This window comes from Bacillus sp. GS3m_15504 (assembly GCF_055825275.1).
Genome location: NZ_JBVVNL010000003.1, coordinates 1 through 57,671 on the forward strand (window position 1 = coordinate 1; position 57,671 = coordinate 57,671).

Sequence of the window (57,671 nt, forward strand, 5' to 3'; positions counted from 1 at the left end):
GTCCGCCGCTAACTTCATAAGAGCAAGCTCTTAATCCATTCGCTCGACTTGCATGTATTAGGCACGCCGCCAGCGTTCATCCTGAGCCAGGATCAAACTCTCCAATAAAGTTAGTTTGTCTAGCATCTAAAATAAAAATTGACGTTTCACGTTGTTTGTTTCGTTCAGTTTTCAAAGAACTACTTGGCCGCTCATTTGCGACTCCCTTATGTTAACATCTTCGTTTTTCGATGTCAACTAAGTTTTTCAATTTCTTTTTTGTCGTTTTCTGCGTTTCCGCATCAGCGACGGTTATTAATATATCATGCAGTAAAATGAAATGCAACACCTTTTATAAACTTTTTTTAAATTAACTACATTTCTTTTTTATTATCATATACTTAAACGAAATATCTCTTTCATTTCTAAAAGATTGCTACATATATTCTATATAAAGTCACTCTACCCAAAAACGTTTCTTTCTATAATAAACGTTTTATTTATATACGATATCATACAAGGAGGAATATATATGGACTATACCGATTTATTAATCAAACTAGGTCTTTCGGCTATTTTAGGATTCGCCATCGGTTTAGAGCGCGAATTAAAACGTAAACCACTTGGTTTAAAAACGTGTTTAGTTATTTCTATTATTAGTTGCCTCCTGACGATTGTTTCTATTAAAGCAGCTTATAACTTACCACATACCGATCATATGAATATGGATCCCCTTCGACTTGCCGCCCAAATTGTATCAGGAATTGGTTTTTTAGGTGCTGGTGTTATTTTAAGAAGAGGAAACGATAGTATTGCAGGACTAACGACTGCCGCTATGATTTGGGGCGCATCTGGTATTGGTATTGCTGTTGGAGCCGGATTCTATATCGAAGCAATTTTCGGGATGTGTTTCCTTATGATTAGCGTTGAACTTATACCGTTAACAATGAAATTCGTAGGACCTAGATCATTTCGTCAACGTGATATCGTAGTCAAACTTGTTGTGCGAAATATGGACAATATCCCGGTTGTAATTGAGGAAATAAAAGAAATGGATATAAAAGTGAAGAATATGAAGCTTAAAACATTAGAAAATGGTTCTCATTATTTACATCTTAAATTATGTATCGATCAAAAAAGACATACTGCCGATGTTTACTATTCTCTCCAGCATCTTGAAAGTGTTCAACAAACTGAGGTGGAAAGTATGTAACGCAAAACAAACTCTCTTTTAAAATTAGAGAGTTTTTCTTTTTTCTATAATGGCAACAATGAATGTAGCCCTGCAAAGTAAGGAGGAATTGACAATTGAAATCCCGTCCAAAATTAGTAGATGCATTTCGTGATTCGATTATTTTTCGTTTAATTTGTTTTATTGTTGTACTTACTGCTTTTTCCGGCTTTCTTATACATATATTAGAACCGTCGCACTTTACCACATGGTTTGATGGAATTTGGTGGTCAATAGTTACGATTTTCACTGTTGGCTATGGTGACTTTGCCCCTCATACACTAATCGGCAAACTTATCGGTATGGGTATTATTTTATTTGGAACTGGTTTTTGTTCTTATTATATGGTTCTATTCGCCACTGATATGATTAATAAACAATATATGAAAGTTAAAGGAGAAGAAGCTGCGACTTCTAACGGTCATATGATTATTGTCGGCTGGAACGAACGGGCAAAACATGTTGTAAAACAAATGCACATCTTACAACCGAACCTGGATATCGTTTTAATTGATGAAACACTTTCTTTACTGCCAAAACCATTTCATCATTTAGAATTTATAAAAGGATGCCCCCATCACGATCAAACATTATTAAAAGCTAATATTACAACGGCTCACACTATATTAATAACTGCTGATAAAGAAAAAAACGAAAGCTTAGCTGATACACAGTCCATTTTAAATATTTTAACCGCAAAAGGGCTCAACCCAAACATTCACTGCATCGCTGAACTTCTTACTTCTGAACAAATACAAAATGCAACGAGAGCTGGCGCATCAGAAATTATAGAAGGAAATAAATTAACGAGCTATGTATTTACCGCTTCTCTTTTATTCCCTTCCATTTCAGGTGTACTATTTTCACTTTACAATGAAATCTCTGATAATAAATTACAACTGATGGAGCTTCCATCGTCCTGCACCGGACAAACTTTTGCAAATTGTAGCTATACTCTTTTAAAGCAAAACATTCTCTTACTAGGTATAAAGCGCGACGAACAATATATGATTAATCCAGTTCATTCCTTTGTTCTCATTCAAAGCGACATACTCATTGTTATTCACCATTAGTAAAATGTTTTTCTAGTTCTTGTATGAGTACTTTCCCAATATTGACATATTTTCTTTTTACATCTCCATCTGGATCTTTCGGCTCAGCAAATTGATCCATTCCACTCGTTCCGGCTGTTAAAGTATTAACATGATCATCTAGTTCGTCTTGATATACGTGCGAAAGAATATACGGCGTTCCAAGACGAACTACTACACCAGGTACATCTAGTTCTCCATCAACCGCTGTAAATGGCACTCGTAAAAATTGATAGCCATCTTCTTCATCAATTTTATAATCAAAGCATCCTTTCTCATAATCCCAATTGCCGCCAATGCTATACCCAAGTGGCTTTATTATTTCTTCTAACTTATATAACGCATATGTACGTCCCTCTAAATTTGATTGAATCGGAATCAAGCCCATCCCTCCTAGACTTTTTCTTTAGCATACCCACTCTAGTTTGAATATACTAATGGACTTTTCGACGAAATAATAAAAAGCGGCCGGATTCCGGCCGCTTTTTATTATTTTAAACGCTCTTCTAATTCTGCTTTTAATTCTTCAAATCCTGGTTTACCAAGTAAAGCAAACATGTTTTTCTTGTATGCTTCTACTCCTGGTTGGTCAAATGGATTTACACCTAATAAGTAGCCGCTCATCGCACATGCTTTTTCGAAGAAGTATACAAGATAACCGAATGTGTACTCATTTAATTCAGGAATATTTACGATTAAGTTTGGTACTCCGCCATCGCTATGTGCAAGTAATGTACCTTCGTATGCTTTCGTGTTTACGAAGTCTACAGTTTCACCAGCAAGGTAGTTTAATCCATCTAAATCGTTTTCTTCTGATTCGATTGTTAGTTCATGTGTAGATTTACCTACTTTCAGAACTGTTTCAAATAAATCACGACGACCTTCTTGAACGTATTGACCTAATGAGTGTAAGTCAGTTGAGAAGTTTGCTGAAGATGGGAAAATACCTTTTTGATCTTTTCCTTCACTTTCACCAAATAACTGTTTCCACCACTCAGCGAAGTATTGAAGTGCTGGCTCATAGTTAACAAGCATTTCAATTGTTTTTCCTTTATTGTATAAAGCGTTACGAACTACTGCATATTGGTAAGCTGGGTTTTCTTCTAGTTCTGATGTTCCGAAGTCATCACGACCAGCAGCTGCACCTTTCATCATCTCTTCAATATTTAAGCCACTTACTGCGATTGGTAATAAACCAACTGGCGTCAATACAGAGAAACGTCCTCCAACATCATCTGGAATAACGAATGTTTCGTAACCTTCATTATCAGCTAATGTTTTTAATGCACCACGTGCTTTATCTGTCGTTGCATAAATACGTTTGCGAGCTTCTTCTTTTCCGTACTTTTCTTCTAATAACTTACGGAAAATACGGAATGCTAGTGCAGGCTCTGTCGTTGTACCTGATTTGGAAATAACGTTAATAGAGAAGTCTTTACCTTCTAATACATCCATTAAATCTTTCATGTAAGTGGAGCTAATGTTTTGTCCAACAAATAGCACTTGTGGAGTTTTACGTTGTTCTTTAGATAGCGTGTTGTAGAAAGAATGGTTTAACATTTCAATTGCTGCACGTGCTCCTAGGTAAGAACCACCGATACCTACAACAAGTAAAATGTCAGAGTCATTTTTAATTTTTTCTGCGCATTTTTGAATGCGAGCGAATTCTTCTTTGTCATATTGAAGCGGAAGGTCTACCCACCCAAGGAAATCGTTCCCAGCTCCAGTTTTTTCGTGGATTGCGTGATGTGTTACTTTCACTGCATCACGTAAATAAGTGATTTCATGTTCACCGATGAAGGATAACGCTTTAGAATAGTCGAACGTTACATGTGTACTCATCTTTTTCCCTCCAATTATGGATATGTATTTCTGTATTCACTTTAGCGAAACTGAAGTTGTAAATCAAGCGATTCAACCATTGTAAACGTAACCAATATATATTTTTTAGAAAAAGTTCATTTTTTGCATAAAAATTCGCATTTTTCGGTATAGATGTATATACATCCTATTTCAAACATTTTTTATGTATAAAAACAACATAACTGCCCCATTCTATAAAAGAGTTAATTAACTCATCGCTTGCTCATGCTTCACAATTAAGGGGGGCTTTTTCATGAGTACTTTGCAACGTATCGCATTAGTCTTTACTGTAATTGGCGCTGTGAACTGGGGATTAATTGGGTTCTTCCAGTTTGACTTAGTGGCAGCCATTTTCGGTGGACAAAACTCAGCTCTTTCACGTATTATTTACGGCATCGTTGGTATTTCTGGGCTTATCAATCTTGGTTTACTCTTTAAACCATCAGAAAATCTTGGCACTCACCCAGAAACGAACGAGATTCGCTAGTCGGTATGTCTTTACTTCACCTCCGACATACGAATATGATTGCATGCAATCATATTTGCAAATATATATCATAAGAAAAAGTAAAAGAGGAACGCTCATATGCGTTCCTCTTTTACTTTGTTAACTCGGACTCTTCAATCCATTCTGTTAGCTTTTCTCGCAGCGTATTAAATCCGTTCTCAGATGGATTCGGTATAAGAATCCGTCCTTGTTTTCTTTTCGCCGCTTTTAACGATAAACTCATTTTTCTGTGTTCTTCATCAATTGAAAGTACTTTTACTTCTACTGTATCGCCGACTTTTAAAAAGTCATGAATATCCTTTACATATCCATTTGTAATTTCAGATATATGCACAAGTCCTTGTGTTTCTGCATCTAACGCTACAAATGCACCGTAATCTTGAATCCCAGTCACTTTCCCTGTTACAACCACTCCTGTTGTATATTGTTCTGACATATGAAACACTCCCATACGTTTACCATTTTCTCTACAATTGTAGATAGCAAAGCAGATGATTTATTGTTAAATATCCGATTAGTTAGTACGTACCCTAAGTAAAACTACTCAGAATACGCATACCTTATATTAGTAAATTATACCACTATGACAGAACGCATTCAAAATTCATGAAAAAATTTCCTTAAGTAAGTATAATTCTCCAATATTAGGGTAGAATACTAACACATGGCTTTCTAGTATTCCCCCCCTTTTATGGACAAAACGTATTGTGTTTTGTCCTTTTTTTATTCTCTACGAACCGTTCCATTCTCTTCATTGCTTCCATAAGTTGTTCAAGCGATGTTGCATACGAACAACGAATAAATCCTTCACCACTTTCGCCAAATACACTTCCAGGTACAACAGCCACTTTTTCTTCTAATAATAACTGTTCTGCAAATTCCGCCGAAGATAGTCCAGTTGAAGAAATAGAAGGAAAGACATAAAATGCTCCGCCCGGCACATGACATGTTAATCCCATTTCATTGAAAGATGTCGTCATAAAATTACGGCGTTTCTTATAACTATCTCTCATCCGAATTACTTCATCATTCCCCGCGCGTAACGCTTCAAGTGCTGCAAACTGAGACATCGTCGGTGCACACATCATGGAATATTGGTGAATTTTGAGCATTAATTCCGAAAAATAAACGGGAGCTGCAATCATACCAAGGCGCCACCCTGTCATCGCAAATCCTTTTGAAAATCCTGAAATTAAAATCGTATGCTCACGCATATTTTTAATACTCGCGAAACTTGTATATGCTTCGTCGTATACAAGCTCTGCGTAAATTTCATCAGATAATACGATTAAATTGTACTTCTCAACAATCACTGCTATTTCTTCAAGCTCGGACTTATTCAACATTGCACCTGTTGGGTTATTTGGTGAACAAAGTAAAATTGCCTTCGTTTTCGCTGTAATAGCTGCTTCAATTTGTTCTGGTTGTACTTTAAACTCATTTTCTAAAGTAGTCGCCACAGGAACTGGAACCCCTCCAGCTAAAGTTACGAGCGGTGCATAAGAAACAAAGCTTGGTTCAATAATAAGTACTTCATCATCAGGATTTATAATGGCGCGCATCGCTACATCTAACGCCTGACTCGCTCCAACTGTAACAATGATTTCATCGTTTGGATCATAAGATACTGCAAATTGTTTTTTTAGATACTTTGCTATTTCTTGACGGAGCTCCAATAATCCTGCATTTGCTGTATATGACGTATATCCTTGTTCTATAGAACGAATACATGCTTGCCTCACATTCCAAGGTGTAACAAAATCAGGCTCTCCTACCCCAAGAGAAATAACACCTTTCATATTTGCTGCTAAATCGAAAAACTTTCGAATACCAGATGGTTGTAGAGATTCTGCTGCTCTAGATAGTTCAAATTGCTTCATGGTGTCACCACAATTCGCTTATCATCATCGTTTTTTTCATAAATAATTCCCTCATGTTTATACTTCTTCAAAATGAAATGCGTTGTCGTAGAAACGACAGATTCAATTGTTGCTAATTTCTCAGAAACAAACATCGCTACTTCTCCCATTGTCTTTCCTTCTAATGTAATAGAAAGATCATATGTCCCTGACATTAAATACACAGACTTTACTTCTGAATAACGATAAATTTGTTCGGCAACTGCATCGAACCCAACGCCGTGCTTTGGTGTAACTTTCACATCGATCATTGCCGTTAAACCTGTATGTTCTTTCACCTTCGTCCAATCGATATGTGTGACATAATCCACGATAATCTTTTCCGCTTCTAATTTTTCAACCATTTTCTTTACTTCTTCTACTTCTATATTTAACAGCTTCGCTAATGTATCTACAGATAATCGACTACTTTTTTCAAGACAAGCTAATAATTCTAACTCCTTTTCTGTCACCACATAAATCATCCTTCCTTTTCGTTTGTGTCTAAATTATACAAATACACTTTCCAGTTTGAAAAGAAGATTTTTTTAGTGAATTATGTCAAAATAAGGTGAAACTTAATCAGTGGAAAAATGCGTGATAAAGCGAAAGGGGATGGAACCGTGAAACCAAAAGTTTATATTGCTGAACCAGTTCCAACATTTGTAGAAAACTATTTATCAGAACACTGTGATTATGAAAAATGGGAGCAAAATGAGAAGGTACCTCGTGATGTTCTACTAGAGAAAATACAAGATAAAGATGGTTTATTAAATTTTGGATCTGCTATTAATGAAGAATTATTGGAGGCGGCTCCTAACTTAAAAGTAGTAAGCAACATTTCTGTCGGTTACGATAACTTTGATTTACAAGCGATGGCAAAGCACAATGTCATCGGAACAAATACACCGTACGTACTAGATGATACAGTAGCTGACCTCGTTTTCGCTCTTATGTTATCTGCTGGTCGTCGTGTTTGTGAACTCGACTCCTACGTAAAAAATGGTGAATGGAATGCCGAAATTGGAAAAGAACACTTTGGTCTAGATGTACATCATAGTACAATCGGCATTATCGGTATGGGCCGAATTGGAGAAGCTGTTGCAAAACGAGCGAAATTCGGATTTGATATGGATGTTCTTTATTATAACCGTCGCCGAAAAGAAGAAGCTGAACAAAAATTCGACGCTACATATTGTGATTTACAGACACTACTCAAACAGTCTGACTTTATCGTTCTTCTTACTCCATTAACAGATGAAACGTATCACCTTATCGGAGAAAAGGAATTTTCATTCATGAAAGAAACAGCTATCTTCATTAATGCTTCCCGCGGGAAAACAGTCGATGAAGAAGCGTTAATCGATGCGTTAACTGAAAAGAAAATCTTTGCAGCAGGCATCGATACGTTTACACAAGAGCCGATTCAAAAAGACAATCCGCTCTTATCATTACAAAACGTTGTGACTTTACCACACATCGGATCTGCAACATTAAAAACTAGGCAGCAAATGGCTATGACCGCCGCTGAAAATTTAGTTGCAGGGTTACAAGGAAAAACACCACCGAATATTGTTCGCGGGTAATATGGAATAAACGAAAGGCAAGATGACATCGTCATCTTGCCTTTTTTTGTTAACATATTTTCTTTTCTCTTGGAGATGATATGAACAAAAATCAATGGAGTGACAAAAAATGAATCACGAATATACTTGTCCTTATTTCACTTTTTCCACTCGCGGCACTACGATTCATTACGAATTGTATGAACATGATAATAAAACGGAACGCCCTACTTTTGTGCTCGTTCACGGCTTTTTATCTTCCTCATTCAGTTACCGCCGTCTCATTCCTTTACTATCGAAAGAAGGAACCGTCATTGCTCTTGATTTACCACCGTTCGGAAAAAGTGATAAGTCTCATCTATTTAAGTATTCTTATCACAATTTAGCAACGATTATAATCGATTTAATTGAACACTTATCTCTCTCAAATATTGTGTTAGTTGGACATTCTATGGGTGGACAAATTTCTCTTTATGTAAACCGTATACGTCCTGAATTAATTTCAAAGACAATTTTACTATGTAGCTCGAGTTATTTAGCACGGGCAAACTTACCTTTAATGTATTCTTCTTATTTACCGTTCTTTCATTTATACGTAAAGAACTGGATTATACGGCGCGGCATCGTTCATAACTTAATGAATGTCGTTCATGATCATTCATTAATTGACGATGAAATGAAGGAAGGTTACTCTGCTCCTTTTTATGACAACCGTATATTCCCCGCTTTAACTCGTATGATACGAGATCGTGAAGGTGACTTATCTTCAACTGAATTACAAAAAATCGAAACACCTACGCTACTCATTTGGGGTGAAAAAGATCGCGTCGTTCCTGTACATGTAGGCCATCGTCTGCACAAAGATTTACCGAATTCGAAATTTATTTCTTACGAAAACACAGGACATTTACTACCTGAAGAAAAACCGGAACATGTTTATGAAGAAATTATCGCGTTTTCTGCGCAGTAATGTAAAAGGCTGTCGGAAATTCCGACAGCCTACAATGAACAACTTCCGCCTTCTTTTATTACGAGTAATTCCACAGCTAACTTCTCACATTTTTCAAGCGCAGGTACTTCTTCAAAAGACATAAAGTATATATGTTGAATCTTCTTTGCGATGTATTTCGGATCATCAAACACACTTGCGACGTTCACAACATCGCTCGCTTCTGTTTCATAAAACTCCGGTCCCATTTGAAACGGATCCCAATTCTTCACAACCTCTATCATCTTTTCATATGTACCCATTCGCTTCCCGCCTTTTCACTTTTTAATACTTTTCTTTATCCTATCACATCAGCTATTCTATAAGAAGAGAGAGAACTTTTATAACTTAACGGTTTTACAGAAGAAGGGGGCAAACTTATGCAACTATTTCATAAAACAGTCAATCGACGTGGAACTCATAGTATAAAATGGGATACATATAAAAACGAAGAACTTATCCATGCTTGGATTGCGGATATGGATTTTGAAGTACCACAACCAATTCAAACTGCTTTAAAGAAACGTATCGAGCATCCTATTTTCGGCTATACACTTCCTCCCGAAAATATTGGCGATATTATTTGTAACTGGACAAAAAAACAGTACAACTGGGATATTCAAAAAGAATGGATTGTCTTTAGCGCCGGAATCGTTCCAGCCCTTAGTACGAGCATACAGGCCTTCACAAAGGAAAACGAATCCGTTCTCGTACAACCACCTATTTATCCCCCATTTTTCGAAATGGTCACAACAAATAACAGACAATTATGCGTAAGTCCATTACAGAAACAAAATGATACATATGCGATAGACTTCGAGCATTTAGAAAAGCAATTTCAACAAGGCGTCAAACTCATGCTTCTTTGCAGTCCTCACAATCCGATAGGGCGTGTTTGGAAGAAAGAGGAACTAACAAAGCTTGGATCTTTATGTACCAAATATAATGTAATCGTTGTCGCAGATGAAATTCATTCCGATATTATTTACGCAGATCATACACATACACCGTTCGCTTCTTTATCTGAAGAATTAGCCGCGCGCACGATTACTTGTATGGCTCCGAGTAAAACATTTAATATCGCGGGATTACAAGCATCGATTATTATCATTCCGAATGAAAAACTCCGTCAAGCCTTTACATCCATCCAATATAGACAAGGCTTCCACGGATTAAATATATTCGCCTATACAGCGATGCAAAGTGCCTATACAGAATGTAACGATTGGCTAAATGAAATTCGATTCTATATAGAAGATAACGCTAAGTTCGCTTGTGAATATATTAAAGATCACATACCTACTCTTTCCGTAACGAAGCCAGAAGGTAGCTTTTTATTATGGATTGATTGTTCTGCCCTAAACCTTTCTCAAGACGAGCGCACTAAATTGCTTGAGGAAAAAGGGAAAATTATCGTTGAACCTGGTGAGAAATACGGATTAGGCGGCGAAGAACATATTCGAATTAACATCGGCTGTCCAAGATCTGTTTTAGAAGAAATTTTAAATAGACTGCGCCATACGTTTTCATAATAAAAAGGAGGCTATTTGGGACAACTTCCTTTGTCAAATTTTGTCGGTAAGTCGATATATTTTAAAAATCGCTCATATATTTTGAGTTACGGTCGATATATCTCAATAATCGCTGATATCTTTTCACTTACACTACACAAAAAAGCTACCATGCACGGTAGCTTTTACTTTTTCTTCATATCCGACGCTTTTTTTACAATGACACCACAAGCAATTCGATCACCTGATTTACCTGTCGGTTGTGTCATACCATCATCAGCGTTTTCCGTAATAATAATAGACGCTCCATCTTTTCTATGAATCGTCGTTTTTCCTTCTTCAAGCGTTATATGCGGTGCATCAATTTCTGCTTTAATTTTCCCAGAACCGTCTGCAATTACGTTCGGTAAATCACCGTTTTCTGCACCCTTCGGATTGAGTAGTCCATGCTTTTTATCATCTGGATTAAAATGATTTCCAGCTGATTCAAAACGAGGTGCTTTACACTCTCCAATTTCGTGTACATGTAGTCCGTGCGGGCCTGGCGCGAAACCTTCCCCTTTAATCGTAATTTTCACTCCGCTTGTTTGCTGAGTTACTTTCGCAGTCCCCACTTCATCACCTGAAGCATTATGTAATTTCACGTCAATTTCTTTCGGCTTTCCTTGGTCACAACCTGCCATCAGAAATAGTAAACAACAACTGAAAAAAAGCCGTTTTTTCATTTCATTCCCTCCAAAATACATTCTGCCCTTAGATTGTCCGAGCATAGAGGGAAACATACAAAAATGAGTTACTGTTTCTTTTCAGCTAACAGCTTTTCTTCAACTTTCTGTAATCGCTCTGCTTCTCGTTTTGATACACGAATGAACATACGCCACGTAGCAATCGCACCGATGATAAATAGAACACAAACAATCCCTGGAATAATATATTCTGTTTTATCTTCCGGAAAATATAAAGGCATCATACGGAACACTCCTTATTATAGGATTCGAAAAAACATCAGAATTTTCTGTTATATTAATTTAAATTATAGTTGAACTGATTCATATTCTCAAGGGTCGTTCCGAAAGCGAATGATTTCTTTGACTCCTTCCCGTACTTTCCTTACTATAAACTTGAGGTGAAAAATATGAGAGAAACATTTGAAATTGGCGAAATCGTTACTGGTATTTATAAAACAGGAAAATACATTGGCGAAGTTACAAATAGCCGACCTGGCAGTTACGTCGTAAAAGTATTAGCTGTTTTAAAACATCCGGTGCAAGGTGACTTACATAACGTGAAACAAGCTGACGTACCATTTTTCCACGAAAGACGTGCTTTAGCTTTCCGTGAACAGACGAACATTCCAGAACAAATGGTGAAGAAATATGAAGGAGAAATTCCAGATTATACAGATTCACTCAAATTAGCATTAGAAACTCAAATGAATTCATTTGCTGAAGATGATTCACCTTTTGCGGTTCGTAGTCTAGAAACATTAGAGCAGTTAAAAAAAGACTACAAACTTTAAAAAAACAAAACGACCAAATTACATACTGTGCAATTTGGTCGTTACTGTGTGCTCACTTTCTTTAACACTTTTGAAAAATCAACGAGTTCGCCTAATGTTGGAGGTGCTGGTTTCACTAAATACTCTTTATCTTTTTCTACTAATTTAAAAATATTATACGTCGTCATCGCATCATCTAGCGCACAATGATGCTTACCCGTCCCTACTTTTCCATACGCTTCAATTGCTTTCCACAATCCTGTTTGATTTCTCTCACCAAAAAACTTCTTATACTCAAGCGATAAATCACGGCACTGTCCTAGGAACGGAAAATCTACCCCTGCTTTTTCACAATTATGCTTCAACACTTTCATATCCATATTTCCCCACGTAACAATGGTCGGTTTACATCTCTTTTCATATTCTGCGAGTTTTTCAACGAGTTCTGAAAATGAAATCCCTTTATCTACGACTTCTTGTTTAATCCCTAAAAATTTCTTACATCGATCCGTTAAAGAAGGAAAAGTCTTCGGCCTAACATGAGCTGAATACGTATCTTCTACCTTACAGCCAACAACCGAAACGAGTCCTACCTCAATAATCTCCGGGAAAAATCCTTTTGGTTTTTTTCTGTGCTGGGGCATCGTAAACTCAAAATCCAAAAATAAAAATCGTTGTTCATCCATACGATCCCTTCCTTATCATCTTTGTCATTCCTTTCTATTTGACACTCCTACACGAACAAGCTCGAATGCTAATTCCATTTTAAATATTCAGATTGGATGTATCTTATATATATGTCAAATACCCGCAAATATTTTTAAAAATACGAAAAAGTAACAGTTGCAGAAAATATAACAAAATAAGCCCTTTCATTTACATCCGACAATTTTCTAATTTATAATGACGTTATGTGTGTTTCATCTAGTTAATTTTTGACACACTAAGAAAAGTGAATGAAAGGAGATGAGAGTTTTGCACGAAACAACGCAAGAGCTCGCAAATTGGCAGTATTATTTTGCTATCGCAGTCTTTTTAATTACATATGCCATTATTATTTCTGAAAAAATTAACCGCGCTGTCATCGCACTTCTCGGTGCAGCACTCATGGTAATTATGGGGGTCGTTGATTTACACAACGCCTTTACGAAACATATTGAATGGGGGACGATTACACTACTCATCGGTATGATGATTTTGGTGAACATTACGAGTAAATCGGGCGTCTTCCAATACGTTGCCATTAAAGCAGCAAAAGGAGCGCAAGGAAATCCAATTAAAATTTTAATTTCACTTTCCTTACTTACTGCGCTTGGTTCCGCATTTTTAGATAACGTTACAACTGTACTTCTTGTTGTTCCAGTTACTTTATCTATTACGCGCATACTGCAAGTAAATCCTGTTCCTTATTTACTTTCTGAAATTATTTTTTCAAACATTGGGGGAACAGCAACATTAATTGGTGATCCACCTAATATTATGATTGGTTCTGCAAATAAGCATTTAGACTTCAATGCATTCTTGATAAACTTAGCGCCAATCGTAATTATTATTATTGCAGTGACAGCAGTCATACTTTACTTCATGTACCGTAAACAATTAATTGCTGATCCTGTACAAGTTAAGAAATTAATGAGCCTAGATGAAAAACAATACATTAAAGATCCAGTATTAATGAAAAAATCTTTAACAGTACTTGGACTTACAATTGTAGGTTTCATGACTCATTCGATTTTCCACATTGATGCAGCTATCATCGCTTTAACTGGTGCTACTGTACTTATGCTAATTGCTGTGAAAGAACATGAAATTGAAGAGGTATTTGCAAGTGTAGAATGGGTAACAATCTTCTTCTTCGCAGGACTATTCGTACTCGTTGGAGGACTTATCGATATCGGCCTTATTAAAATGCTAGCTCAAAAAGTAATTGGCATAACAGGCGGAGATATTTCTTACGCATCTATCCTTATTTTATGGGTGTCTGGTATCGCCTCTGCAACAATTGATAACATCCCATTCGTTGCAACAATGATCCCACTTATTAACGATATGGCAGTTGGGCTAGGTTTATCACCTTCTGACGCACAAATCGACGTATTATGGTGGGCATTAGCATTAGGTGCTTGTCTGGGCGGAAACGGAACATTAATCGGAGCTTCAGCTAACGTAATTGTCGCAGGTATCGCAAGCCGCGAAGGACATAAATTTAGCTACATGGACTTCCTAAAAGTCGGTTTCCCAATTATGATCGTTTCATTAATCATTTCTCATATTTATATTTATTTACGCTACCTTATGTAGTAGAAAAAGCGCTCTGATAATCAGGGCGCTTTTTTCATTACACATATTTAAAATAGACCTAATCGTTATACCTCACCGGCTCATTTCGAATAATGAACAAGTGAATCGGCAAGAACACCGAAAATGTGATGACATGAATAATCGTAAATAATATAGAGTTCGTTCCATATCTGTCTAAGATAGCGTAGATGAGATAAATGGACAACACAATCGATACAGCTGTTGCTATTAAATATAAAATTGGTACGAAATTAAAAATGAAACATGCGACATATATACCGAATACTTTCCATCCTGCTTCTTCTTTCAAGAAATCTGGTAATTTATCTTTCGCTAAATCACCCCATATTTTACTATTTAAAAAAGGAATAAATGCAAGAACGCCATCCGTTGCACCGTCATTTTTCGCCATCGTATACAGTGCAAAAGCCGTTAACAAATACGCAATAACTGCCCAAATCAATATAACAAGAATAAACGCAAAACTAAGAGCAAAGAAACCTGCTAGTAAACCTTGATCTTCCATCTTATCCTCTCCTCTCTACTCTCAACATATTTCGTTGCATTGCAAGTTATGTTTTAAAATTCAACCAAACTCTCTGTATAATAATAGGAGTAAGATAATAAGAGAGGAGAACGAACCTATGCATCCATTTGTAAAAGCATTACAAGAGCACTTCACAGCAAATCAAAATCCGGAAAAAGCAGAACCGATGGCACGTTATATGAAAAATCACTTCCCATTTCTCGGTATTCAAACGCCTGAAAGAAGACAATTATTGAAAGACGTCATCCAAATACATACTCTCCCAGATCCAAAAGACTTCCAAATTATCGTACGTGAGCTGTGGGATTTACCAGAACGAGAATTTCAGGCAGCCGCACTCGATATGATGCAAAAATATAAAAAGCATATAAACGAAACGCATATCCCCTTCTTAGAAGAACTCATTGTAACAAAATCTTGGTGGGACACCGTTGATAGCATCGTCCCTACATTTTTAGGCAATATCTTTTTAAAACATCCGGAATTAATTTCTGCCTATATTCCAAAATGGATCGCATCAGATAACATATGGTTACAACGCGCCGCTATTTTATTCCAGCTGAAATATAAACAAAAGATGGATGAAGAACTTCTTTTTTGGGTCATCGGACAACTGCATTCTTCAAAAGAATTTTTCATTCAAAAAGCGATTGGATGGGTCCTTCGCGAATATGCAAAAACAAAGCCCGATGTCGTTTGGGAATACGTGCAAAATAACGAGCTTGCTCCGCTCAGTAAACGTGAAGCAATTAAGCACATTAAAGAAAATTACGGAATAACTAACGAGAAAATAGGTGAGACTCTATCATAGATAGACGCGTTCCTCTATTGAGATTTAAAAAAGAACGTGTTAGAATATGTTCATTATTATTAATATAAGTAGCGATGACGGACTTATAAGTACTTGCACAAAAAGCGATTCAGGGATAGTGAAAGCCTGAAGCCGCAAGGAAACGGCAGTCTCGAGCAATACGTGATAAAGTGGATGCATCTTTTGTGTATCAACTAGGGTGGAACCGCGGGCAAACGCTCGTCCCTAGGCAATTAAGCCTTGGGATGAGCGTTTTTTTATGTTTTTCAAAGCATATACTGCTCGTTTCACAAGTTACCTGAGCACGTCATCGCCAATACGTTAACTTTCAAAAGGAGGATTTTATTATGTATTCAATGGAACAAGTAGTAAACTTAGCGAAACATCGCGGTTTTGTTTTCCCTGGTTCTGAAATTTACGGTGGTCTTGCAAACACTTGGGATTACGGTCCACTTGGAATCGAATTAAAAAATAACGTTAAAAAAGCTTGGTGGAAAAAATTCATTCAAGAATCTCCATACAACGTTGGTTTAGACGCAGCTATTTTAATGAACCCAAAAACTTGGATCGCTTCTGGTCACGTTGGTAACTTCAACGATCCAATGATCGACTGTAAAAAATGTAAAGCGCGTCACCGTGCTGACAAATTAATTGAAGATGCATTAGATGCAAAAGGCATCGAAATGGTTGTTGATGGTCTTACTTTCGACCAAATGGCTGACTTAATGAAAGAACATGAAGTAAAATGTCCTGATTGCGGTAGTGAAGAATTCACTGAAATCCGTCAGTTCAACTTAATGTTCAAAACATTCCAAGGTGTTACAGAGTCTAGCACAAACGAAATCTTCCTTCGTCCAGAAACAGCACAAGGTATTTTCGTAAACTTCAAAAACGTACAACGCTCTATGCGTAAAAAACTTCCATTTGGTATTGGCCAAATCGGTAAGAGCTTCCGTAACGAAATCACGCCTGGTAACTTCACATTCCGTACACGTGAATTCGAACAAATGGAACTTGAATTCTTCTGTAAGCCTGGTGAAGATTTAGAGTGGTTCGCATTCTGGCGTGAAACTTGTAAGAACTGGTTACTTTCACTTGGTATGACGGAAGAAAGCATGCGTCTTCGTGACCACGGTGAAGAGGAGTTATCTCACTACAGTAACGCAACAACTGATATTGAATTCAAATTCCCATTCGGTTGGGGCGAACTATGGGGCGTTGCATCTCGTACAGACTTCGATTTAAAACGTCACATGGAACACTCTAACGAAGACTTTAACTATATCGATCCACAAACGAATGAGCGTTACGTACCGTACTGCATCGAGCCATCTTTAGGTGCTGACCGCGTAACATTAGCATTCTTATGTGATGCATATGAAGAAGAGCAATTAGAAAACGATTCTCGTACAGTTCTTCGTTTCCACCCTGCTTTAGCACCATACAAAGCAGCTATCTTACCATTATCTAAAAAGCTATCTGAAGGTGCTACTGAAGTATTCGCAGAATTAGCGAAAGACTTCATGGTAGACTTTGACGAAACTGGTTCTATCGGTAAACGTTACCGTCGTCAAGACGAAATCGGTACACCATTCTGTATCACTTACGACTTCGACTCAGTTGAAGACAAAGCTGTTACAGTACGTGACCGTGACACAATGGAACAAGTTCGTATGCCAATTAGCGAACTAAAAGGTTTCTTAGAGAAGAAAATCCAGTTCTAATTATAAAAAAGAGGCGCTCTATTGAGCCGCCTCTTTTTTACTTTTCACGTTTTTCTTTAATTGCTACTGTACATCTTGAAATACATAATAAATCGTCATTCTCATCAATGATGCGCACATCCCAAACCATCGTTGAATGTCCTCTATGTATCGGTGTTCCGATTGCTGTTACCATTCCATCTTTCTTTGATCGAATATGGTTTGCATTAATTTCTAGACCGAAACAAATGCATTTCTCTTGATCAATTAAATTGTATGAACCGACGCTTGCTACTGTTTCCGCTAACGCAAGAGATGCACCACCGTGTAAAAAACCAAACGGCTGATGTGTACGTTCATCAACAGGCATCGTAGCAACTACCTTATCTTCTGTCATCTCTAACAACTCAATTCCAAGTGAATCCATTAAAGTTTTTGCCATATCGTTTCCCCCTTCTCTCACTTTAATTAAATGTATAATTTTACCTATTTACTTTCAAACTACGTATAACACTTATATAAGGAGGTTTCACCTAAATGAAACAGAAATTTTTTATACTATCGCTTATGTTCTCCTTGCTGACTATTGTACCAAATTGTGCACTAGCAGCCAAAGCATCCAACCTGACAATCGATGTTCAGACTGTCACGCAAAAAGGTAAGAAACCTTATATAGAATATCAAATCAATAGGCCTTCGTTTCATAACTTTTCCGATTCTAAGTTTCAAAATAAGCTAAATTTCTATTACAAAAAATCTACTGACAAATTTAAAACAAGATTAGAAAAAGACGCAAAAAAATATTATAAAGAAACAGAAGGATCTAGTACACCATTTCATCCGTACGTGGCGAATGTTGATTATAAAGTCTCCTTAAATAAACCACCTTTGCTCAGCCTATATTTGAATTACTATCAATATACAGGCGGAGCACACGGTCTTTATACGTGGAAGGCTAACACATTTGATTTAAAAGAAAAAAAGTTACTACACTTAGACGATTTATTTCAACAAGAAGATAAATATAAAGAAGTAATTCGTGCTGAGATTGTAAGACAAATTAAACAAAATGAAGGTATTTATTTTCCTGATGCAACTGAAAAAGTCATGAGCACGAAAAAGTTTCATTTCTTTTTAGAACCGAACAATCTCGTCATTTATTTCCCTTTATATGAAATTGCGCCTTATTCAAGCGGCATTCCACAATTTCGTATTCCATATACGTTGCTAAGAGAGTATTTGAAGCCTTCTTATCAAAATATTTTAATTGACAACAAGTAAATAGTTTCGCTACGATAATGTTAACCTAAAAACAACAGGAGGTTAACATTATGAGAAGATTTCATGTTTTAGATTTAGCATTAGCCGCCATGTTCGTCGCTCTTATGGCCATTGGTGCAAATATTGTATCTTGGGCACCATTCCTGCAAGTAGCGGGCATCCCATTATCTATGCAACCATTTTTCGCAATTTTAGCAGGGCTTCTTCTTGGAAGTAGACTTGGTGCATTATCAATGACTGTTTACATGCTCGTTGGAGTAGCAGGTGCACCAATCTTCGCTAACTTCAAAGCTGGATTTGGAGCACTTTTAGATCCTACTGGTGGCTTTATTATTGCATTTATTATCGTTGCTTACGTATCAGGAAAACTAGTAGAACAAAAGGAAAAACCGACATTCAGTACATTTGCAATTGCTTCGTTCACAGGAATCATTTTAACGTATATTATCGGTACTACTTATATGTACGGGGCAGTCAACCTCTTCATGGGTGGCAATATGAGTTATAAAGCTGCATGGATGATTATGATGTGGTTTGCAGTAAAAGATATTGTGTTTACAATAATCGGTGCTATTATCGCACCTCGCATATACTATGCTGTACGTCGTTCTGCTTATCAGCATTCTCATTCGACGATTTCATAATAAAAAAGAGTTATCTTACTATGTTAAGATAACTCTTTTTTTCATTTTCGACAATATACGACACATATTAGAAATGATTTTTGTTATGCTAATTCAGCAAATCTTATATTTCAACATCTAATTAGAACAATATTTTGGAGGAAAATCAGTGAATCTATCAAAAAATACACTTATTAAAGTAAGTGTCGGAGTACTATCTTTATTTTTCATACTAGGTATGAGTATCGGTTACAAATTATATGGAAATAGCGAGTTAGGAATGTCATATACCTTTGGAAACGGCCTAGCATTTTTCTTTTTAATTCTTACTATAGTTAGTTTATGCGCGGCTTTAATCTTTATTGTTATTGGGTTAATTAAGAAAGTGAAAAAATTACCAGCAAAAAAATCTGTAGCAACATCTATAATATTATTTGTTACATCAATTATATCCATTATCGTTCTTCTCTTTACGATAACAAAAGTGACAAATATGGAGGAGGAATATCAAGCTCTTCAAGCACAAAAGAAAAAAGAAGCTAGTTACTTAGTTGCCGCAGCATCTTTTTATAATAATATAAATACCTTTAATTATGCAGCGTCGTACGTATTATCCGAGTATTCAACTACATGGTCAAATGCAATAGATAAAAGACAAGACTTCAATAATGCACTAAGTTCTAAGAGAACAGAAATTGACGGAATGATTACAACCGTTGATACGTTTTATAGCACAATGGGAAATGATTTAAAGTTAGTTTCTGAAGCCGCAAAAGAACAGCCTAATAAGTATAAAGAAACCTATGAAGAATATAAAAAAATATACGGGATTATCACGGCGCTTAACGAACAAGCCCAATCTCCAAGTGGCAGCTTAATTTCATTTAATCAAAATGTTAATGCATTGATTCAGGAATACAAAAAAGCAGCTGGAAATATTAATATTGCTATTACTGATGAAATTAAATCCAAAGCTAATGAGCTAAAGCCCACTGATAAAAATTAAAGACACTCTCTCCAGAGTGTCTTTTTTATCAAAAAATCCCCTTTTAGATTAAGCAGTAAATACGTTCCTTTACCGCCCATCCAACAGGGGATTATATCACTATATTAAGACTCTTGATTCGTTTGTTCTTCTAAAATTTTCTTCATCATCGTAACCATGTCATCACGTAATTCTGGGTGTTGCAGTGCCATTTCGATTGTCGTTTGAACGAATCCTAGCTTTTCACCTACGTCGTAGCGCTTTCCTTCGAAATCGTAAGCGAATACACGTTGAATTTCGTTTAAGCTTTGAATAGCATCTGTTAACTGGATTTCACCACCAGCACCAACATGTTGTTGTTCTAAGAACATGAAGATTTCAGGTGTTAAAACGTAACGTCCCATAATTGCTAAGTTTGAAGGTGCTGTACCTGCTGCTGGTTTCTCAACGAAATTGCGAACTTGGTAACGACGTCCTTCTTGCTCTAACGGATCAATAATTCCGTAGCGGTGTGTTTCGTCTTCTGGAACCGTTTGTACACCAATAACAGAAGAAAGCGTTTTATCATATTCTTCAATTAATTGACGTAAACATGGTTTTTCAGCTTGAACGATATCATCACCTAATAAAACAGCGAATGGCTCATCACCGATGAATTTACGTGCACACCAAACAGCGTGACCTAATCCTTTTGGTTCTTTTTGACGGATATAGTGAATGTCTACCATTTTTGAAGAAGCCTGTACTTTTTCAAGTAACTCATACTTTTTCTTTTCTAATAAGTTTTGCTCTAACTCAAATGCATTATCAAAATGATCTTCAATAGAACGCTTCGTTTTACCAGTAACGATAATAATATCTTCGATTCCTGATTTTACTGCTTCTTCTACAATGTATTGGATAGTTGGTTTATCAACAATCGGTAACATTTCTTTTGGCATTGCTTTTGTAGCTGGTAAAAAACGTGTTCCTAATCCAGCTGCTGGGATTATCGCTTTTCTTACTCTTTTCATCACAAAATACCCTCTCTTCTGTCAGAATCAATAACGATTATTTCCTTACATAGAACAAAAGGGAGATTTCGCTCCCTTTTGTTTCCTACTACTTAAAATTACTTTATATTATAAACGATTCATAATATCTTCTTTAATAGTAAGTAACTTTTGTTCACTATTTTGTAAAGAATTATCTTGAACACCGAAGTAGAACTTGATCTTCGGTTCAGTTCCAGATGGACGTAGGCAGAACCAAGAACCATCTTCTAATTGATATTTTAACACATTTGATTTCGGTAAGTGAATCTCTTCTTTATGTCCATCTTGTAAAGATGTAATGATGCTCGCTTTATAGTCTTCAACTGCTACAACTGTTAAGCCAGCTACTTCTTTCGGAGGATTTTCACGGAATGTTGCCATCATTTCTTGAATTTGTTCTGCTCCATCTTTTCCTTTTAGCGTTAACGATACAAGATCTTCACGGAAGAAGCCGTACTTCTCAAACACTTCTAATAGACCATCGTATAACGTTTTACCTTGTGATTTGTAGTATGCAGCTACTTCACATGCAAATAGAACAGATTGTACTGCATCTTTATCACGGCAGAATGGACGGATTAAATAACCATAGCTTTCCTCATAACCAAATTGGAATTCGTATTGGCCGCTTTCTTCATACTGTTTAATTTTCTCACCGATAAATTTAAATCCAGTTAACGTATCAACTGTATCTAAACCATATGCTTTCGCGATTGTACGGCCAATTTCAGACGTTACGATTGTTTTTAATACAACACCGTTCTCTGGAAGCGTTCCGTTTTCTTTCTTTTGAGATAATAAGTAATCAAGCATTAATGCACCTGTTTGGTTACCCGTTAATACTTGGAACTCACCATCATGATTACGAACTGCTACACCAAGGCGGTCTGCGTCAGGATCTGTTGCGATTAACACATCTGCGCCTACCTTCTCACCGTCACGAATTGCATACTCAAACGCTGCATGCTCTTCTGGGTTCGGTGATTTCACTGTAGAGAAATTCGGATCTGGTAACTCTTGCTCTTTTACAACTGTTACATCTGTAAATCCAACTTCTGCTAAACCACGGCGTACAGAAAGATTTGATGTTCCGTGTAGTGGTGTGAAGACGATTTTTAAGTCTTTCCCAACCTTTTGTACCATTTCTTTATTAATAATGACATTGTTCAATTCTGCAGCATATGCATCATCTACTTCTTGTCCAATCATATGTAATAAACCGTCAGCTTTTAATTGCTCTACATCAGCAACTTCAACTGTTAATTCATCTTCTACTGCGTTTACGTAGCTAATTAATTCATCAGCTTCTTTTGGAGGCAATTGCCCACCATCTTCACCGTATACTTTATAACCGTTATATTCAGGCGGATTATGGCTTGCCGTAAGAACGATTCCACTCACTGTATGTAAATGACGAACTGCGAAAGAAAGCACTGGCGTTGGACGTAAGCTTTCAAACACATATGTTGTAATACCATGTGCACCAAGTGTAGCTGCTACTTCCATTGCGAACTCAGGTGATTTATGGCGAGAATCATACGCTACAACAACACCGCGCTTCTTCGCTTCTTCACCTAACTTTTCAATAAACTTCGCTAATCCTTGTGTTGCTTTACGAACTGTATATACGTTCAAACGGTTCGTACCAGCACCAAGTTCACCACGCATACCACCTGTGCCAAATTCTAGATTTTTATAAAAGCTGTCCTCGATTTTTTTCTCATCTTGCTTCATGTTTTCTAACTGTTCTTTTAGTTCTGCGTCTAACTCTGCATATGAAAGCCAGCGACTAAATTCTTGTTTCCAGTTCATATTTCTATCTCCTCTCGCTTGTCATACCTTTATTATATGAAAAAAACAACCTGTATCTCAATATTTTTTACAATCTAACAGGATTTTACTAGGAATATTTGTATACACTATGATTAAATACTCCACTAAAGGGAATGAGGATTATGCAAGAATGGGGCTTGTCAGAAGAGCTCAAAATACAAACAAAGCAAATGATTGAAATTGCTGAAAAAGAATTATCAATTATGAGGCAAGCAATTGATAAAGAAGATGAATGTATTTTGTGCAAGATGGAAGATATTCATCATATGTTAGCAAATGTACAAACACTGGCAGCTACATACTATATTCAAGCGTATTTATCACCTTATACGGAAAGCTCACAGTTCATTACAACAGCTGTCCAACATTTAAGCGCCCGAAAACATGGTGCTCTTATTGTTGTGGAACGAAACGAGACACTTGAATCTTGTATTCAAACTGGAACAACGTTAAACGCTCATTTAACCGCACCACTGCTCGAGTCGATTTTTTATCCAGGTAACCCTCTTCATGACGGAGCCGTTCTCGTTAAAAATAATCATATTGTTTCAGCTGCTAATATCCTTCCATTAACAAGAAGCACAGAAGTTGATCCTGAGCTAGGAACACGTCACAGAGCTGCAATTGGTTTATCAGAAAAAAGCGATGCACTTATTTTAGTTGTCTCTGAAGAAACGGGCCGCACTTCATTTGCTTTAAACGGGACGTTATATACAATTTCTTTATAAAGTGAAATTACATCAGCCGTAACACCACATATATCAATAAAAAGGCTGTTCCAAAATGTAGGAACAGCCTTCTCTTATAATCTTATTCTTCGCCGAAACGTTCAACAAGTGTTGCAAGTGTACGTACCATTGCACCTGTTGCTCCAGCTGGTCCTAAATCATGCGCTCCTGATGATTCAGATGTTCCAGCGATGTCTAAGTGTACCCAAGGTGTATCTTCAGCGAATTCACCTATGAATGTACCTGCCATAACCGCATGTCCTTCGCGGCCTGGTGAGTTATTTAAATCAGCAAACTTACTGTTTCTCACGCGCTCTTTATCACGATCAAAAATCGGTAATTGCCAAATAGATTCATCTGTTTCCATAGATGCCTCTAGTACTTGCTCAAACAACTCTTCATTGTTTGTCATCGCACCTGTCGTATGATTTCCAAGTGCAACAATTACACCACCTGTTAATGTCGCAACATCAATCAAATAGTTTGCACCTAATTTTTTCGCATACGTAATACCGTCAGCTAATGCTAAGCGACCTTCTGCATCTGTATTTAATACTTCAATTGTTTTTCCGCTCATAGATGTGATTACATCGTCTGGCTTAAATGCTGTACCACTTACAACGTTATCTGTTGATGGAATAACAGCGATCACATTTTGCTCTGGGCGAAGTTCACCGATAATTTCCATCGCACCTAATACAGCAGCTGCACCGCCCATATCACCTTTCATACCGACCATACCTTCACGTGGTTTTAAAGAATAACCACCTGTATCATATGTGATTCCTTTTCCAACGAATCCAATAACATCTGTCCACTCTTCTTTTCCTTTATAAATAAGAGCGATCATTTTTGGTGGCTCTACACTACCTTGGTTTACTGCAAGTAATGCACCCATACCAAGCTCTTCCATCTCTTCTTTCTCAAGAACTTTATAATCCATATCATACTTTTCCGCTAACTCAACAGCATACTCAGCAAGCTTTGTTGCTGTTAATACGTTTGGCGGCATATTTACAAGTGTACGAGCTGAATTTGTTGCACGTCCATGTACGTAGCCAACTGTTAATGCCGCTTCAATTTCCTGTGCATCTTCCGCTGTAATAGCCGTAAACTTTTCTAACTCTACACGATCCTTTTTATCTGATTTATACGTTTGTAACTCATATGTACCAAGGCCTTGTACTTCTGCCGCAATATGAGCGACATCAATCGCGTCTAATTTCTCTGTTACGAAAGAATCAAGTAAGATTGCTGCATCTTGTACTTTTGCTGCTTGCAGTGTTTTAAACGTCTTACCAAGAGCCGAACGTAATGTTTCTGTCGTATAAGATTCTTTCTTACCTAAACCAACGAAATAATAACGTTTCACATCTGTTTTTCCTAAACTATGTACTTTTGAAATAGCTTTCTTCTTCGTAGAAAGTTCTTTCTCTTCTAATAAAACTTGTAATTGTCCTTCAAACGCTTTGTCCAGTTCTTGTACAAAGCTACTCGTTTTCTCTTCCTCAAATAAGGCAACAACCACCGCTTCATGGCTTGCTAATTCTTTTTGTACTTGGAACATGTTCAGACCCCCTAAATTTCTCTACTCTACCTTTATTATAACTTTATTTTCGATAAAATGCGACAATTCTAACTTCTGTTACATTCTATCTAGTCCCTATTTCCTCCAATATAAAATAAAAAAAGTCTAGCGCAATTACCACTAGACTATCTTTGTTTTAAATATTGTCCGCGAAACACTTGCATCGTCTCATCTTGGTTTAACATCGTTAACTCTTCTTCTGAAAACTTACCATTTCCTATCTTAACTACATATACATTTACTTTTTTCTTACCCCATTGGCTATAAACATCTTTCACCGTATCATAGTACAAATCAAGACGGTTTCCTTTTATTGCACCGCCCTTATCAGCTACTACACCATACCCATAACCTGGTACGAATAAGATTGTTCCAATTGGGAATACGCGTAAGTCCGCTGCGATTGTGGAATATAAATCCCTTTTCGCCTTAACACCTGAATATGTAATACCATACTCCGGATGTCCCGGCCTCTTACCAGTTGACTCAATTCCCGACGTATAACCTGTTGCTGTCATTTCAATTGAACGATATTTAGACCAGTCGTTTGCCTGCTCTAAAGCATTTATCACTTCTTTACTCGGAGCAACATTTCTCTTAACTTCTGCTGCATGTACTTCTTTTGCACTCGTTCCCTCATACTTCTGTACAATCTCTAATAAAGAAACTCCTGTGAAAGCATTCCATGTTACGCATAATGCAATTGCAAGTAAACAAGTCATCATAATGCGAATACAATATCGTTTTAACATTTTTATATTCCACACTCCTTCATCGTTAATCATTCCCTATACGATGAAGGAATATGCAAAAAAATAATCTCCAATTGCATTGGAGATTAAAACATTTGATATCCGCTTTTCCGAAGTTTCTTAATTACGATTCCCGCTAAAGCAGCACCTACCAATCCAGTAGATAAAATAAACACATCTGCTTGTCCTAAATGCGATACACTTGTCCCAAATGAAGAAAATGTTTCTTTTGGCTTTGAAAAATAATCCCACACACTTGCCTTATTAATAATAAGTATACAAACAATTGGATACACAATAACCATTACCCATGTCGCTCGCAATATCATATTGAGTAAAAATCCAATTCCAAAAAACAAAATAAAAAATAACATCATTGAAATAAGTAGTACCGGTATACTCACTCTTTCTCCCTCTCCTTCGTATGCGCTGTAAATACGTGATAGGCCGTATAACCAAACTGCTCTCCTGGATTTAATGTTTTGTCCATTTCAAGATGTAATTCTGACTTTCTTTCTAACAAATATGTAATAAGCACAGACGTATTTGGATCGTCCGCAATCGTATCTGGATGTAGAAATGCTACTTCAGACAATTCCTTCTCCTGTACAATAATGTTTTCCCCTTCAGGTTCCAAAAGGAAAATAATCATATTATCACTAATCTCATTGTGAATTACGCCCGATCGAACACCAATGATCCCCTTCACATGAGCGACAATACCTGTCTCTTCTAACACTTCGCGTTTCACAGCTTCATCAATCGTCTCACCTTCATTTACAAAACCAGCCGGTAAAGACCATTTCCCCTTTAATCCACTGTATTTTTTCTTAACGAACAGCCACCTTCCATCTTTTGTAGCTACTAGGCCACTGACAGCTAACCACACTTTCCCTCGTTTCTCCATGATGTCATACCCTCCTCCACTAGAACGGACAGAATATTCTTTCTTTTTTATATATTATACTATATTTTTGAAATGAAAAAAGCAGAAACAGCTCTTAGCCGTTTCTGCTTTTTCTACTATATATTAAAAGAACTTTAATTTACCTTTTTTAAGAACTAATAAAGGTCCACCTAATAAGAATAGGTAACGGTTATCGATAACTTTCTTCATGAAAGAAGCTTTCCAACCTGTTAACTTTTTACCCATAACAACGCCCATTGCATCGTCATGACCTAAAGAACATACAGAGCCTTTATTATCAAATACGAATTTCTTCATTTCGCCTTTACCACGAACTAACACAGTTAAGTTGTGTGCAATGTTGTAACCTTGTTGAATTGCGATTTGTGCTGTTGGTGGGTATGGACGGTTAATTTCTTCGTTAATGATTAACGCTGCGTCACCAACCATGAATACATCTTCGTATCCTGGAGCGTGCATGTACTCATCAACTTTTACACGTCCGCGCATTGCTTCAAAGCCAGACTCTTCCACAATACCATTACCACGAACACCTGCAGCCCAAACTACTGTTTCAGACTTAATTAATTCAGTATCATCACCGTTTGCAACGATAATGCCTTCTTCAGTTGCTTCTTTAATTGCTGTACCGATGCGGAATTCTACACCTTTTTTCTCAAGTTGTTTTACAGCATATTCCACTAACGCTGGATCGAAACCTGGAAGTGCTGTTGGAGCAGCTTCTACACAGATGATACGTGCTTTTTCACGTGGTACATTGTACTCTTTGCAAAGTTCAGGAACACGGTTTGCAAGCTCACCTACGTACTCGATACCAGTAAATCCAGCACCACCAACAACGATTGTTACTAACTCATCGCGCTTTTCAGTTGCATATTTAGCGAAACTAGCTTCCATATGCTCACGAATTTGACGAGTTGCATTAATGTTAGCGATTGAGAATGCATGCTCTTTTAGTCCTGTAATTCCGAACGTTTCTGATTCGAAACCAAGACCGATTACTAAGTAGTCATACTCTAACTCGCCATCTTTTAAGATAATACGTTTTTCAGCAGCTTTAATTTCTACTACTGTGTCTTGTACAAAGTTCACTTTATTTGTATCAATAACGTCTTGAATATCTAGACAGATTTTTTCATCTTGTAATGTACCAGCTGCGCTCTCATGTAACCAAGTCGCTTGGTAGTGATAGCTGTTGTTGTTTACTAACGTAATTTCAGCTTCATTTACAGATAATGCTTTTTGCAGACGAACAGTCGTAATCATCCCGCCATAACCTGCACCTAAAACTACGATTTTTGGAGTCTTCACCAAATCACAACCCTTTTCTTTATATAATAGTAATAAAAAATAATACCAAGTACAAAAAAACTCTATTTGTCAAGAATGTGGAATTTATCACATTCTATATCATAACAAAATGCAGTCAAAAAATCGTACGAATTTTGTCATAGAAATTTAACATAATACTTCCCTATATTAGTCGGTTTTATTCCAGAATTCAAGCGTCTGGAGAATTATCAATATTTTAAAATAACATAGCGTTTTCAAGGGTTTTTCAGCCTTTTTTTCATGTATTTTCCTTTCTCCATATTTTATACAATTAAAAAGTGTCTATGCGAAAACTTACACACAATTCAGTCGTTTTCAGAAGTATTATGAACTGAAATATGCTATCATTTATTTGAAAGTATTATCATTTGCAGGATTTTCGTGTACATATGAACAATATATGAAATCAATATCAAAATTCCATCTATAGGGGGAATGAAAGTGGCAGAAAATCAAAAAGTTTACGACATAACGATTATTGGTGGTGGTCCAACAGGACTATTCACAGCATTTTATGGCGGTATGAGACAAGCAAGTGTAAAAATTATTGAAAGCTTACCTCAGCTTGGAGGACAATTATCCGCACTCTACCCTGAAAAATACATTTATGATGTAGCTGGATTCCCGAAAGTGCGTGCACAAGAGTTAGTTGATAACTTAAAAGAGCAAATGAAGAAATTTGATCCAACCGTTTGCTTAGAAGAAGCTGTTGATACGCTTGAGAAACAAGCTGACGGTATATTTAAACTTGTTACAAATAAGCAAACTCACTATTCTAAATCAGTCATTATTACTGCTGGTAACGGTGCTTTCCAACCACGCCGCTTAGAATTAGAAGGGACAGCAAAGTACGAAAAGAAAAATTTACATTATTTCGTTGATGATATGAATAAATTTGCTGGTAAGCGCGTCGTAGTATTTGGCGGCGGCGATTCAGCTGTTGATTGGACAATGATGTTAGAGCCAATCGCTGACAAGGTTACAATCGTTCATCGCCGTGATAAATTCCGTGCGCATGAACATAGCGTAGAAAGCTTAATGAACTCTCGTGCAGAAGTAAGCACACCGTACGTCCCAGTAGAACTCATTGGTGATGACAAAATTGAACAAGTCGTTCTTCAGCATGTAAAAACGGAAGAAAAAATTATCATCGATGTTGATGACGTAATCGTAAACTACGGCTTCGTTTCTTCCCTTGGCCCAATTAAAAACTGGGGCTTAGATATACAAAAAAACAGCATTCTCGTGAACTCGAAAATGGAAACAAATATTCCTGGCATTTACGCTGCTGGTGACATTTGTACATATGAAGGAAAAGTAAAACTCATTGCTTGCGGCTTTGGTGAAGCACCAACCGCAGTAAACAATGCGAAAGCTTACTTCGATCCAAACGCAAAACTTCAACCGATGCACAGCTCTAGTATGTTTTAATATACAAAAATAAAGCTCCTTCCACGCATGGAAGGAGCTTTTCCTTTTATATCAGAAAACGAAAGCACAATGAATCCGATACAAAATCGAACTCATTGTGCTTTTCATCTAAAAAGAATTATTGTTTTCTTCTTCTACCTAATACAAATAATACTCCGCCAACTAAGAATGAAATTCCCGCACCAACTGAGACCATCCACGGAGACGCTGCCCCTGTTTTCGGTAATTCTCTCTCTACTTTTACTTGCGGCTCTTTAATTAATTTTTCCAATCTTACTTCCGGTTTCTCCAGCTTTACTTCTGGTTCTTTTGGATCTTCCGGTTTCACCTCTGGTTCTTTCGGATCTTCCGGTTTCACTTCTGGTTCTTTTGGATCTTCCGGTTTCACTTCTGGCTCTTTCGGATCTTCCGGTTTTACCTCTGGTTCTTTCGGATCTTCCGGTTTCACTTCTGGTTCTTTTGGATCTTCCGGTTTCACCTCTGGTTCTTTCGGATCTTCCGGCTTCACTTCTGGTTCTTTCGGATCTTCCGGTTTCACCTCTGGTTCTTTTGGATCTTCCGGTTTCACTTCTGGTTCTTTCGGATCTTCCGGTTTCACCTCTGGTTCTTTCGGATCTTCCGGTTTCACTTCTGGTTCTTTCGGATCTTCCGGTTTCACTTCTGGTTCTTTTGGATCTTCCGGTTTCACTTCTGGCTCTTTCGGATCTTCCGGTTTTACCTCTGGTTCTTTTGGATCTTCCGGTTTCACTTCTGGTTCTTTCGGATCTTCCGGTTTCACTTCTGGCTCTTTCGGATCTTCCGGTTTCACTTCTGGCTCTTTCGGATCTTCCGGTTTCACTTCTGGCTCTTTCGGATCTTCCGGTTTCACTTCTGGCTCTTTCGGATCCTCCGGTTTTACCTCTGGTTCTTTCGGCTTAATTGAGACTGTTGGTTCAAGCGGTTGATTTATTCCGTCATCAACAATTGCTCTATTTACAATTTCTTCACCGGCTTTTTCTTTTACTTTCACTTTAAAAGTAATGTTTCTTTCTTTTGTATCTATAATATTTTCGTACTTCGCAGTTAACTTTCCATTCTCTACTTTTACTTCTATTGCCCCTTTGGCTTTGACACTATCTTTCACATACTCTAAGCCATCTGGTAATTGATCTTCAATTTTAACCTCTGCTAGCTTTCCGTTTTCTACCGTATTTTTAAAGCTAATTCGGTATTCTACTTCTTCTCCTAGCTTTGGTTCTTTATTACTTACTTCTTTTTCCGCTTTAAGCATGCCATCTTTATACTGCGGTGTGATTGAAACAACCGGTTCTTCTGGTTGATTTATTGTATCTCCCACAATCGCTTTATTCACGATTTTCTCACCAGTTTCAACTGTTTCTTTTACCTTTGCTTTAAAAATAATACTACGTTCTTTTCTATCCGCAATGTCTAGGTATTTCGCGATTACTTTTCCAAACTCCACTTTTAACTCTACTGGATTTGGCTCAGCACCTTCAAATCTAAGACTATCTTGCACGTATTCTAAACCAGCTGGAATTTCATCTTCCACCTTTACCTCAGCTACTTTTCCGTTTTCTACCGTATTTTTAAAGCTAATTCGGTATTCTACTTCTTCTCCTAGCTTCGGTTCTTTATTACTTACTGCCTTCGCTGCTTTTAACTTACCATCTTTATATTCTGGCTTTATTGTCGCTGTCGGTTCTATAACTGGATGGTTCGGATCGTCCACATGAATAATCGCTTTATTTGTTATTTCCCCTCCAACTTTTACTGTTTCTTTTACCTTCGCTTTAAAGATGATACTTCTTTCTTTCGTATCCGTAATTTCTGGATACTTCGCTGTTACTTTTCCATTCTCTACTTTAAGCTCTGTTGGTACAGGCTTATCACCTACAGCCTCCAGGCTATCTTTCACATATTCTAAACCGGCTGGAATTTCATCTTCAATTTTCACATCAACTAACTTCCCGCCATCTACTGTGCCATTAAAAGTAATTCGATATTCGATTTCTTCTCCTAGCTTCGGTTCATGATTACTTACTTCTTTCCTTGCCTCTAGTTTCCCATCTTTATATTGCGGTGTAATTGGTATAAGTGACTCAACTGGCGGAGTCGTCGGATTATTATCATCGACAATCGCCTTGTTTATAATCTCTTTTCCTACTTGTACCGTTTCTTGTACTTTCACTTTAAAGATGATGCTTCTTTTTTTCATATCCGTAATTTCTGGATACTTTGCTGTTACTTTTCCATTCTCAACTTTAAGTTCTACTGGATTTGGTTCGGGCCCATCAGACTTTATACTATCTTGTACGTATTCTAAACCAGCTGGAATTTCATCTTCTACCTTTACCTCAGTTAGCCTTCCGTTCTCTACCGTATTTTCAAAGCTAATTCGATATTCTACTTCTTCTCCTAACTTCGGTTCCTGATTGCTCACTGTTTTTTCTGCTTGTAATGCACCATCTTTATATTGAGGCTGAATAGTGACATTCGGTTGCTCTGGTGGATTTATTGTATCTTCCACAACCGCCGTATTCACAATTTCCTCGCCTACTTTAGCTTTTTCTTTCACTTTTACTTTAAAGATAATACTTCTTTCTTTCGTATCCACAATTTCTGGATACTCTGCAAGGACGATTCCGTTTTTCACTTTCACATGCAACGGTTTCGGATTCGCTCCCTCAGCTCTTTCACTACCTTCTACAAACTCTAAGCCCGTTGGTAATTCATCCTTAATCTTCACCTTCGCTACTTTTCCATGCTCAACTACGTTACGGAATGTAATTCGATACTCTACTTCTTCTCCTAATTTTGGAGCTGGATTATTTACTGTTTTCTCAGCTTTTAGTTTTCCATCCTTATACTCCGGCGTAATAATCGCTTCTGGTTTTTGCGGAGGATTCTTTGGATTATGATCATCCACAATTGCCTTATTCACGATTTCCTTACCGACCTTTACTGCTTCCGTTACTTTCACCTTAAAGCTAATACTACGCTCCGCTGTATCAATGATATTCTCATACTTCGCTGTAATTTTTCCAGCTTCTTCTTTTAACTCTACTGGATTTGGTTCATTACCTTCTGCTTTTAAACTATCCTTCACATACTCTAAGCCAGCTGGTAATTGATCCTCAATTTTCAGCTCTGCTAGTTTTCCGTTTTCTACCGTATTTTTAAAACGAATTCGGTATTCTACTTCTTCTCCTAGCTTTGGATCCTTTTTACTTACCTTTTTATCGGCTTTAACTTTACCGTCTTTATGCTGCGGTGTAATATCTACTTCTGGTCGCTCTGGTGGATTTTTTGTATCATCAACAATTGCTTTATTTACAATTGCTTTTTCCACTTCAACTGAATCTTTCACCTTCACTTTAAAGATAATACTTCTTTCTTTCGTGTCAGTAATATTTTCATACTTCGCGGTAACCTTACCAGCTTCTTCTTTCAACTCTACTGGCGCCGGCTCATCACCTTCTGCTTTTAGACTATCTTTCACATATTCTAAACCAGAAGGAATTTCATCTTCTATCTTCACCTCTGCTAGCTTTCCATCTTTCACCGTATTATGAAATGAAATGCGGTATTCAATTTCTTCCCCCAGCTTTGGATCTTTTTTACTTACCTTTTTATCAGCTTTAACTTTACCATCTTTATATTGCGGTGTAATTTTAGCTGTCGGTTCAATTATAGGGTGATTTGGATCATCCACATGAATAATTGCTTTATTTGTAATAGCCTTTCCTATTGTAACTGATTCTTTCACCTTTACTTTAAAGACAATACTTCTTTCTTCCGTATCCATAATCTCTGCATACGTTGCAATCACCTTACCATTTTCTACCTTCAACTCCATAGGTTTTGGCTCTGCACCTTCTGCCTTTTCGCTTCCTTGTACAAACTCTAAGCCAGCTGGAATTTCATCTTCTATCTTCACCTCTGCTAGCTTTCCATCCTTCACCGTATTATTAAAAATAATTCGATATTCGATTTCCTCGCCTAGCTTCGGTTCGTAATTACTTACTTCTTTTCTTGCCTCAATTTTTCCGTCTTTATATTGCGGTGTAATCGGTACATAAGGCTCTTCTGGTACATTTTTTGTATCATCTACAATCGCCTCATTTACGATTTCTTCTCCCGCTTTTACGCTTTCTTTTACCTTCGCTTTAAAGACAATACTTCTTTCCTCTGTATCTGTAATTGCTGGATACTTTGCTGTTACTTTTCCATTCTCAACTTTAAGTTCTACTGGTTTCGGTTTAGAACCTTCTGCCGTGATGCTGCCTTCTACATACTCTAAACCTTTTGGTAATGTATCCTTTATGTTTACCTCTGCTAGTTTCCCGTTTTCTACCGTGTTTTTAAAACGAATTCGGTATTCTACTTCTTCTCCTAGTTTCGGTTTATGATTATTCGCCACTTTCTCCGCAACAATCTTGCCGTCTTTATATTGCGGCGTAATTTCCACATAAGGCTTTTCTGGCTCATGTGTTGTATCTACTACGATTGCTTTATTAACGATTTCCTTGCCTATTTCTGCTTCTTCTTTTACTTTCGCTTTAAAGACAATACTTCTTTCTTTTGTATCTGTAATTACTGGGTACTTTGCCATTACCTTGCCGTTTTCAAATTTCAGTTCTACCGGATTTGGTTTAGAACCTTCTGCTTGTAAACTGTTCTCTACGTACTCTAGTCCAGCTGGAATTTCATCTTCTACTTTAACCTCTACTAGTTTTCCGTTTTCTACCGTATTTTTAAAGTTAATTCGGTATTCTACTTCTTCTCCTAATTTCGGCTTCTTATTATTTACAAATTTCTCAGCTTTCAGCTTACCGTCTTTATATTCTGGTGTAACCGTTACTTCTCTAGTCTTTGGATCTTTCGTATCATCAACAACTACTTTATTGACAATGCCTTCACCAACTTTGAAGTCTTCTTTTACTTTCGCTTTAAAGACGATACTTCTTTCTTCTATATCCGTAATAGCTGGATATTTTGCGATTACTTTTCCATCTTTCACTTTCAGTTCTACCGGATTCGGTTTAGAACCTTCCGCTTGTAAACTATCTTTCACATACTCTAATCCATTTGGTAAAGTATCTTCTATTTTCACCTCTGCTAGTTTCCCGTTTTCTACCGTATTTTTAAAACTAATTCGGTATTCTATTTCTTCTCCTAACTTTGGTGATGGATTATTTACCGTCTTCTCCGCTTCCACTTTTCCGTCTTTATGCTGCGGAGTAATTTCTGCCGTCGGTGTTTCTGGCTCTTTTTTCGTATCATCAATAATTGCTTTATTGACGATTTTCCCACCAATTTTCACTTCATCTTTTACTTTCACTTTAAAGGTGATACTTCTCTCTTTTGTATCCGTAATCTCTGGATACTTCGCCAGTATCTTACCGTTTTCAAATTTCAGTTCTACTGAATCTGTTCCGGCACCTTCTGCTTTCAAACTGTTTTCTACATACTCTAAACCTTCTGGTAAAGTATCTTCTATTTTTACCTCTGCTAGTTTTCCGTTTTCTACCGTATTTTTAAAGCTAATTCGGTATTCTACTTCTTCTCCTAACTTCGGTAATAGATTATTTACTACTTTTTTCGCTTCAAGTTTTCCGTCTTTATGCTGCGGAATAATTTCTGCTTTCGGTGTCTCTGGCGGATGTTTCGTATCGCTCACAATTGCTTGATTGATAATTGTATCGCTCACGTTACCTTTTACTTTCACTTTAAAAGTGATACTTCTCTCTTTTGTATCCGTAATCTCTGGATACTTCGCCAGTACCTTCCCGTTTTCAAACTTCAATTCCACCGGATTCGGCTTAGAACCTTCCGCTTGTAAACTACCTTTCACATACTCTAATCCATTTGGTAAATCATCTTCTATTATTACCTCCGCTAGCTTTCCATGCTCTACCGTATTCTTAAAGCTAATTCGGTATTCTACTTCTTCTTCTAACTTCGGTGATGGATTATTCACAACCTTTTCCGCTTCAATTTTCCCATCTTTATACTGAGGAGTAATTTCTGCTTTTGGGTTAATTGGATCATGTTTCGTATCATCAACAATTGCTTTATTGACGATTTTTTCACCGACTTTTACTTCTTCTTTTACTTTTACTTTAAAAGTAATACTTCTTTCTTCTATATCCGTAATCTCTGGATACTTCGCCAGTACCTTCCCATTTTCCATTTTCAACTCTACTGGATTTGGTCCGGCACCTTCTGCTTTCAAACTATTTTCTACATACTCTAAACCTTCTGGTAAAGTATCTTCTATTTTCACCTCTGCTAGTTTTCCGTTCTCTACCGTATTTTTAAAGCTAATTCGGTATTCTACTTCTTCTCCTAACTTCGGTGTTTCATTATTTACGCTTTTCTTTGCTTTAATTTTTCCGTCCTTGTGTAATGGCGTAATTTTTGCTTCTGGCTTTTTCGAATCTTTCGTATCATCAACAATTGCCTGATTGACGATTTCCTTGCCTATTTCCGCTTCTTCTTTCACCTTTACTGTAAAGACGATACTTCTTTCTTTCGTATCTGTAATATTTTCGTATTCAGCGATAACTTTTCCATCTTTCACGTGTAACTTTACTGGAGCTGGTTTATCGCCTTCCGCCTTTTCACTACCTTTTACATACTCTAAACCGTTAGGGATTGTATCCTCTATTTTTACCTTTTCTAGTTTTCCGTTTTCTACCGTATTCTTAAAGCTAATTCGGTATTCCACTTCTTCTCCTAGTTTTGGTGATGGATTATCTACTATCTTAGCCGCATTAATTATCCCATCTTTATGTTGTGGGGTAATTCTTTCTTCCGGCTCAATTGGTTGATGTTTCGTATCATCAACAATTGCTTTATTCACAATTTCTTTACCTACTTCTACTTCTTCTTTCACCTTTACTTTAAAGACGATACTTCTTTCTTTCGTATCCGTAATATCGATATACTTAGCTTTAACTACCCCAGCTTCAACTGTTAATTCTACTGGACTCGGCGCTTCCCCTTCGGCCTTAATACTATTTTCTACATATTCAAGACCTTTTGGAATTGTATCTTCTACTCGTACCTCTGCTATTTTTCCATTCTCTACCGTATTATGAAAACTAATTCGATATTCGATTTCTTCTCCTAGCTTTGGCTTTTCATTATTAACTACCTTTGTAGCAGCGATTTCACCTTTTTTACTTTGCGGCGTAATAACAACTTTTGCATCCACAGGATCATGTTTCGGATCTTTTGCAATTGCTTTATTTACAATTGCCTCCCCTACTTTTGCCGAATCTTTTACTTTCACTTTAAAAACAATACTTCTTTTTTCCATATCCATAATTTCTGGATATTTTGCAATGATTTTACCATTTTCCATTTTTAGTTCTACTGGCTCTGGTTTGATGCCTTCAGCTTTCAAACTATCTTTCACGTATTCAACACCTGCAGGCAATGTATCTTCTATCATTACCTTTTCTAGCTTTCCATTTTCTACCGTATTATGAAATGTAATGCGGTACTCCACTTCTTCTCCTAGTTTTGGTGTTTGATTCGTTACACTTTTATCTACATCTACTTTACCGTCTTTATAATCTGGCGTAACCTTTTCTTCTGGATGCTCAGACTGACCATTTGGATCGCTCACAACTGCTTTATTAACAATTGTTTCTCCTGCTTTTGCTTCTTCTTTTACTTTCACTTTAAAAATGATGCTTCGCTCTTTTGTATCCGTAATTGCTGGATATTTTGCGATTACCTTACCATTTTCTACTTTTAACTCTACTGGACTTGGTCCAGCACCTTCAGCTCTCTCACTACCTTGAATAAATTCTAAGTTAGCTGGAATTTCATCTTCTATTGTAACGGCCTCTAGTTTTCCGTTTTCCACCGTATTGTTGAAGCTAATTTGATACTCAAATTCTTCTCCTAGCTTCGGCTTCTTATTTGTTGCTTTTTTCTTTGCATCAATCTTGCCGGCCTTATGCTGCGGTGTAATCTTTTCTTCTATATTCTTTGGTGGATTTGTTTTATCACTAACAATTGCTTTATTAACAATTTCTTCACCAATTTTTGCAGTTTCTTTTACCTTTGTTTTAAAGACGATACTTCTTTCTTCCATATCCGTAATTGCTGGATACTTTGCAATGATTTTTCCATTTTCAAATTTCAGTTCTACTGGCTCTGGCTGTACACCTTCTGCTTTCAAACTATCTTTCACATACTCAAGACTACTCGGTAATTCGTCTTCAATCGTCAATACATCTAGACGTCCATCTTTTACTTTATTTTTAAATGTAATACGATACTCTACCTCATCACCTAACTTCGGTGATTTATTAGAAGCTATTTTTCTCGCTTCTATCTCTCCAGGAACTTCTTTTGGAGTCGTGACCGTAACATTTGCATCGTCTTCACTCTCATACTTTATCTCGGCACTATCTTGTCCCTTTACAGCAACGACATTTTTTACTGTTGTATCTGATTTTATAGATTCTTTCACTTTCACCTTAAATGTAAGAATGGCACTTTCACCAGGCTTTAAAACACCACCATCTTTAGCATCTGCCCCTTCACCAATACGGAAATCAATTTGATTATTTACAAACTCTGCTTCATCATCGCTTGCATCATCTGTTTTTTGTCCTGTATTGCTACCAGTAACATATTGAATGGATCCTGGGACATACTCTAAGCGATCATCTAATTTATCAAAGCCTTTTACATTAGATACCGGCGCTTGATTGTTCTTCGTATCATTTTTCACTTCAATTTTGTACGTAATCTCTTCGCCAGCTTTAACTTCCTTAATTTCTTTTCCAGCACTATCTAACGCCTTTTTATCAACCTGTAAGTTTGGCGCATTATGTTCTGTAACGAATGTGGCGTTGTTTAGTACGTAAATATCACCAGTAGCACCATTTGCTCTAAAACGCATTTTTGCTTCTTTTAAATCATTTTTCACTTGATTAGGTCCTTCGAAATGGTACGTATGAATATCTGTACTAAATGAATTTGTCCAATCCGGATTATATCCTGGATATTTTTTTGTAACAAATTCATTCGTGCCGTCTACTTGAACTTCTGTCATAGATGAATCATTCGCGTCATTGTCTTTACCGTTAATATTTTTTATCTTTATATATCCAGCACCAAAATCATATTCTCCATAATCATATGCATATCCATCTTTCTCAGCTGGATCACCTTGTGATGAAAAATAACTAAATTTCGCCTTAAAAGCACCTTCTTTTGGTGTGTTTATTTTATTAACACTAACATCCGTCCAAGCTGTACTTTTTTGAGAAACTAACCCTTCCCAAATTTTCATATCTTTTACGGTTTCTTTATAGTTTTCATAAACTAATATAAGATTCCAATTGCCCCAGTAATAGCCGCCACCTGTTACATCTTTAATTTGTGGTACATTCGCAACTGTCAACGTTTGAGAAATACCTTGCTGTGCAATTACATTTGTTACATCTGCATATGCGACATAACCAGCACCACTACCTGAGTAATTAGAAATATAAGGTAAATAATCCGCTTTGCGTATGCTATCAGCACTTACTTCAGCGTATTGCTTATTTCCCATTTTCATTTTGACTGGTTGCCTTACTTGATCCTCAGTAACTTTTCTATCAGTAATATTTCCTGGTACCCCCATTGCTGCTGTCCAAAATAGGTAGGCCTTTTTCACTTTACTTCCAGTGGGAATAGTAGGAAAAGCTCCTGTTGACGAATTAAAGGTACTATCATCGTTATCAACGTCCACAGTCATTTTATTCGTCTTATACCCCAAACTTTGTCTTCCATAGTGATCTGTGGTCAAACCAAGCGTCACATTACCCGTCTGCACTAAATCACCAGCAGTAATTACGGAATACAACGGATCTCCAAACCCTTGCTTATCTCCTACCTGAATTTGAACCTTTGAAGCATTCTCTGACGCAGCTTGTACTTCTGCATTACTCTGCTTTGCTGCCTCTTTTTCTGGCTGTTTCTCAGCTTCAGTTACTGGTTGCTTTACCAGTTCTGTGTTGGATGTAGGGTTATTTGTATCTTCTACAGATACTTTTAGCTTTTCATCAACTTTTTTAGTTGTATTATTAACAGATGGGACTACTGATTTCTTACTACTGTCAGCCTCATCATCAGCAGTAGCTTCTACCTTGTCTTCAGAAGGAATCCCTTCCACATCAAAGGACATGCTCCCTATTTGTACTTGATCTTTTTGTACACTAATCTTTTGTTTGTATTCTTTATTAAAATGCTGCGTGCGACTAGCTTTTATTAACACAGTCATTTTTTCGTGTGATTTTAAATCTCGAATTTTAAGATTAGAAGAAAGAAGCTTTCCTCCCTTATCTTTTTCCTCTACATAGAAATCCGCTACTTTATTTTCAGGTAACTTCTCTCCGTTTACTTTCATAGATTGCGAGAGGAACGTAATTTCATTTTCATTATTTTGTTTAAGTACCAATTCTTGAATTGGTGTATCTCCCGTATTTTCAATCGTATATTGAAATACGTGCTCCCTCTCAGCTACTTCTCCCCTATATATCTCAGCATTTACTTGCTCTGCCTTAATTCTCACATCATTTCCTTGTAACTCATCCCAGTTCTTCTTATTTATCTCTGCAAAAGCACTAGGTGAAGGCAAGGTGATGGATAGGAGAAGTGCGATTATTGTTACGACATTAAAACACTTCAACGATTTCTTCATATTTTTTACCTTTCTCCTTTCTATATATTTGCTATCCGTCTACTTATAGACGAAAACATAACAATATATATCCACTCGCAACAATCCGTCCTATGAAAATCTATCGTTGAAATCTTTATTTCAACAATATAAATTTCATAGAATATTACTATTTTAATTTATCAAAAATAGTATATATATCGGATACTCATATAAACCTCTACCACTTTTTACTTATAGTAAAAATCCCCTATGATATAGGTTTATATAACAGTTAAAGGATACATAAAAATCTTAACATACTCCATAATCTATTTATACATACAATGATAAATTTACCATTTTTTACTTATTTCAGTTTCTTATTTATCATTAAAATTTTCGAAAAATAGTAACCGTTATATGTAAAAATATGTTACATTATAACAAGAACAAACGTTCTTATTATAAAGGAGGAATTTTTCATGATAAACGAACCTATCATCGTAAAAAAAGAAGCTTTCCAAGCAATCGGCATTTCGATTACGACAACAAATGAAAAAGAGGCATCTACTGAAGGAAAAATTCCCGGGCTTTGGAACCGGTACTTCCAAGAACAAATGATGCACCACATTCCAAATCAACAAACGAAAGAAACATTCGCTTTCTACTCAAATTACGAATCAGATGAAACAGGTACATATAAATACACAATTGGCATGCCCGTTTCTTCATTAGAAGACGTTCCAGAAACTATGACAACTTTAACAATACCTGCCGCTACGTATGCGGTATTTACAACGAGAAAGGGACCAGTTGCTGAAGTCGTTTGCGAGGCTTGGGAATATATTTGGAAATGGTCAAAAGAAAATAAACGTGCTTTCACAATAGACTTCGAGCTATACGATGAAAAAGCAACAGATCCAAACAACGCACAATTGGATATTTATATTGCATTAGCCTAAACGACAAAAAAGAAGATACCATTTGGTATCTTCTTTTTTGTCGTTAAATAGCCACTGTGCAAATTCAACATAATTGTCTACAATGAGAAAGTGCAGTATAGAAATATTAGAAACTGTATAAAACGATTGTTAATAGGTTTTTTAGTCTAAAATCGGTACATAGAAAGGAAGCAATATGGAGGAACTACAACAAAATAAATCTGCTTTAGAAGGAAGCGGAAAACCGCTATTAAAAAATGCGAACTTCCTTTTTCTTTGGGCAGCTACTCTTTTTTCAAGTTTCGCTTTAGCCTTTTTTACTTTTTCGCAAACGTGGTACATAGCAAAAACATTAAACCTTGAGGCATCACTCGGTGTTGTTTTCGTAGCTCTTAGTGTTCCAAGGCTTATTTTTATGATTATCGGCGGCGCTGTAGCAGATAAATTCCCGAAAAAAAACATTATGTTTTATTCTAATATTATTCGTGCTATTCTCGTCGCAACCATCCTCACATGGTTCATCGTAGGTGATGTAACACTATATACATTTGCTTTATTCGCTTTATTCTTTGGACTTGCTGATGCTTTTTTCTGGTCAGCTGATGGATCTATCTTACCTGAACTTGTAGAAAAAAGCCGGTTAACACAAGCAAACTCACTTACACAAATGACAAACCAAGCATCGGTCATATTAGGCCCTGTACTTGGCGGCATTCTTATCAAATTTACGAACTATGAAACGATTTTCTCGATTACAATTTTATTACTCATTGTCGCAGCCATACTCGTTCAAAAAATACAATTTACGATGCCAGAGCAGCAAAATACAGACAAGGGCATGTTTACTTCTATTAAAGAAGGGATCTTATATGTAAAGGAATCTCCATTCCTTTCAACTTTCCTTATTTGTAGTGCATTTTTAAACTTATTCTTAATCGGTCCGATGCAAGTCGGTTTCCCGCTTTTCGTTAAAAATGTTCTACACGGTGATTCGCTTCAGTTTAGTTACTTAGAAGCATCTGTCGGCGGCGGAATGGCAATAGGCGCTGTCATTGTCGGTTTAAAAAATATTAATCGTAGACGCGGTCTATTTTGCATTATCATGATGCTACTGTCTGGTGTATTCTTCTTATCTATCAACTTTAGCACTGTACTATGGCAAGCGTTATTAGCCGGCATGTTTTACGGTATTACAATTGCAATGGCTATCGTTCCGCTTATGGCGATGATTCAATCGACAGTAAAAGAAGAAATGATGGGGCGAGTAATGAGTTTACTTATGCTATCATCAATGGGCTTTATCCCACTCTCTTATGCATTCACATCAATCGCACTTGCAATAGGAATTCCAATCGTAACCGTTATGAAAAGTGGTGCAATTGCCGTTATCGTCTTTGTACTATTTGTAGCGATTCGTGTTCCAGTTGTAAGAAAGTTTGATTAACTACTTGGAGTCATGCATTTACGCATGGCTCCTTTTTAAACGGATCAAATAACGGTATCCCCTTACTTCTTCTCAGTGCTGCTCCCCATTCTAATCCAACCTCTAAAAATAAATCCCGCACTGTACTATATAAAAGTGCCTTTACATTTTTACGGATTTCTCCGTATTTATAAGCTCTCACAACACTCTTTACTCGCCAAATGAAATTTCCATACACTTCTTCATCAGCTAATATTTGCTCCAGTAAAACACCTTGCTCTAATAACCCGCTCTTTTTATACGCAAGTTCCACCTTGCTCCAAAATATATTAATCTTCTTCGGATTACTCGTCATCGGCAGAAGTGCGTATATAAAAGGCTTCGGTATATCGTGACGACAATACGTCTCATCAAGCTCGTACGTTCCTTTTCTTTTCTCTTTTATTTGTGGAATGTTTTTAGAAAGAATTGTTTCCCCCTCATATTTTTGCTTATTTTTACTACAGCCAGCTGCATCATTCTCACTTTCACATGCGGACAATTTCATACGGTCATCCATGCGGTCAATTGCAGATACAAGAAAAACATATAGATTCGCACTATACCCGCCGCGCTTATGTCTTTCTTTCGTTGCAACACGCTTTATAATTCCTAATTCCTCTAACTTTGCAATGGAGCGGCGTACTGTACGAATACTTTTTTCAACATTCGTCGCAATCGTCTCCATTAACGGACAAGCAACCCCCACTGTTTTCTGTTTCTCATTCACTGCATACTTTCCTAAAAAATGAATAATAGTAGCATCCGTTTTATTTAATTGAAATCGGTAGCACTTCAAAACTTGTTTTTGATATGTATTAAACTCTTCTTTACTTCGAAATTCACTATATGGTTTCATTAAATTATATAAGCTTCCCATTTTTATCACCTCACTTATAAATAAGGAATCGGAAGGGAATTTGGCGTGGTAATTAATATTTTTTATTGGAGATGAAAATATGATCGTAATTAGCGCTTGTTTAGGTGGTATTGCTTGTCGTTATGATGGAAATGACAATCTCATTTCAAAAATAGAGGAGCTCCTGCAAAAAGAAGATACAGTCCTCATTTGTCCTGAAGTATTAGGTGGATTGCCAACGCCTCGTCCCTCAGCTGAAATTATTGGCGGGAATGGCGATGACGTTTTGGATGGAAAAGCGAAAGTGATGACAAAAGATGGTAAAGATGTCACGGAATCTTTCGTGAGCGGTGCTTATAAAGCGCTAGAACAAATCAAAAATTTACACCCAGAATATATTATTTTGAAAGAACGTAGTCCATCTTGTGGTAGTTCTACCATTTACACGGGAGAATTTAACGGGAATAAACAAACTGGTTACGGGGTAACAACTGCTTTATTTAAAAGACATGGATTTACAGTCATTTCAGAAGAGGATTTTGAGAATCAAAAAAGGAATTGACCCTGTTCGTCAATTCCTTTTTTCTATCTTATTTTGCACCTAATTTTTCTTTCACTTTTGCAGGAAGCTCGTCTTTCTTAACTTCTTCCCAAGCTGTTACACCTTTTTTATCTGAATTGTATACGCGTAAGAATGCTTCTTTACGAAGATTTTTTTGAGCATTAAATTCTAATTCTTTTTCTTTTCCGTCTTTATCAAACCCTTTTAATTTATACTCAAAATGTTTGTATGGCTCTCCATTATCAGACTTACCATTATACTCTTTTCCATCTACTGTAATTTGAACGTAGTACTCATCTTTACCCATACGATTTAAATCACAGCCAACTAAAAGACTCGCAAATACAACTAAAATACTAAACAGTGCAATATATCTTTTCATTTCCTTCACCTCATATGTTTTTTCTTATATTGTTATCTTAAAGCCCAGAGCTTAAAGAAGAAATTCAAAAACATGACATGAACATTACACTTTTGTAAGATAGTAATTATTTCTTCACTTTAGAAACCTTCATGCCGTCACCAATTGGACTTTTATAGCAAAAGAAAGACCTCCTTAACGATTGCACTCCATCGCTAAAAAGGTCTTTCTCTATTTCACCTAAAAACTTAGCACTCTTCTGGCTTACCAGCATTCGATGCTGTACGGAAAGATGATCCACATCCGCATGATGCGATTGCGTTTGGATTGTCGATTGTAAATCCGCCGCCAAGCATAGATTGTTTATAATCAATTTTTACTCCTTTAACAATTGGAGCACTTTCTGTATCGATAACAAATTCAACACCGAAAAACTCAAGAACTGTGTCGTCTTCTTTTGGTTCTACTTCAAATCCTAAGCCGTAAGAAAGACCACTACATCCGCCGCCGTGTACAGCAAGGCGCACGTACTTCTCTCCATCTTCAGCATCTTTTAACATATCTTTAATTTGAAAAGCTGCTTGTTCTGTTACTTCAATCATGAAATACACCATCCTTTCTGTTCTCGTTCTATTATACATCTTTACGCTTCTATCTTGTACTCATACACTCCGTGGCAAATTACTTCTGCTGGTCCTTTCATTAACACGTTGCCTTCTTCTGTCCATGCAATCATTAAATCGCCGCCAGCTAAATGAACTGTAATTTCCTTACCACGTTCCATTTTCCCATTTAAAATAGAGGCTACAACTGCAGCACACGCCCCTGTTCCGCAAGCTTGTGTTACACCAGATCCACGTTCCCAAACGCGGAAGTTCATCTCTTCCTCATTCAAAATCTCAATGAATTCAACATTTACTCGTTCTGGGAACATTTCATGTGTCTCAAGAACTGGTCCAAGTGTTGTAAGAGGTGCTTGTTCTACATCATCCACAAAAATAACCGCATGCGGATTTCCCATTGAAACAGCTGTAAATGCATAACGATGATTATTGTATAAGAAGTTCTCACGAATAAATGGTGTTTCACCTTCACCAAGCATCGGTATTTCTGCACGTGTTAAACGAGGTGCTCCCATATCGATTTTCGCTAACGTAACTTTCCCTTCTTCTACCGTTACTTCCGCTGTTACAATGCCAGCTAACGTTTCAATTGTGAAGACTGTATCTTCTACTAGTTTATGCTCATACGCATATTTCGCTACGCAGCGTAAACCGTTACCGCAGCTCTTTCCTTCTGATCCATCATTATTAAACATGCGCATTTTCACAGGTGCTACGTCAGATGGACAAATTAAAATCATTCCATCTGCTCCAATACCAGTATTAATATTTGAAACCTTTTCAGCGACAAGAGCTAAATCTTCTTCAGGAATTTGTTCTTCAAACATATTTACATATATATAACTATTGCCAAGACCATGCATTTTTGTAAAAGAAAATTGGCTCATTTGTATTCACTCCAAAAATAATTTGTTATGTTAAGTATAAAATGCACGCTTTTAGAACACAATATGAATGTCCCCCGTTTCTCATATTTGACAACATTTGGCGATGAGCCATTCTTGCGCAAATTGTGTAAGAAAAATGCCCTTCTAAAAGGGCCTTTTTTTATTTATATACAATATTATCCTCCCCTGCGAAATAAAATTTTATCTAATAGAAAAAGAAAAAGGTGCTGCCGATTGCAACACCTTAAAACATTGGATTTTCATCCAAATACTCATATACATTGTTTACAAGTTCTTCTACTGTTGATCCTTGTACTACTTCACCATTTACAAGAGCAAACGGTCCTTCAAAACAAATACCACAATATCCTAAACAACCATACTCCATTACATCTAAATTCGGATCTTTTTCTAATTTCTCTAAAGCGGCTTGTGAACCACTCGCAAGGTTACCTACACAAAATTCAATTAATGGTTTAATCAAAATTCTCCCCCCTGTACTACAAAACAAATTACTTTCTGACTCTATCTATACGAAGAAAACTAAGCTGTTTCTTGTTGTTTTCATTACACATTCTAAACTATTCAGTTACTTCATTATTTCACTTCAAAATAGATGATTTATTTTATATTACATGCTATTTGCGATGAAATGGTAACTAAATAAGAAAAACAGTTTACTCTACTTTTCTTCTTATTGTACAACAGAGTATTCATTCATGCATTGTTATTTGTTCACAAATTCGATATAATTTGATTGAGTAAAGTCAAAATATTTTATCAATATAAAATTTTATGATTAGGGGATATTTCAACAGAAAAGGGGTAATCCATCATGAAACACCTCGTAATATTAGGTGGCGGCTACGGTGGAATGAGAATTCTGCAGCGGCTACTTCCAAGCAACCAACTTCCAGATGATGTACAAGTGACATTAATCGACAAAGTACCATATCATTGCTTCAAAACTGAATATTATGCATTAGTTGCGGGTACTATTTCAGAAACGCATATTCGTATACCGTTTCCTGAACACCCACGCCTCAATATTCAATACGGCACAGTAACAAATATTGATCTCGAAGAAAAAGCCGTTCATCTCGATGGCGGCGAAGCAATCCAATATGATGATTTAATTATTGGACTTGGCTGTGAGGATAAGTATCATAACGTTCCTGGGGCGAAGGAATATACACATAGCCTACAATCGATTGAACAAACACGTAAGACATATGAACAATTAAATAGTCTAGAACCAAATGCAACAGTAGCTGTTGTTGGTGCTGGATTAAGTGGCGTTGAAGTCGCAAGTGAACTTCGCGAAAGTCGTTCTGATTTAAAAATCTACTTATTTGATCGAAAAGATAGAATCCTATTCCCATATCCAGAGAAATTAAGTAGATATGTAGAGGAATGGTTCGTAAAACATAAAGTTACTATTATACGAAACTCTAACATTACAAAAGTAGAGCCAAATATTGTGTACAACCACGATGAACCACTTGAATGTGATGCAATCGTCTGGACAGCTGGTATTCAAGCAAATGAAGTTGTTCGAAACCTTCCAGTTGAACAAGATGGTAGCGGCCGGGTTGTTTTAACAAAATATCACAATATTCCAAATAACGAGCACGTGTATGTTGTAGGAGATTGCGCAGCACTTCCACACGCACCATCTGCACAACTTGCTGAAGGTCAAGGAGAGCAAATTGTCCAAATATTATTAAAACGTTGGCATAATGAACCACTTCCTGACGAACTACCTGTCATTAAATTAAAAGGTGTTCTCGGCTCTCTTGGTAAGAAGCACGGCTTCGGTTTACTCGCAAACCAACCATTAATGGGACGTGTACCGAGGTTATTAAAATCCGGTATCCTCTGGATGTACAAATATCATAACGGTTAATACTTAAAAGGCTGTCTACTAATTAGACAGTCTCTTTTATGAGTTAAAATATAATTATCAGACACATTTTTCTCAATATGGATAATGATTTATTTTTCATTTTTATATTAAAAACTATTGATGAACAGTGTATGCTATTTATAAGTTGTTTTATTTCCTTTAAGACCGAATTCATTCGGTCTTATTTTTTGTGTTGTAAATACTTTTATAGGAGGCATTTCATTTCACTTATGAACGTAACGAAACTAAATGATCGCATAGAAGCGAAGAAGAAAGAATTGATCTATCTCGTTGAAAAGTACGGATTCACTCATCATAAAGTAATTTCTTTCAGCCAAGAATTAGATCGTTTACTTAATTTATTAATAGAACTCAAGACGAAGAAAAAACGTTACTCTTTATAACCATTATCTTCTCTTTTTTGATACGATATAACTAGATTCAGAAAGGAGCCATCTATGTTTATATTAAAAGACGTTACATATAAAGATATACTGCACATTCCTTATTTACAGATTCAAAAAGAAAAAATCACATGTATTATCGGTGAGAGTGGGAGCGGAAAAAGCACATTGCTCCGTATGTTAAATGATTTGCAATCTCCAACATCTGGAACAATTGAATATAACGGAAAGCTAATTTCTGATTATCCCCCTATTCAATTACGACGTGACGTAGTCATGCTTGGGCAAACACCACCTATTTTTGATGGAACCATTAAAGACAATCTATTAATGGGACTTCGTCTTTCTGAAAAACCATTTCCAAATGATGATATTTTGCGAAGCGCATTAAAGACTGTTAGCTTAGAAAAAAATTTAGAAGATAACGCTGATTCCTTATCAGGCGGGGAAAAACAACGACTTGCTTTTGCACGTATCGTACTTATGGATCCACCTGTTTATTTATTAGACGAACCAACTTCGGCGTTAGATAGCGATACAGAACAACGCGTTATGAAGCAGTTCACTACGCTAGCAAGAGAAAAGAAAAAAACAGTTATCTTCATCACACACTCACAACAACTTCCAGAAGAAATTGCGGACGATATTATTGAGATTAGTAAAGTAAACGGTGCAACTAGAAAGGAAGTGCTCTCAGTTGAAGGGCGTTATTGAACTCCAAATTTGGCAACTTGCCGCTGCATATATTTTCATTCTTATTTTAATTGGGCTTGTGAAGTTAAAAGGAATACCTCGCGAAAAACAAATCGCGCTCGCAACATTCCGTATGACGATTCAGCTCGTACTTGTTGCCTATGTCCTTACATACGTATTTGAAAACAGTAATCCATTTTATACAATTGCTCTCATTACTTCTATTACTACCTTTGCAATTTTTAATATTTATAAACGAGTTAACATCCCTATGTCCAAAGAATTAAAACGAGTAGCCGCCCTTTCTATGGTAGCCGGATCCATTGGGCCACTTCTACTATTTATCTTTGTTATTATCGGACATGATCCTTGGTATGCGCCGCAATATATCGTTCCGATTACCGGAATGTTAGTTGGAAATGCGATGACCGGTGTTTCTCTCGGTGCAAATACGTTCTTAAACAATATGAAATCGCAAAGAGGTCAAATTGAAGGAGCACTTATGCTCGGTGCAACGCCAAAAGAAGCCACTGCTCCACTCATACGCGACGCTTTTGACTCTGCCATTTTACCAACGATCAATTCTATGGTCGGAATGGGAATTATAAGCTTACCAGGCATGATGACAGGACAAATCTTATCTGGTGTATCACCATTTACAGCTATTCAATATCAAATCGCAATTATACTTGGTATTTCTGGAAGTACCGCTTTTGCGGTTATTATCTTTTTACAGCTTGGCTATAAAACATTCTTTAATAAGCGTTGTCAGTTGAAAGAAGTAGACTATGGCGGGCGTTAAATTGTGCACTGTTCATGGTAGATGAAATTATATCGACGATTTTTCGAATATATCTATCATAACTCAAAATATATCAACGATTTTTGAAATATATCGGCGATTCGACAAGGAATATCGACTTACCGACAAAAAATGACATAATAAAAAGAGGAGGCCTATACGCCTCCTCTTTTTATTTACTTACGCCTTCTTAACGAATTGTGATTTTAACTTCATAGCTCCGAAACCGTCGATTTTGCAATCAATATCGTGATCGCCATCAACTAGACGGATACTCTTTACTTTCGTACCGATCTTCACAACTGAAGAAGTTCCTTTTACTTTTAAATCTTTAATGACAGTAACAGCATCGCCGTCTTGAAGAACGTTTCCGTTCGCATCTTTTACAACTTTTGCACCATCGTTATTTTCAGCTTCTGCTTCTTGGCCCCACTCATGAGCACATTCTGGACATACGAAAAGAACGCCATCCTCATACGTATATTCTGAATTACATTTTGGACAATTTGGTAAAGTAGCCATAAATTCATTTCCTCCGTTCATTATTTATACGTAAAAATCAAAATTGATGTTTACATCTCGATAAATAAAATTTGTATAGCATTTCTATATAGTGCCATAGTCTCACGTTATTGACAAGCCTACCTCAAATTCTCATTTTTTATTGTATTTTACAAAATTTCAATTCGTATGGTGTTTCCAAGTAAAAAAGAAGAACCTTCACAAGATTCTCCTTTTCAAAATGAACGAGTTCTGACTAGAATCCCCAACCATTTTCTTCAATGTAAAATTGATACTCTTCTAACTCATCTTCACTCAATTTCTTATTATTCTCATATACTTCTTGCCATTCAAAATAGTCTTCACTAAAATAAACAGCAAATTTAATTTTCACGTTTTTCTTCTCCCTATAATCATAACCAGTAAACTCTACTACATCATAATCTTGTTCTTTCTTCACAAACTTCCAAGTTGGATTATCCGTCATAATCTCTAAAGTAATACCTTCACTACTTGAACGAACGACATTTTTAATATTCGGCTCAGTTGGTAAAAGTGAGAGTCCGAACATAGCTCCAGCAAACACGATTCCAACTATAACCTGGAAACCAACCATACCAGCAAAACTAGCGTTGCCCTTTGATTGTAAATAATATGCCTTCTCATGATCTGGCATATCTTCTCCCTTATGTAATACACGAACAGCGTGCTTATAATATAAACGATTTCCTTGCCATCCAGTAAATATCATCGTTCCTAACTGAAGGACTAAACTACATGTTAAATAAATCCCATCTGGAATATCTATAAAAGGAGTTACAACGATACTAGGTACCGCCAATAACGTAAGTATAATAAACAACTTATACATTTTACGATAAGCTAACCAAAAAGTTGGGAAGAAAAAGGCTACCCAATTCCACGTATTCCCTTGCGCTGGATTTTCTACTTTGCCCCACTTAAAGTCATAATAAGCTGTATTCTTTTGAACAACTTTATGTAACTCTTGCGGAGAAATTGTTTCTTGTAAAACAGTGTCCTTCACGTACATCATCCTTTTCTTCTTTCTACATACGTGTATTTTATAGAAAGAAAAAGAAGGAATCTAACAAAAAGTACATATATTTCATAAAAATGAACGGAAATCGAATATATTCCGACAATTTCTCATTTATTATTCCATTTCACTTTTTAATATATTAGAATACTTATGAATGATAGATTTAATACACTAAGTTAATCATTTTGTATATTTGATAATAAAAATGTTTCACATGAAACTATCTATATTTTGTATTACCTTGCTTCTGCACAATGTGTGTAAAGCCTTTTCCACCTACTATAAAAAGACGCCCTTTTCAAAAGGACGTCTTTTTACAGTTGAAAATTCAATAATAAATAAAATGAATTGTTTAATACATGAATCCCCCATGGAACGAGTAAATTGTTTGTTTTCTTATAGGTGTAAGCTAAACATATACCGCCACCCAAAATATATAAAACACTCCCTAAAGTAAGTGGATGTCCTAAAGTAAATATAAAAGCACTTATAACGGCACTACTAAGTGTAGAGAAGCGCTGAGATAATTTCATAAAAAACATACCTCGGAATACAAGCTCTTCCCAAATCGGCGCAAAAATCGTGAGTACAACTACATATAAAATGATTTCATTTTTAGTAGGCTCTATTACTATATTAGATTCCTCCACACGAAGCCCATGTGGTAAAACTAAATTTAATACCGCAAGATATATAAGCAGTACGATCATCGTCATTATTATTGTTACATAATGTTTTGAGTTGTTGAATTGTATTGATTTTAGTAAATGCACACAGTAATTTCTTGCTGGTGAATATATTAAAATAATAGTAAGAAATGTTAAAGGCGGAATAAGATAATCTACATACCACGGATATAATGAGGAGTCATATAAAAAGTTCAAATAACCAATTCCATACATGATCCCAAAAATAATTACTATCATGCTGATTACTTCTAACATACTCATTTGCACATTCTTTTCTTTATATGTAACTAATTCCGTGTCCACTATATACCCTCCAGTATAATTAAACCTTTTCAACCATTATATACCAAATTAAACGTAAAAAAAGACAATACATTCAACTGTATTGTCCATTTTCTTCCCTACCATTTCTCTCTGCATGTTTCAATTAAATGCAGCAAGTACCTCTTCGTCATATCTGCCCTTCTCCACCTTGAGAGCATTCTCTTTTCTTTTGGGTTCTGCCGTATTCTCGCTACTTCTTTTAATAAAAGCTCCCATTCTTCCGATGAACGTTCTAATAAGTATTGCAATCCTCTATCTTTTGAAACGATTGTTTTATGGTCTAGTGTATATAAAATACGGCCCATCGTAACGACAGCTGATTCTACCCATTCTTCTATAAAGAATAAATATGGCTGCTTCGCCTTCCCACTCCAGTACTGTTCTACGTTGTATTTCATCGTATTGACTACATCATCCCACCTTATTTGAAACGGGAGATCTTCCGCTTCTTTCCCGGTAACTGTAATACCTTGATTTTTCAATGTCCACCATGTCACTGCATTAATATCCCAATGCCCTATATTCGCCTTACCATCTGCACAATACATGTACTCATTCATTTCATCATTGTATTTCCCTAAATCAGCAAGTGGAATATACATACCATCCATTCTTTTCCCTAACGTACTACCACTAAGTTTCTTATGAAGTTCTACAAGTTGCTGTTTTTCAGCTTTATTCACGGAATCACTTATTACCGTAACAAAATCAACATCGCTCGTTTCTGCATGAAATGCACCGAGTGCGATGGATCCGTAAATGTATACCCCGACTATTTTTTCATCTAAAAAAATTTCTTTTAATTCTACTGTGTATCGTTCCATTAACTGTTGTACTTCTGTTGGTAACGCATGCTTCACTCCATTTTTCACAACTATCCCTCCAATAAAAAAAGCCTTTGCAAATTCGCAAAGACTTCCTGCTTTATAAATATTTCTCGATTTCTTCGTAAACATCCTTCAAACGAGGATTTCCTTCTCCAACAATTTCTCCATTTACAAGAACGACCGGATAAAATAAATCTTCCTCCACTACGCGCTCTGCGAATGCTTTTTTCTCTTCATCTTCTTGTTCTTCTTGGAAATCAATATACTCGAAATTAAATTTATTTTCTTGTCCTTCATATTTACGACCAATTGCAGCTTGTAACCACTCAAACGTTTCTGTTGAAGATGGCATTCCAACGCAGCTCGCACAAATTACTTTCGTCCCATACACTTGCACATTAACCATTTCTTCTCCCCCACTTCTTGTTCTAACAGTATATTCAGATGTCTTATTACATAAGCACATCATTTTACAAACTTATTCCATACCCCTATACTGAAAAAACACGTTGTAAACATGATAAAAAATTTCGACAATAAAACAAGAACAGAAAAAATAGATTTTCCCCTCTATCTTGATTATAATAAAACTGATGAAAGGAGTCGATAAAAATGGAAAACCCACATATGCAAGAACAAGTACTAGAAGTATTAGATAAATTACGTCCATTCTTACTTCGCGATGGCGGAGACGTTGAGTTAGTAGACATTGAAGAAGGTATCGTAAAATTACGCCTTATGGGTGCATGCGGAAGCTGCCCAAGTTCTACAATCACACTAAAAGCTGGTATCGAACGCGCATTACTTGAAGAAGTACCAGGCGTTATCGAAGTAGAACAAGTATTTTAATTAGAAGCAGAAGCGGCTCGTTCAGAACAGGAGGTCATTGGAGCTCCTGACGAAGAGGCGCTTTTTGCCTCGGCGGAAGAAGCGAAGCCACCGAACATTTTAGCCGCTGGAGCTAGATATTATCTAGCGGCTCGTTCAAAGTCACTTGCTAAAAGGAGACCAAATTTGGTCTCCTTTTTTTATTTAAATAACAATCATTCGTTAACATCATAAAACAAAATTGGAAATCATTCTCAAAAAATGCGATAATTGATACTATATAGTGAATCGTTCACACATATACAATCAAAAAAACATAGGGGGACGACACATGCCAAAAATGGGGAACACTTTTTTAACAATGCAAGAACTAGAAAAGAAAAAAGAGTATTTATTAGGCCTTTCATCCGTTATACCGACATGGAATGCGAGCTACCAATTTTTATTTAAAGAAATCCAGCAAGAATTATTGGGTAAAGTAAATGAAAAAATTGAAAAACATCAATTCATTTTAAATATATGTGCAGAGCAACAAGTAGGGGCATAATGTATTACATACAGTTGTGGTATATAAAAAAGAGACCTCACTCGGTCTCTTTTTTATCTTTTTTATATTTTTAAGATAACCAATCTAATTTTCTAATCCCAAGCTTATCAACTGGTAAACGAAGTGAGCTATAAAAATGCTTCATAAATTGCTCTGAGCGGTTCACATCGTGTAAAATGGCTTCTAAGCGATCTCTATATATGCTTTTTTGTTCTTCGTTTCCTGTTTGGTAGTACCGTTCAACTGTTTCAAAATAGTGAAGCGGGAACAAGAGTCTTGCAAATAATAGGCGCCAACCAAATGAGGATAACGAATAATTTCGTTCGTAATCTGTAACAAATTGAACGATTGTTTTCTCCCAGTCTTTCTTTTTTTCAATCATCATATAACGGATTAATTCTGCTATATCTCGAGTTGGGTGATCATACACCCAATCAAAAGGGAGTTTGAGACGCTTCGTTTGATGCCATAATAAAGGTGTGAATCGTTCTTGGCAAATTGTTGCTGCATCAGTTAGTTGCGGCGTATCATCCATTTCTGTATCAACAACATATTGAATGGCATTTTCTGCAACCCCTAAGTAATACGGGAAGGATTCAATAAACAATTGATCGAATACGTCTGTAGGGTGGTTCATCACTTGTGATTGCCAAAACTTTTCTAATTGATCGAGCCTTTTTTCCCATAATGCTTTCCATTCACCAATGCGGCTTAGTTGCTCAATTTCTTCTGGAAAGAATGCACCTCGTTTATGGAATATAGAAAGCTCACTACCTAATGATATAGCATGTCGTTCTAACGCTCGCATACCTTTTAATAAGCAGTAATTTTGTTCTTCTATCTCACTTACATAGTAGCCATGTATAGTTGGAACGAAAGTCGCTACAGTTATATCCCCTTGCTGGTTCATATAGTCACTGAGCTTTTTCATCTCTACAAGTACTTCTTCCTCCATTTCTCCAATTGGAACAAGTACATAAATTTTGTTGCGAATCCAAAAGCTTTTATAGGGGCCAAGGGGGATTAATTCTTTAACATGCATGTGATAATGCTCATAAATATGATGAATCATCGCAGTCGCCACCTATGGTTTTTCTTTATATATATGAGCTTGTGCTCGCCTTTCATTCCTATGCACATGATAAAGCAACGAAACGTATACAAATACTAAAAAGAAAAAAAGGTGATAAACATGAAAGACTCAAATCAACTACAAGAAAAAGCATTACAACTATTACAAGAACGCGGTGTAACAATTGACGATATTGCTGAACTTGTTCATTTTCTTCAAAAAAAATATCATCCAAATTTAGAGATGTCAGAATGCCGTTATAACGTTGAGCGTGTATTATCAAAACGTGAAGTACAAAACGCACTGATTACTGGTATCGAGCTCGATGTCCTTGCTGAAAAAGGAATGTTAAGTGAGCCGTTACAAGATATCGTAAAACGTGATGAAGGCTTATACGGAATTGATGAAGTGATCGCACTTTCTATCGTTAATGTGTACGGCTCTATCGGTTTCACGAACTTTGGATATATCGATAAATTAAAACCTGGTATTTTAGAATACTTAAATGATAAATCGTCTGGAAAAGTGCATACATTCCTTGATGATATCGTTGGTGGAATCGCTGCCGCTGCTTCAAGCCGCTTAGCGCATAGAGCTGAGCATTCGGAGTGAAATATGAAAGACCGTCAGTGTCATACTGACGGTCTTTTGTATTCCATGAGCATAAATTCTCTTCCTCGGCTCAAAAAAATAGGACCTTGCTGAAAACCTATGTTTTTATATAGCGTAATCGCTCTTGTATTAAATGTCGCTACGCTAAGTCGAAACGTTTTCGGCTTACATTCTTTAACAGCAAACGCTATCCCAGCTTGCAAAAACATTTTCCCTAGCCCTTTCCCTGTTAACTCCGGCTTCATGCCAAGTCCGATATCCATTACATCTTCTCCACCATATAAATGAGCATCTCTTCCCCCTGGCACTTGTGCATTTTCCCCAAAACAAAAATAGCCGATAAACTCCCCATTATCGTCACAACAACCATAATACGTCCCATCTAATAATTCTTCTATTACTTCTTCCTCGCCTGAAAAACTATACAAATGATAAGGTTCTTCATACGTCCATGTATTTATCTCATTCGCTTCTTCTACCGTTAACTTATGTATATCCATCCTTCTCTCCCCTAATCAAATATTCCCTATATACTCATTCAACTTCCCTGCTTTATTTCCCTCTAATTGAAATATGCACAATTGCATACGCACGCCCACTGAACAAATGGTACAATTTATTTGAATCGCTGTTGCTACACTTCTTGATCAAAGAAAAGGCGTTAAAACGGATATTAGCGCCTTATCAAACTCAAGCAATTGGCACATTTTGTCATCTTGAAAGACACTCGAAAGAGTGTCTTTTTTTCTATACCTTACAAGGACTTACTCATTTCAAAGCATACGCACATAAAATAATGTAACTCTTTACATGCATGAATTCTTTTCTAAAAGTTGTGCAGTAGACTCAAAATAAAAAAGCACTCTTGTCTAGAGTGCTTTTTACTTTCAAATCAGGAGGTTACATATATGGATAGTACTCTCGTATTTAACTTCGGCATTGGTATTGTCATTATTTTATTTGTTTTCTTTGTTCTTTGTATGAGTGGTGTGTAACAGTCTTTTATGCTGATAACTCTTTTAAAGTA

General features: G+C 36.6%; 57 protein-coding genes and 1 rRNA gene (1 of these 58 running past the window's edge). 25 read left to right on the forward strand and 33 right to left on the reverse strand.

The genetic code is table 11. The annotated features are described in order from the left end of the window. Nucleotides 1-108 (reverse strand): 16S ribosomal RNA (locus AC0L0O_RS22000); the annotation flags it as partial. Nucleotides 109-511: 403 nt separating this feature from the next. Here AC0L0O_RS22000 and AC0L0O_RS22005 point away from each other — a divergent pair. Both AC0L0O_RS22005 and AC0L0O_RS22010 read left to right on the forward strand, forming a co-directional pair. Then, nucleotides 512-1,192, forward strand: coding sequence for an MgtC/SapB family protein (locus AC0L0O_RS22005; protein WP_000386686.1), 681 nt, complete (start codon nucleotides 512-514; stop codon nucleotides 1,190-1,192). 95 nt (nucleotides 1,193-1,287) lie between these two features. Further along, nucleotides 1,288-2,283 (forward strand): potassium channel family protein, encoded by a 996-nt coding sequence (locus tag AC0L0O_RS22010; protein WP_000842311.1) that lies wholly within the window; start codon nucleotides 1,288-1,290, stop codon nucleotides 2,281-2,283. Here AC0L0O_RS22010 and AC0L0O_RS22015 read toward each other — a convergent pair. Further along, nucleotides 2,270-2,683, reverse strand: a complete 414-nt coding sequence (locus AC0L0O_RS22015; protein WP_000612327.1) for a YugN-like family protein — start codon at nucleotides 2,681-2,683, stop codon at nucleotides 2,270-2,272. The genes AC0L0O_RS22010 and AC0L0O_RS22015 overlap by 14 nt on opposite strands. A gap of 107 nt (nucleotides 2,684-2,790) precedes the next feature. Further along, entirely contained in the window at nucleotides 2,791-4,143 is a 1,353-nt protein-coding gene (locus AC0L0O_RS22020) for a glucose-6-phosphate isomerase (RefSeq protein WP_000103658.1), read from the reverse strand. A 274-nt stretch (nucleotides 4,144-4,417) separates the two neighbouring features. Between AC0L0O_RS22020 and AC0L0O_RS22025 the strand changes: the two genes are divergently transcribed. Continuing rightward, nucleotides 4,418-4,651 (forward strand): DUF378 domain-containing protein, encoded by a 234-nt coding sequence (locus AC0L0O_RS22025; RefSeq protein WP_000105789.1) that lies wholly within the window; start codon nucleotides 4,418-4,420, stop codon nucleotides 4,649-4,651. A gap of 112 nt (nucleotides 4,652-4,763) precedes the next feature. Here AC0L0O_RS22025 and yugI read toward each other — a convergent pair whose 3' ends face one another. The 3 genes from yugI to AC0L0O_RS22040 all read right to left on the reverse strand — a co-directional run bounded on the left by yugI (nucleotide 4,764) and on the right by AC0L0O_RS22040 (nucleotide 7,046). After that, nucleotides 4,764-5,108, reverse strand: coding sequence for a S1 domain-containing post-transcriptional regulator GSP13 (gene yugI / locus AC0L0O_RS22030; RefSeq protein WP_000003765.1), 345 nt, complete (start codon nucleotides 5,106-5,108; stop codon nucleotides 4,764-4,766). 253 nt (nucleotides 5,109-5,361) lie between these two features. Then, a complete protein-coding gene (locus AC0L0O_RS22035) occupies nucleotides 5,362-6,552 on the reverse strand; it encodes an aminotransferase (protein ID WP_000808507.1) in 1,191 nt (396 codons plus the stop codon). Continuing rightward, complete coding sequence (locus AC0L0O_RS22040) at nucleotides 6,549-7,046, reverse strand: Lrp/AsnC family transcriptional regulator (RefSeq protein ID WP_000255699.1); 498 nt, start codon at nucleotides 7,044-7,046, stop codon at nucleotides 6,549-6,551. Before AC0L0O_RS22040 ends, AC0L0O_RS22035 begins: the two co-directional genes overlap by 4 nt. Nucleotides 7,047-7,163: 117 nt before the next feature. On the opposite strand from AC0L0O_RS22040, the gene AC0L0O_RS22045 reads away from it, so the two are divergent. Both AC0L0O_RS22045 and AC0L0O_RS22050 read left to right on the forward strand, forming a co-directional pair. Then, on the forward strand, nucleotides 7,164-8,156 hold the full coding sequence (locus tag AC0L0O_RS22045; protein ID WP_001205011.1) for a 2-hydroxyacid dehydrogenase: 993 nt from the start codon (nucleotides 7,164-7,166) through the stop codon (nucleotides 8,154-8,156). Between the two features lie 109 nt (nucleotides 8,157-8,265). Next, nucleotides 8,266-9,105, forward strand: a complete 840-nt coding sequence (locus AC0L0O_RS22050) for an alpha/beta fold hydrolase (RefSeq protein WP_001015209.1) — start codon at nucleotides 8,266-8,268, stop codon at nucleotides 9,103-9,105. A 29-nt stretch (nucleotides 9,106-9,134) separates the two neighbouring features. Here the strand turns inward: AC0L0O_RS22050 and AC0L0O_RS22055 are convergent, their stop codons facing one another. Then, on the reverse strand, nucleotides 9,135-9,386 hold the full coding sequence (locus tag AC0L0O_RS22055) for a YugE family protein (RefSeq protein ID WP_000537632.1): 252 nt from the start codon (nucleotides 9,384-9,386) through the stop codon (nucleotides 9,135-9,137). Between the two features lie 117 nt (nucleotides 9,387-9,503). On the opposite strand from AC0L0O_RS22055, the gene AC0L0O_RS22060 reads away from it, so the two are divergent. Then, a complete protein-coding gene (locus AC0L0O_RS22060; protein ID WP_001175847.1) occupies nucleotides 9,504-10,655 on the forward strand; it encodes a MalY/PatB family protein in 1,152 nt (383 codons plus the stop codon). A 164-nt stretch (nucleotides 10,656-10,819) separates the two neighbouring features. On the opposite strand, the gene sodC is transcribed toward AC0L0O_RS22060, so the two are convergent. Further along, a complete protein-coding gene (gene sodC, locus AC0L0O_RS22065; protein WP_000746504.1) occupies nucleotides 10,820-11,359 on the reverse strand; it encodes a superoxide dismutase [Cu-Zn] in 540 nt (179 codons plus the stop codon). A 68-nt stretch (nucleotides 11,360-11,427) separates the two neighbouring features. Then, entirely contained in the window at nucleotides 11,428-11,604 is a 177-nt protein-coding gene (locus AC0L0O_RS22070) for a hypothetical protein (RefSeq protein ID WP_000982757.1), read from the reverse strand. Between the two features lie 165 nt (nucleotides 11,605-11,769). On the opposite strand from AC0L0O_RS22070, the gene kapB reads away from it, so the two are divergent. Further along, a complete protein-coding gene (gene kapB, locus AC0L0O_RS22075) occupies nucleotides 11,770-12,153 on the forward strand; it encodes a kinase-associated lipoprotein KapB (RefSeq protein ID WP_001209339.1) in 384 nt (127 codons plus the stop codon). Between the two features lie 41 nt (nucleotides 12,154-12,194). Here the strand turns inward: kapB and kapD are convergent, their stop codons facing one another. Next, a complete protein-coding gene (gene kapD, locus AC0L0O_RS22080; protein ID WP_000344366.1) occupies nucleotides 12,195-12,818 on the reverse strand; it encodes a 3'-5' exonuclease KapD in 624 nt (207 codons plus the stop codon). A gap of 289 nt (nucleotides 12,819-13,107) precedes the next feature. Between kapD and AC0L0O_RS22085 the strand changes: the two genes are divergently transcribed. Further along, nucleotides 13,108-14,433: an ArsB/NhaD family transporter gene (locus AC0L0O_RS22085; RefSeq protein ID WP_000545220.1), complete on the forward strand. Its 1,326-nt coding sequence runs from the start codon at nucleotides 13,108-13,110 to the stop codon at nucleotides 14,431-14,433. Between the two features lie 58 nt (nucleotides 14,434-14,491). Here the strand turns inward: AC0L0O_RS22085 and AC0L0O_RS22090 are convergent, their stop codons facing one another. Continuing rightward, nucleotides 14,492-14,959, reverse strand: a complete 468-nt coding sequence (locus AC0L0O_RS22090; RefSeq protein ID WP_473786132.1) for a hypothetical protein — start codon at nucleotides 14,957-14,959, stop codon at nucleotides 14,492-14,494. Nucleotides 14,960-15,077: 118 nt separating this feature from the next. Between AC0L0O_RS22090 and AC0L0O_RS22095 the strand changes: the two genes are divergently transcribed. Together AC0L0O_RS22095 and AC0L0O_RS22100 are read left to right on the forward strand one after the other, a co-directional pair. Continuing rightward, the gene (locus AC0L0O_RS22095; RefSeq protein WP_000553324.1) at nucleotides 15,078-15,791 is read left to right on the forward strand and encodes a DNA alkylation repair protein; all 714 of its coding nucleotides are present in this window, start codon (nucleotides 15,078-15,080) and stop codon (nucleotides 15,789-15,791) included. 347 nt (nucleotides 15,792-16,138) lie between these two features. Further along, entirely contained in the window at nucleotides 16,139-17,515 is a 1,377-nt protein-coding gene (locus tag AC0L0O_RS22100; RefSeq protein WP_000287154.1) for a glycine--tRNA ligase, read from the forward strand. A 37-nt stretch (nucleotides 17,516-17,552) separates the two neighbouring features. Here the strand turns inward: AC0L0O_RS22100 and AC0L0O_RS22105 are convergent, their stop codons facing one another. Further along, on the reverse strand, nucleotides 17,553-17,936 hold the full coding sequence (locus AC0L0O_RS22105) for a hotdog fold thioesterase (protein ID WP_001140609.1): 384 nt from the start codon (nucleotides 17,934-17,936) through the stop codon (nucleotides 17,553-17,555). Between the two features lie 95 nt (nucleotides 17,937-18,031). Between AC0L0O_RS22105 and AC0L0O_RS22110 the strand changes: the two genes are divergently transcribed. The 3 genes from AC0L0O_RS22110 to AC0L0O_RS22120 all read left to right on the forward strand — a co-directional run bounded on the left by AC0L0O_RS22110 (nucleotide 18,032) and on the right by AC0L0O_RS22120 (nucleotide 20,404). Beyond that, on the forward strand, nucleotides 18,032-18,775 hold the full coding sequence (locus tag AC0L0O_RS22110) for a DUF3298 and DUF4163 domain-containing protein (RefSeq protein ID WP_000810357.1): 744 nt from the start codon (nucleotides 18,032-18,034) through the stop codon (nucleotides 18,773-18,775). Between the two features lie 50 nt (nucleotides 18,776-18,825). Beyond that, nucleotides 18,826-19,419 (forward strand): biotin transporter BioY, encoded by a 594-nt coding sequence (locus AC0L0O_RS22115; protein WP_001252161.1) that lies wholly within the window; start codon nucleotides 18,826-18,828, stop codon nucleotides 19,417-19,419. Nucleotides 19,420-19,567: 148 nt separating this feature from the next. Continuing rightward, nucleotides 19,568-20,404, forward strand: a complete 837-nt coding sequence (locus tag AC0L0O_RS22120; RefSeq protein ID WP_042510775.1) for a hypothetical protein — start codon at nucleotides 19,568-19,570, stop codon at nucleotides 20,402-20,404. Nucleotides 20,405-20,508: 104 nt separating this feature from the next. On the opposite strand, the gene galU is transcribed toward AC0L0O_RS22120, so the two are convergent. Both galU and AC0L0O_RS22130 read right to left on the reverse strand, forming a co-directional pair. Beyond that, nucleotides 20,509-21,396: a UTP--glucose-1-phosphate uridylyltransferase GalU gene (gene galU, locus AC0L0O_RS22125; protein WP_000832652.1), complete on the reverse strand. Its 888-nt coding sequence runs from the start codon at nucleotides 21,394-21,396 to the stop codon at nucleotides 20,509-20,511. Nucleotides 21,397-21,504: 108 nt separating this feature from the next. Then, entirely contained in the window at nucleotides 21,505-23,229 is a 1,725-nt protein-coding gene (locus AC0L0O_RS22130; RefSeq protein WP_001104191.1) for a phospho-sugar mutase, read from the reverse strand. A gap of 143 nt (nucleotides 23,230-23,372) precedes the next feature. Here AC0L0O_RS22130 and cdaS point away from each other — a divergent pair, with 143 nt between their 5' ends. Beyond that, complete coding sequence (gene cdaS / locus AC0L0O_RS22135) at nucleotides 23,373-23,978, forward strand: sporulation-specific diadenylate cyclase CdaS (RefSeq protein WP_001158742.1); 606 nt, start codon at nucleotides 23,373-23,375, stop codon at nucleotides 23,976-23,978. An 82-nt stretch (nucleotides 23,979-24,060) separates the two neighbouring features. Here cdaS and pepA read toward each other — a convergent pair whose 3' ends face one another. The 5 genes from pepA to AC0L0O_RS22160 form a co-directional block, all read right to left on the reverse strand. After that, the gene (pepA, locus tag AC0L0O_RS22140) at nucleotides 24,061-25,545 is read right to left on the reverse strand and encodes a cytosol aminopeptidase (protein ID WP_000487985.1); all 1,485 of its coding nucleotides are present in this window, start codon (nucleotides 25,543-25,545) and stop codon (nucleotides 24,061-24,063) included. 146 nt (nucleotides 25,546-25,691) lie between these two features. Continuing rightward, nucleotides 25,692-26,318, reverse strand: coding sequence for a 3D domain-containing protein (locus AC0L0O_RS22145; protein WP_000920105.1), 627 nt, complete (start codon nucleotides 26,316-26,318; stop codon nucleotides 25,692-25,694). Between the two features lie 86 nt (nucleotides 26,319-26,404). Further along, complete coding sequence (locus tag AC0L0O_RS22150) at nucleotides 26,405-26,722, reverse strand: YuiB family protein (protein ID WP_000027007.1); 318 nt, start codon at nucleotides 26,720-26,722, stop codon at nucleotides 26,405-26,407. After that, nucleotides 26,719-27,225: an NUDIX hydrolase gene (locus tag AC0L0O_RS22155; protein WP_000415298.1), complete on the reverse strand. Its 507-nt coding sequence runs from the start codon at nucleotides 27,223-27,225 to the stop codon at nucleotides 26,719-26,721. Before AC0L0O_RS22155 ends, AC0L0O_RS22150 begins: the two co-directional genes overlap by 4 nt. Nucleotides 27,226-27,348: 123 nt before the next feature. Next, nucleotides 27,349-28,557 (reverse strand): NAD(P)/FAD-dependent oxidoreductase, encoded by a 1,209-nt coding sequence (locus AC0L0O_RS22160; RefSeq protein ID WP_000856616.1) that lies wholly within the window; start codon nucleotides 28,555-28,557, stop codon nucleotides 27,349-27,351. Between the two features lie 462 nt (nucleotides 28,558-29,019). On the opposite strand from AC0L0O_RS22160, the gene AC0L0O_RS22165 reads away from it, so the two are divergent. After that, nucleotides 29,020-30,009, forward strand: coding sequence for an NAD(P)/FAD-dependent oxidoreductase (locus AC0L0O_RS22165; protein WP_000829779.1), 990 nt, complete (start codon nucleotides 29,020-29,022; stop codon nucleotides 30,007-30,009). Between the two features lie 118 nt (nucleotides 30,010-30,127). Here the strand turns inward: AC0L0O_RS22165 and AC0L0O_RS22170 are convergent, their stop codons facing one another. Further along, nucleotides 30,128-40,723 carry an isopeptide-forming domain-containing fimbrial protein gene (locus tag AC0L0O_RS22170; protein WP_473786133.1) on the reverse strand — a complete coding sequence of 3,532 codons (10,596 nt, stop codon included), beginning with the start codon at nucleotides 40,721-40,723 and terminating at the stop codon, nucleotides 30,128-30,130. Between the two features lie 443 nt (nucleotides 40,724-41,166). On the opposite strand from AC0L0O_RS22170, the gene AC0L0O_RS22175 reads away from it, so the two are divergent. Together AC0L0O_RS22175 and AC0L0O_RS22180 are read left to right on the forward strand one after the other, a co-directional pair. Then, the gene (locus AC0L0O_RS22175) at nucleotides 41,167-41,646 is read left to right on the forward strand and encodes a GyrI-like domain-containing protein (RefSeq protein ID WP_000606654.1); all 480 of its coding nucleotides are present in this window, start codon (nucleotides 41,167-41,169) and stop codon (nucleotides 41,644-41,646) included. 175 nt (nucleotides 41,647-41,821) lie between these two features. Continuing rightward, the gene (locus AC0L0O_RS22180; protein ID WP_000391912.1) at nucleotides 41,822-43,069 is read left to right on the forward strand and encodes an MFS transporter; all 1,248 of its coding nucleotides are present in this window, start codon (nucleotides 41,822-41,824) and stop codon (nucleotides 43,067-43,069) included. Nucleotides 43,070-43,079: 10 nt separating this feature from the next. On the opposite strand, the gene AC0L0O_RS22185 is transcribed toward AC0L0O_RS22180, so the two are convergent. Continuing rightward, nucleotides 43,080-43,967, reverse strand: a complete 888-nt coding sequence (locus AC0L0O_RS22185) for a helix-turn-helix domain-containing protein (protein ID WP_001982661.1) — start codon at nucleotides 43,965-43,967, stop codon at nucleotides 43,080-43,082. 79 nt (nucleotides 43,968-44,046) lie between these two features. Between AC0L0O_RS22185 and AC0L0O_RS22190 the strand changes: the two genes are divergently transcribed. After that, the gene (locus AC0L0O_RS22190; RefSeq protein ID WP_001982685.1) at nucleotides 44,047-44,508 is read left to right on the forward strand and encodes a 2-thiouracil desulfurase family protein; all 462 of its coding nucleotides are present in this window, start codon (nucleotides 44,047-44,049) and stop codon (nucleotides 44,506-44,508) included. 28 nt (nucleotides 44,509-44,536) lie between these two features. Here AC0L0O_RS22190 and AC0L0O_RS22195 read toward each other — a convergent pair whose 3' ends face one another. The 4 genes from AC0L0O_RS22195 to AC0L0O_RS22210 form a co-directional block, all read right to left on the reverse strand. Next, nucleotides 44,537-44,890: a YxeA family protein gene (locus AC0L0O_RS22195; protein ID WP_000833158.1), complete on the reverse strand. Its 354-nt coding sequence runs from the start codon at nucleotides 44,888-44,890 to the stop codon at nucleotides 44,537-44,539. Nucleotides 44,891-45,117: 227 nt separating this feature from the next. Further along, entirely contained in the window at nucleotides 45,118-45,471 is a 354-nt protein-coding gene (locus AC0L0O_RS22200) for a HesB/IscA family protein (RefSeq protein WP_000573825.1), read from the reverse strand. A gap of 41 nt (nucleotides 45,472-45,512) precedes the next feature. After that, nucleotides 45,513-46,379, reverse strand: a complete 867-nt coding sequence (gene dapF / locus AC0L0O_RS22205; RefSeq protein ID WP_000077385.1) for a diaminopimelate epimerase — start codon at nucleotides 46,377-46,379, stop codon at nucleotides 45,513-45,515. A gap of 244 nt (nucleotides 46,380-46,623) precedes the next feature. Continuing rightward, complete coding sequence (locus AC0L0O_RS22210) at nucleotides 46,624-46,863, reverse strand: YuzB family protein (RefSeq protein WP_000595027.1); 240 nt, start codon at nucleotides 46,861-46,863, stop codon at nucleotides 46,624-46,626. Nucleotides 46,864-47,214: 351 nt separating this feature from the next. Here AC0L0O_RS22210 and AC0L0O_RS22215 point away from each other — a divergent pair, with 351 nt between their 5' ends. The 4 genes from AC0L0O_RS22215 to AC0L0O_RS22230 all read left to right on the forward strand — a co-directional run bounded on the left by AC0L0O_RS22215 (nucleotide 47,215) and on the right by AC0L0O_RS22230 (nucleotide 50,184). After that, nucleotides 47,215-48,285, forward strand: a complete 1,071-nt coding sequence (locus AC0L0O_RS22215; protein WP_000682073.1) for an NAD(P)/FAD-dependent oxidoreductase — start codon at nucleotides 47,215-47,217, stop codon at nucleotides 48,283-48,285. Between the two features lie 230 nt (nucleotides 48,286-48,515). Continuing rightward, nucleotides 48,516-48,689, forward strand: coding sequence for an aspartyl-phosphate phosphatase Spo0E family protein (locus AC0L0O_RS22220; protein WP_001103331.1), 174 nt, complete (start codon nucleotides 48,516-48,518; stop codon nucleotides 48,687-48,689). A gap of 54 nt (nucleotides 48,690-48,743) precedes the next feature. Continuing rightward, on the forward strand, nucleotides 48,744-49,403 hold the full coding sequence (locus tag AC0L0O_RS22225; protein WP_473786134.1) for an ABC transporter ATP-binding protein: 660 nt from the start codon (nucleotides 48,744-48,746) through the stop codon (nucleotides 49,401-49,403). Beyond that, on the forward strand, nucleotides 49,387-50,184 hold the full coding sequence (locus AC0L0O_RS22230) for an ABC transporter permease (protein ID WP_000679265.1): 798 nt from the start codon (nucleotides 49,387-49,389) through the stop codon (nucleotides 50,182-50,184). Before AC0L0O_RS22225 ends, AC0L0O_RS22230 begins: the two co-directional genes overlap by 17 nt. Before the next feature lie 180 nt (nucleotides 50,185-50,364). On the opposite strand, the gene phnA is transcribed toward AC0L0O_RS22230, so the two are convergent. From phnA to AC0L0O_RS22255, 5 genes are all read right to left on the reverse strand, one after another. Continuing rightward, nucleotides 50,365-50,706, reverse strand: a complete 342-nt coding sequence (gene phnA / locus AC0L0O_RS22235; protein WP_000212737.1) for an alkylphosphonate utilization operon protein PhnA — start codon at nucleotides 50,704-50,706, stop codon at nucleotides 50,365-50,367. 235 nt (nucleotides 50,707-50,941) lie between these two features. After that, nucleotides 50,942-51,736 carry a DUF2628 domain-containing protein gene (locus AC0L0O_RS22240; RefSeq protein ID WP_038357112.1) on the reverse strand — a complete coding sequence of 265 codons (795 nt, stop codon included), beginning with the start codon at nucleotides 51,734-51,736 and terminating at the stop codon, nucleotides 50,942-50,944. A gap of 323 nt (nucleotides 51,737-52,059) precedes the next feature. Continuing rightward, on the reverse strand, nucleotides 52,060-52,737 hold the full coding sequence (locus AC0L0O_RS22245; protein ID WP_001982732.1) for a CPBP family intramembrane glutamic endopeptidase: 678 nt from the start codon (nucleotides 52,735-52,737) through the stop codon (nucleotides 52,060-52,062). Nucleotides 52,738-52,835: 98 nt separating this feature from the next. After that, the gene (locus AC0L0O_RS22250) at nucleotides 52,836-53,714 is read right to left on the reverse strand and encodes a nucleotidyltransferase domain-containing protein (RefSeq protein ID WP_072179825.1); all 879 of its coding nucleotides are present in this window, start codon (nucleotides 53,712-53,714) and stop codon (nucleotides 52,836-52,838) included. Continuing rightward, on the reverse strand, nucleotides 53,683-53,991 hold the full coding sequence (locus tag AC0L0O_RS22255; protein WP_000248594.1) for a DUF1462 family protein: 309 nt from the start codon (nucleotides 53,989-53,991) through the stop codon (nucleotides 53,683-53,685). The genes AC0L0O_RS22250 and AC0L0O_RS22255 overlap by 32 nt, the downstream gene beginning before the upstream one ends. Before the next feature lie 206 nt (nucleotides 53,992-54,197). On the opposite strand from AC0L0O_RS22255, the gene AC0L0O_RS22260 reads away from it, so the two are divergent. Continuing rightward, nucleotides 54,198-54,434: a NifU family protein gene (locus AC0L0O_RS22260; protein ID WP_000431159.1), complete on the forward strand. Its 237-nt coding sequence runs from the start codon at nucleotides 54,198-54,200 to the stop codon at nucleotides 54,432-54,434. A gap of 310 nt (nucleotides 54,435-54,744) precedes the next feature. Beyond that, entirely contained in the window at nucleotides 54,745-54,960 is a 216-nt protein-coding gene (locus AC0L0O_RS22265; protein ID WP_001125503.1) for a hypothetical protein, read from the forward strand. 70 nt (nucleotides 54,961-55,030) lie between these two features. On the opposite strand, the gene yutH is transcribed toward AC0L0O_RS22265, so the two are convergent. Beyond that, entirely contained in the window at nucleotides 55,031-56,032 is a 1,002-nt protein-coding gene (gene yutH, locus AC0L0O_RS22270) for a spore coat putative kinase YutH (RefSeq protein ID WP_000581265.1), read from the reverse strand. Nucleotides 56,033-56,152: 120 nt separating this feature from the next. Between yutH and AC0L0O_RS22275 the strand changes: the two genes are divergently transcribed. Then, entirely contained in the window at nucleotides 56,153-56,644 is a 492-nt protein-coding gene (locus AC0L0O_RS22275) for a phosphatidylglycerophosphatase A family protein (protein WP_000655323.1), read from the forward strand. A gap of 20 nt (nucleotides 56,645-56,664) precedes the next feature. Here AC0L0O_RS22275 and AC0L0O_RS22280 read toward each other — a convergent pair whose 3' ends face one another. After that, entirely contained in the window at nucleotides 56,665-57,144 is a 480-nt protein-coding gene (locus tag AC0L0O_RS22280) for a GNAT family N-acetyltransferase (protein ID WP_000351175.1), read from the reverse strand. Nucleotides 57,145-57,646: 502 nt separating this feature from the next. Continuing rightward, nucleotides 57,647-57,671, reverse strand: partial view of an FtsX-like permease family protein gene (locus AC0L0O_RS22285; protein ID WP_131371567.1) — the 3' portion only. It continues 2,549 nt past the right edge of the window; the window shows 25 of its 2,574 coding nt (coding positions 2,550-2,574); its start codon lies beyond the right edge, outside the window — the gene reads right to left on this strand; the stop codon is at nucleotides 57,647-57,649.

Excerpts from the sequence above, each read along its gene's own strand:
- phnA (WP_000212737.1), bottom strand. The coding sequence starts at position 50,706 with ATGGCTACTTTACCAAATTGTCCAAAATGTAATTCAGAATATACGTAT.
- AC0L0O_RS22045 (WP_001205011.1), top strand. The coding sequence starts at position 7,164 with ATGCGTGATAAAGCGAAAGGGGATGGAACCGTGAAACCAAAAGTTTAT.
- AC0L0O_RS22240 (WP_038357112.1), bottom strand. The coding sequence starts at position 51,736 with ATGTACGTGAAGGACACTGTTTTACAAGAAACAATTTCTCCGCAAGAG.
- AC0L0O_RS22115 (WP_001252161.1), top strand. The coding sequence starts at position 18,826 with ATGAGAAGATTTCATGTTTTAGATTTAGCATTAGCCGCCATGTTCGTC.
- AC0L0O_RS22035 (WP_000808507.1), bottom strand. The coding sequence starts at position 6,552 with ATGAAGCAATTTGAACTATCTAGAGCAGCAGAATCTCTACAACCATCT.
- AC0L0O_RS22005 (WP_000386686.1), top strand. The coding sequence starts at position 512 with ATGGACTATACCGATTTATTAATCAAACTAGGTCTTTCGGCTATTTTA.
- AC0L0O_RS22225 (WP_473786134.1), top strand. The coding sequence starts at position 48,744 with ATGTTTATATTAAAAGACGTTACATATAAAGATATACTGCACATTCCT.
- AC0L0O_RS22265 (WP_001125503.1), top strand. The coding sequence starts at position 54,745 with ATGCCAAAAATGGGGAACACTTTTTTAACAATGCAAGAACTAGAAAAG.
- AC0L0O_RS22275 (WP_000655323.1), top strand. The coding sequence starts at position 56,153 with ATGAAAGACTCAAATCAACTACAAGAAAAAGCATTACAACTATTACAA.
- galU (WP_000832652.1), bottom strand. The coding sequence starts at position 21,396 with ATGAAAAGAGTAAGAAAAGCGATAATCCCAGCAGCTGGATTAGGAACA.
- AC0L0O_RS22090 (WP_473786132.1), bottom strand. The coding sequence starts at position 14,959 with ATGGAAGATCAAGGTTTACTAGCAGGTTTCTTTGCTCTTAGTTTTGCG.
- AC0L0O_RS22105 (WP_001140609.1), bottom strand. The coding sequence starts at position 17,936 with ATGGCAAAAACTTTAATGGATTCACTTGGAATTGAGTTGTTAGAGATG.
- sodC (WP_000746504.1), bottom strand. The coding sequence starts at position 11,359 with ATGAAAAAACGGCTTTTTTTCAGTTGTTGTTTACTATTTCTGATGGCA.
- pepA (WP_000487985.1), bottom strand. The coding sequence starts at position 25,545 with ATGTTCCAAGTACAAAAAGAATTAGCAAGCCATGAAGCGGTGGTTGTT.
- AC0L0O_RS22100 (WP_000287154.1), top strand. The coding sequence starts at position 16,139 with ATGTATTCAATGGAACAAGTAGTAAACTTAGCGAAACATCGCGGTTTT.
- AC0L0O_RS22155 (WP_000415298.1), bottom strand. The coding sequence starts at position 27,225 with ATGGAGAAACGAGGGAAAGTGTGGTTAGCTGTCAGTGGCCTAGTAGCT.
- AC0L0O_RS22145 (WP_000920105.1), bottom strand. The coding sequence starts at position 26,318 with ATGTTAAAACGATATTGTATTCGCATTATGATGACTTGTTTACTTGCA.
- kapD (WP_000344366.1), bottom strand. The coding sequence starts at position 12,818 with ATGGATGAACAACGATTTTTATTTTTGGATTTTGAGTTTACGATGCCC.
- AC0L0O_RS22185 (WP_001982661.1), bottom strand. The coding sequence starts at position 43,967 with ATGGGAAGCTTATATAATTTAATGAAACCATATAGTGAATTTCGAAGT.
- cdaS (WP_001158742.1), top strand. The coding sequence starts at position 23,373 with ATGCAAGAATGGGGCTTGTCAGAAGAGCTCAAAATACAAACAAAGCAA.
- AC0L0O_RS22250 (WP_072179825.1), bottom strand. The coding sequence starts at position 53,714 with ATGTTTACGAAGAAATCGAGAAATATTTATAAAGCAGGAAGTCTTTGC.
- AC0L0O_RS22220 (WP_001103331.1), top strand. The coding sequence starts at position 48,516 with ATGAACGTAACGAAACTAAATGATCGCATAGAAGCGAAGAAGAAAGAA.
- AC0L0O_RS22280 (WP_000351175.1), bottom strand. The coding sequence starts at position 57,144 with ATGGATATACATAAGTTAACGGTAGAAGAAGCGAATGAGATAAATACA.
- AC0L0O_RS22025 (WP_000105789.1), top strand. The coding sequence starts at position 4,418 with ATGAGTACTTTGCAACGTATCGCATTAGTCTTTACTGTAATTGGCGCT.
- dapF (WP_000077385.1), bottom strand. The coding sequence starts at position 46,379 with ATGAGCCAATTTTCTTTTACAAAAATGCATGGTCTTGGCAATAGTTAT.
- AC0L0O_RS22255 (WP_000248594.1), bottom strand. The coding sequence starts at position 53,991 with ATGGTTAATGTGCAAGTGTATGGGACGAAAGTAATTTGTGCGAGCTGC.
- yugI (WP_000003765.1), bottom strand. The coding sequence starts at position 5,108 with ATGTCAGAACAATATACAACAGGAGTGGTTGTAACAGGGAAAGTGACT.
- AC0L0O_RS22020 (WP_000103658.1), bottom strand. The coding sequence starts at position 4,143 with ATGAGTACACATGTAACGTTCGACTATTCTAAAGCGTTATCCTTCATC.
- AC0L0O_RS22095 (WP_000553324.1), top strand. The coding sequence starts at position 15,078 with ATGCATCCATTTGTAAAAGCATTACAAGAGCACTTCACAGCAAATCAA.
- AC0L0O_RS22130 (WP_001104191.1), bottom strand. The coding sequence starts at position 23,229 with ATGAACTGGAAACAAGAATTTAGTCGCTGGCTTTCATATGCAGAGTTA.
- AC0L0O_RS22055 (WP_000537632.1), bottom strand. The coding sequence starts at position 9,386 with ATGGGTACATATGAAAAGATGATAGAGGTTGTGAAGAATTGGGATCCG.
- AC0L0O_RS22260 (WP_000431159.1), top strand. The coding sequence starts at position 54,198 with ATGGAAAACCCACATATGCAAGAACAAGTACTAGAAGTATTAGATAAA.
- AC0L0O_RS22070 (WP_000982757.1), bottom strand. The coding sequence starts at position 11,604 with ATGATGCCTTTATATTTTCCGGAAGATAAAACAGAATATATTATTCCA.
- AC0L0O_RS22110 (WP_000810357.1), top strand. The coding sequence starts at position 18,032 with ATGAAACAGAAATTTTTTATACTATCGCTTATGTTCTCCTTGCTGACT.
- kapB (WP_001209339.1), top strand. The coding sequence starts at position 11,770 with ATGAGAGAAACATTTGAAATTGGCGAAATCGTTACTGGTATTTATAAA.
- AC0L0O_RS22200 (WP_000573825.1), bottom strand. The coding sequence starts at position 45,471 with ATGATTGAAGTAACAGAACAAGCAGCTTTTCAAATTAAAGATATGTTA.
- AC0L0O_RS22170 (WP_473786133.1), bottom strand. The coding sequence starts at position 40,723 with ATGAAGAAATCGTTGAAGTGTTTTAATGTCGTAACAATAATCGCACTT.
- AC0L0O_RS22175 (WP_000606654.1), top strand. The coding sequence starts at position 41,167 with ATGATAAACGAACCTATCATCGTAAAAAAAGAAGCTTTCCAAGCAATC.
- AC0L0O_RS22050 (WP_001015209.1), top strand. The coding sequence starts at position 8,266 with ATGAATCACGAATATACTTGTCCTTATTTCACTTTTTCCACTCGCGGC.
- AC0L0O_RS22215 (WP_000682073.1), top strand. The coding sequence starts at position 47,215 with ATGAAACACCTCGTAATATTAGGTGGCGGCTACGGTGGAATGAGAATT.
- yutH (WP_000581265.1), bottom strand. The coding sequence starts at position 56,032 with ATGATTCATCATATTTATGAGCATTATCACATGCATGTTAAAGAATTA.
- AC0L0O_RS22190 (WP_001982685.1), top strand. The coding sequence starts at position 44,047 with ATGATCGTAATTAGCGCTTGTTTAGGTGGTATTGCTTGTCGTTATGAT.
- AC0L0O_RS22180 (WP_000391912.1), top strand. The coding sequence starts at position 41,822 with ATGGAGGAACTACAACAAAATAAATCTGCTTTAGAAGGAAGCGGAAAA.
- AC0L0O_RS22195 (WP_000833158.1), bottom strand. The coding sequence starts at position 44,890 with ATGAAAAGATATATTGCACTGTTTAGTATTTTAGTTGTATTTGCGAGT.
- AC0L0O_RS22060 (WP_001175847.1), top strand. The coding sequence starts at position 9,504 with ATGCAACTATTTCATAAAACAGTCAATCGACGTGGAACTCATAGTATA.